Origin of the sequence: Mycobacterium sp. E796, from assembly GCF_001672815.1 — a bacterium.
Lineage (GTDB): Bacteria > Actinomycetota > Actinomycetes > Mycobacteriales > Mycobacteriaceae > Mycobacterium.
On sequence record NZ_LZKK01000041.1, the window covers coordinates 1 to 49,679 of the forward strand.

The 49,679-nt window shown below is 66.4% G+C and carries 51 protein-coding genes and 1 pseudogene; 25 read left to right on the forward strand and 27 right to left on the reverse strand.

The genetic code is table 11. The features are described from left to right. Nucleotides 1-205: TetR/AcrR family transcriptional regulator (locus A5706_RS03630; RefSeq protein WP_156766944.1), on the reverse strand; the 205-nt coding region annotated here is incomplete at its 3' end. A gap of 155 nt (nt 206-360) precedes the next feature. Here A5706_RS03630 and A5706_RS03635 point away from each other — a divergent pair. Continuing rightward, entirely contained in the window at nt 361-1,170 is an 810-nt protein-coding gene (locus A5706_RS03635; RefSeq protein ID WP_082964178.1) for an SDR family NAD(P)-dependent oxidoreductase, read from the forward strand. A gap of 5 nt (nt 1,171-1,175) precedes the next feature. Here the strand turns inward: A5706_RS03635 and A5706_RS03640 are convergent, their stop codons facing one another. The 7 genes from A5706_RS03640 to A5706_RS03670 form a co-directional block, all read right to left on the reverse strand. Then, nucleotides 1,176-2,303, reverse strand: a complete 1,128-nt coding sequence (locus tag A5706_RS03640) for an acyl-CoA dehydrogenase family protein (RefSeq protein ID WP_068127142.1) — start codon at nt 2,301-2,303, stop codon at nt 1,176-1,178. Nucleotide 2,304: 1 nt separating this feature from the next. Further along, nucleotides 2,305-2,946: a nuclear transport factor 2 family protein gene (locus A5706_RS03645; protein WP_068127144.1), complete on the reverse strand. Its 642-nt coding sequence runs from the start codon at nt 2,944-2,946 to the stop codon at nt 2,305-2,307. Next, nucleotides 2,943-4,583, reverse strand: a complete 1,641-nt coding sequence (locus tag A5706_RS03650; protein WP_068127146.1) for a class I adenylate-forming enzyme family protein — start codon at nt 4,581-4,583, stop codon at nt 2,943-2,945. Before A5706_RS03650 ends, A5706_RS03645 begins: the two co-directional genes overlap by 4 nt. Before the next feature lie 26 nt (nt 4,584-4,609). After that, a complete protein-coding gene (locus A5706_RS03655; protein WP_081665400.1) occupies nt 4,610-5,377 on the reverse strand; it encodes an enoyl-CoA hydratase-related protein in 768 nt (255 codons plus the stop codon). A gap of 70 nt (nt 5,378-5,447) precedes the next feature. After that, a complete protein-coding gene (locus tag A5706_RS03660) occupies nt 5,448-6,197 on the reverse strand; it encodes an SDR family NAD(P)-dependent oxidoreductase (protein WP_068127227.1) in 750 nt (249 codons plus the stop codon). Further along, nucleotides 6,187-6,825 (reverse strand): TetR/AcrR family transcriptional regulator, encoded by a 639-nt coding sequence (locus A5706_RS03665; RefSeq protein ID WP_068127148.1) that lies wholly within the window; start codon nt 6,823-6,825, stop codon nt 6,187-6,189. Before A5706_RS03665 ends, A5706_RS03660 begins: the two co-directional genes overlap by 11 nt. Nucleotides 6,826-6,827: 2 nt before the next feature. Continuing rightward, entirely contained in the window at nt 6,828-7,655 is an 828-nt protein-coding gene (locus A5706_RS03670) for a MaoC/PaaZ C-terminal domain-containing protein (protein WP_068127150.1), read from the reverse strand. A 98-nt stretch (nt 7,656-7,753) separates the two neighbouring features. Here A5706_RS03670 and A5706_RS03675 point away from each other — a divergent pair, with 98 nt between their 5' ends. From A5706_RS03675 to A5706_RS03720, 10 genes are all read left to right on the forward strand, one after another. Then, a complete protein-coding gene (locus A5706_RS03675; protein WP_068127152.1) occupies nt 7,754-8,827 on the forward strand; it encodes an LLM class flavin-dependent oxidoreductase in 1,074 nt (357 codons plus the stop codon). Next, the gene (locus A5706_RS03680) at nt 8,824-10,314 is read left to right on the forward strand and encodes a class I adenylate-forming enzyme family protein (protein WP_068127154.1); all 1,491 of its coding nucleotides are present in this window, start codon (nt 8,824-8,826) and stop codon (nt 10,312-10,314) included. The genes A5706_RS03675 and A5706_RS03680 overlap by 4 nt, the downstream gene beginning before the upstream one ends. Then, complete coding sequence (locus A5706_RS03685) at nt 10,311-11,477, forward strand: acetyl-CoA acetyltransferase (RefSeq protein WP_068127156.1); 1,167 nt, start codon at nt 10,311-10,313, stop codon at nt 11,475-11,477. The genes A5706_RS03680 and A5706_RS03685 overlap by 4 nt, the downstream gene beginning before the upstream one ends. Further along, on the forward strand, nt 11,474-11,869 hold the full coding sequence (locus A5706_RS03690; RefSeq protein ID WP_068127158.1) for a Zn-ribbon domain-containing OB-fold protein: 396 nt from the start codon (nt 11,474-11,476) through the stop codon (nt 11,867-11,869). Before A5706_RS03685 ends, A5706_RS03690 begins: the two co-directional genes overlap by 4 nt. After that, nucleotides 11,866-12,264, forward strand: a complete 399-nt coding sequence (locus tag A5706_RS03695; protein WP_068127161.1) for a nuclear transport factor 2 family protein — start codon at nt 11,866-11,868, stop codon at nt 12,262-12,264. Before A5706_RS03690 ends, A5706_RS03695 begins: the two co-directional genes overlap by 4 nt. 88 nt (nt 12,265-12,352) lie before the next feature. Next, on the forward strand, nt 12,353-14,371 hold the full coding sequence (locus A5706_RS03700) for a thiamine pyrophosphate-dependent enzyme (protein WP_068127162.1): 2,019 nt from the start codon (nt 12,353-12,355) through the stop codon (nt 14,369-14,371). Further along, nucleotides 14,368-14,601 carry a lipoyl domain-containing protein gene (locus A5706_RS03705; protein ID WP_082964179.1) on the forward strand — a complete coding sequence of 78 codons (234 nt, stop codon included), beginning with the start codon at nt 14,368-14,370 and terminating at the stop codon, nt 14,599-14,601. Before A5706_RS03700 ends, A5706_RS03705 begins: the two co-directional genes overlap by 4 nt. Continuing rightward, nucleotides 14,598-15,449: an enoyl-CoA hydratase/isomerase family protein gene (locus tag A5706_RS03710; RefSeq protein WP_068127164.1), complete on the forward strand. Its 852-nt coding sequence runs from the start codon at nt 14,598-14,600 to the stop codon at nt 15,447-15,449. Before A5706_RS03705 ends, A5706_RS03710 begins: the two co-directional genes overlap by 4 nt. 6 nt (nt 15,450-15,455) lie before the next feature. After that, nucleotides 15,456-16,256: an enoyl-CoA hydratase/isomerase family protein gene (locus tag A5706_RS03715; RefSeq protein ID WP_082964180.1), complete on the forward strand. Its 801-nt coding sequence runs from the start codon at nt 15,456-15,458 to the stop codon at nt 16,254-16,256. Beyond that, entirely contained in the window at nt 16,253-17,011 is a 759-nt protein-coding gene (locus A5706_RS03720; protein ID WP_068127166.1) for an enoyl-CoA hydratase/isomerase family protein, read from the forward strand. The genes A5706_RS03715 and A5706_RS03720 overlap by 4 nt, the downstream gene beginning before the upstream one ends. A gap of 2 nt (nt 17,012-17,013) precedes the next feature. On the opposite strand, the gene A5706_RS03725 is transcribed toward A5706_RS03720, so the two are convergent. After that, nucleotides 17,014-18,216 carry an acyl-CoA dehydrogenase family protein gene (locus A5706_RS03725; protein WP_068127169.1) on the reverse strand — a complete coding sequence of 401 codons (1,203 nt, stop codon included), beginning with the start codon at nt 18,214-18,216 and terminating at the stop codon, nt 17,014-17,016. A gap of 2 nt (nt 18,217-18,218) precedes the next feature. Continuing rightward, a complete protein-coding gene (locus tag A5706_RS03730) occupies nt 18,219-19,031 on the reverse strand; it encodes an enoyl-CoA hydratase/isomerase family protein (protein ID WP_068127171.1) in 813 nt (270 codons plus the stop codon). A 101-nt stretch (nt 19,032-19,132) separates the two neighbouring features. Here A5706_RS03730 and A5706_RS03735 point away from each other — a divergent pair, with 101 nt between their 5' ends. The 6 genes from A5706_RS03735 to A5706_RS03760 all read left to right on the forward strand — a co-directional run bounded on the left by A5706_RS03735 (nt 19,133) and on the right by A5706_RS03760 (nt 25,038). Continuing rightward, nucleotides 19,133-20,329, forward strand: a complete 1,197-nt coding sequence (locus A5706_RS03735; protein WP_068127173.1) for a cytochrome P450 — start codon at nt 19,133-19,135, stop codon at nt 20,327-20,329. Between the two features lie 32 nt (nt 20,330-20,361). Further along, nucleotides 20,362-21,123 carry an enoyl-CoA hydratase/isomerase family protein gene (locus A5706_RS03740; RefSeq protein ID WP_082964184.1) on the forward strand — a complete coding sequence of 254 codons (762 nt, stop codon included), beginning with the start codon at nt 20,362-20,364 and terminating at the stop codon, nt 21,121-21,123. A 121-nt stretch (nt 21,124-21,244) separates the two neighbouring features. Then, a complete protein-coding gene (locus tag A5706_RS03745; protein ID WP_068127177.1) occupies nt 21,245-22,060 on the forward strand; it encodes an SDR family NAD(P)-dependent oxidoreductase in 816 nt (271 codons plus the stop codon). Between the two features lie 4 nt (nt 22,061-22,064). After that, entirely contained in the window at nt 22,065-22,601 is a 537-nt protein-coding gene (locus tag A5706_RS03750; protein ID WP_068127179.1) for a nuclear transport factor 2 family protein, read from the forward strand. Further along, a complete protein-coding gene (locus A5706_RS03755; RefSeq protein WP_082964181.1) occupies nt 22,598-23,545 on the forward strand; it encodes an SMP-30/gluconolactonase/LRE family protein in 948 nt (315 codons plus the stop codon). Before A5706_RS03750 ends, A5706_RS03755 begins: the two co-directional genes overlap by 4 nt. Then, on the forward strand, nt 23,542-25,038 hold the full coding sequence (locus A5706_RS03760; RefSeq protein WP_082964182.1) for an adenylate/guanylate cyclase domain-containing protein: 1,497 nt from the start codon (nt 23,542-23,544) through the stop codon (nt 25,036-25,038). Before A5706_RS03755 ends, A5706_RS03760 begins: the two co-directional genes overlap by 4 nt. Nucleotides 25,039-25,059: 21 nt before the next feature. On the opposite strand, the gene A5706_RS03765 is transcribed toward A5706_RS03760, so the two are convergent. Then, on the reverse strand, nt 25,060-26,355 hold the full coding sequence (locus A5706_RS03765) for an amidohydrolase family protein (RefSeq protein ID WP_068127181.1): 1,296 nt from the start codon (nt 26,353-26,355) through the stop codon (nt 25,060-25,062). 117 nt (nt 26,356-26,472) lie between these two features. Between A5706_RS03765 and A5706_RS03770 the strand changes: the two genes are divergently transcribed. Beyond that, nucleotides 26,473-26,691 (forward strand): hypothetical protein, encoded by a 219-nt coding sequence (locus A5706_RS03770; protein WP_068127183.1) that lies wholly within the window; start codon nt 26,473-26,475, stop codon nt 26,689-26,691. 10 nt (nt 26,692-26,701) lie between these two features. Here A5706_RS03770 and A5706_RS03775 read toward each other — a convergent pair whose 3' ends face one another. The 6 genes from A5706_RS03775 to A5706_RS03800 are packed head-to-tail and all read right to left on the reverse strand — an operon-like array spanning nt 26,702 to nt 33,013. After that, complete coding sequence (locus A5706_RS03775; protein ID WP_068127185.1) at nt 26,702-27,841, reverse strand: acyl-CoA dehydrogenase family protein; 1,140 nt, start codon at nt 27,839-27,841, stop codon at nt 26,702-26,704. 2 nt (nt 27,842-27,843) lie between these two features. After that, on the reverse strand, nt 27,844-28,887 hold the full coding sequence (locus tag A5706_RS03780) for an acyl-CoA dehydrogenase family protein (protein ID WP_068127187.1): 1,044 nt from the start codon (nt 28,885-28,887) through the stop codon (nt 27,844-27,846). Nucleotides 28,888-28,889: 2 nt separating this feature from the next. After that, the gene (locus A5706_RS03785) at nt 28,890-30,089 is read right to left on the reverse strand and encodes a cytochrome P450 (protein ID WP_068127188.1); all 1,200 of its coding nucleotides are present in this window, start codon (nt 30,087-30,089) and stop codon (nt 28,890-28,892) included. Between the two features lie 46 nt (nt 30,090-30,135). After that, nucleotides 30,136-30,582, reverse strand: a complete 447-nt coding sequence (locus tag A5706_RS03790) for a VOC family protein (RefSeq protein ID WP_068127190.1) — start codon at nt 30,580-30,582, stop codon at nt 30,136-30,138. After that, complete coding sequence (locus tag A5706_RS03795; RefSeq protein WP_369831798.1) at nt 30,579-31,802, reverse strand: CoA transferase; 1,224 nt, start codon at nt 31,800-31,802, stop codon at nt 30,579-30,581. Before A5706_RS03795 ends, A5706_RS03790 begins: the two co-directional genes overlap by 4 nt. Next, nucleotides 31,778-33,013, reverse strand: a complete 1,236-nt coding sequence (locus A5706_RS03800) for a CaiB/BaiF CoA-transferase family protein (protein WP_082964186.1) — start codon at nt 33,011-33,013, stop codon at nt 31,778-31,780. Before A5706_RS03800 ends, A5706_RS03795 begins: the two co-directional genes overlap by 25 nt. A gap of 107 nt (nt 33,014-33,120) precedes the next feature. Between A5706_RS03800 and A5706_RS03805 the strand changes: the two genes are divergently transcribed. Genes A5706_RS03805 through A5706_RS03820 form a run of 4 tightly spaced genes read left to right on the forward strand, consistent with a single transcriptional unit; the run spans nt 33,121 to nt 37,872 of the window. Further along, entirely contained in the window at nt 33,121-34,326 is a 1,206-nt protein-coding gene (locus tag A5706_RS03805; protein ID WP_068127194.1) for a cytochrome P450, read from the forward strand. Nucleotides 34,327-34,386: 60 nt separating this feature from the next. Further along, entirely contained in the window at nt 34,387-35,607 is a 1,221-nt protein-coding gene (locus A5706_RS03810; RefSeq protein ID WP_068127196.1) for a CaiB/BaiF CoA-transferase family protein, read from the forward strand. A 53-nt stretch (nt 35,608-35,660) separates the two neighbouring features. Further along, the gene (locus A5706_RS03815; protein ID WP_068127198.1) at nt 35,661-36,518 is read left to right on the forward strand and encodes a mycofactocin-coupled SDR family oxidoreductase; all 858 of its coding nucleotides are present in this window, start codon (nt 35,661-35,663) and stop codon (nt 36,516-36,518) included. A gap of 13 nt (nt 36,519-36,531) precedes the next feature. Further along, nucleotides 36,532-37,872, forward strand: coding sequence for a phosphotransferase (locus tag A5706_RS03820; protein WP_068127200.1), 1,341 nt, complete (start codon nt 36,532-36,534; stop codon nt 37,870-37,872). Between the two features lie 114 nt (nt 37,873-37,986). Here A5706_RS03820 and A5706_RS32860 read toward each other — a convergent pair. The 8 genes and pseudogenes from A5706_RS32860 to A5706_RS03855 form a co-directional block, all read right to left on the reverse strand. After that, nucleotides 37,987-38,109 (reverse strand): annotated as a pseudogene (locus A5706_RS32860) (cytochrome P450); the annotation flags it as partial. Between the two features lie 64 nt (nt 38,110-38,173). Then, nucleotides 38,174-39,292, reverse strand: coding sequence for a thiolase family protein (locus A5706_RS03825; RefSeq protein WP_068127201.1), 1,119 nt, complete (start codon nt 39,290-39,292; stop codon nt 38,174-38,176). Further along, nucleotides 39,289-39,519, reverse strand: a complete 231-nt coding sequence (locus A5706_RS03830) for a hypothetical protein (protein WP_068127203.1) — start codon at nt 39,517-39,519, stop codon at nt 39,289-39,291. Before A5706_RS03830 ends, A5706_RS03825 begins: the two co-directional genes overlap by 4 nt. Then, nucleotides 39,509-41,608 carry a CoA transferase gene (locus tag A5706_RS03835; protein WP_068127205.1) on the reverse strand — a complete coding sequence of 700 codons (2,100 nt, stop codon included), beginning with the start codon at nt 41,606-41,608 and terminating at the stop codon, nt 39,509-39,511. Before A5706_RS03835 ends, A5706_RS03830 begins: the two co-directional genes overlap by 11 nt. Nucleotides 41,609-41,640: 32 nt before the next feature. Then, nucleotides 41,641-42,726: an acyl-CoA dehydrogenase family protein gene (locus tag A5706_RS03840; RefSeq protein WP_068127207.1), complete on the reverse strand. Its 1,086-nt coding sequence runs from the start codon at nt 42,724-42,726 to the stop codon at nt 41,641-41,643. Then, nucleotides 42,716-43,912, reverse strand: a complete 1,197-nt coding sequence (locus A5706_RS03845; protein ID WP_068127209.1) for an acyl-CoA dehydrogenase family protein — start codon at nt 43,910-43,912, stop codon at nt 42,716-42,718. Before A5706_RS03845 ends, A5706_RS03840 begins: the two co-directional genes overlap by 11 nt. Further along, nucleotides 43,909-45,219 (reverse strand): amidohydrolase family protein, encoded by a 1,311-nt coding sequence (locus A5706_RS03850; protein WP_231985010.1) that lies wholly within the window; start codon nt 45,217-45,219, stop codon nt 43,909-43,911. The genes A5706_RS03845 and A5706_RS03850 overlap by 4 nt, the downstream gene beginning before the upstream one ends. Before the next feature lie 42 nt (nt 45,220-45,261). Further along, nucleotides 45,262-45,693: an SRPBCC family protein gene (locus tag A5706_RS03855; protein WP_068127213.1), complete on the reverse strand. Its 432-nt coding sequence runs from the start codon at nt 45,691-45,693 to the stop codon at nt 45,262-45,264. A gap of 76 nt (nt 45,694-45,769) precedes the next feature. On the opposite strand from A5706_RS03855, the gene A5706_RS03860 reads away from it, so the two are divergent. The 3 genes from A5706_RS03860 to A5706_RS03870 all read left to right on the forward strand — a co-directional run bounded on the left by A5706_RS03860 (nt 45,770) and on the right by A5706_RS03870 (nt 49,046). Beyond that, complete coding sequence (locus tag A5706_RS03860) at nt 45,770-46,666, forward strand: enoyl-CoA hydratase/isomerase family protein (protein ID WP_068127216.1); 897 nt, start codon at nt 45,770-45,772, stop codon at nt 46,664-46,666. Between the two features lie 75 nt (nt 46,667-46,741). After that, nucleotides 46,742-47,647, forward strand: a complete 906-nt coding sequence (locus tag A5706_RS03865; RefSeq protein ID WP_068127218.1) for an SDR family NAD(P)-dependent oxidoreductase — start codon at nt 46,742-46,744, stop codon at nt 47,645-47,647. 19 nt (nt 47,648-47,666) lie between these two features. Further along, the gene (locus A5706_RS03870) at nt 47,667-49,046 is read left to right on the forward strand and encodes a Rieske 2Fe-2S domain-containing protein (protein ID WP_068127240.1); all 1,380 of its coding nucleotides are present in this window, start codon (nt 47,667-47,669) and stop codon (nt 49,044-49,046) included. A gap of 74 nt (nt 49,047-49,120) precedes the next feature. Here A5706_RS03870 and A5706_RS03875 read toward each other — a convergent pair whose 3' ends face one another. Both A5706_RS03875 and A5706_RS03880 read right to left on the reverse strand, forming a co-directional pair. After that, complete coding sequence (locus A5706_RS03875) at nt 49,121-49,573, reverse strand: DUF732 domain-containing protein (protein ID WP_082964183.1); 453 nt, start codon at nt 49,571-49,573, stop codon at nt 49,121-49,123. Continuing rightward, nucleotides 49,485-49,679 (reverse strand): Rieske 2Fe-2S domain-containing protein (locus A5706_RS03880; RefSeq protein WP_231985017.1); only part of this gene is annotated, 195 nt, incomplete at its 5' end. The genes A5706_RS03880 and A5706_RS03875, both read right to left, overlap by 89 nt.

Genomic DNA, 49,679 nt, shown 5'->3' on the forward strand with positions numbered 1-49,679 from the left:
TCGCGGCGTCGATGAGCACGTTGCGGTCTTCGAAGTACCGGTAGATGGTGCCCCGCGAAACGTTGGCCTTTCGCGCGACGTCCTGCACACTGGTGCGCTGAATGCCGAGTTGGGTGAAACATTCGTTCGCCGCCTCGAGGATCTGGTCCCGGCGATCGAACTCCCCGTCCGACTCGAGTTCGGTGGGGGCTGGTTTCGTCGACATGCCGCCCTATGCTACGCGACAAATGTGTCAATTGTGTTCCGTCCGGGGGCCGTAAAGCCCCTGGACGGTGGCCCGAACGTAGTCATTGCAACACTTGGCGTACTGCTGTTTAGTATGGCTGTCGTCGGCGGTGACGCCAGAAACGAGGGCAGCGCGTGGAGCTTGGTGTGGCGGGACACAACTTCGTTCTCGTTGGCGGGACTACCGGCATCGGGTTCGCCGCCGCCGAGCAGCTCGCCGCCAACGGCGCCAACGTGGCGCTGCTTGCTCGTGACGGAGACCGCGCCCATACGCGTGCGGAGCGATTGACCGCAGACTACGGCGTGGGTGCCGTCGGCATCGCGGTCGACGCGGCAGCCGCCGGTGATGGCGTGGACCGTGCCGTCGACCGCGCGGTAGCAAGCCTGGGACCGCTGCGCGGCCTGGCCGTCACCGCCGGACCGATGAATCAACAGGGGCCGTTCCTCGAACACGGCGACGAGTCGTGGGACTGGTACTACCAATTGATTCTGATGGGGACCGTGCGCTCCTGCCGCGCTGTCATCCCACACCTGCAACGCAATGGGGGCGGAACCATCGTGACGACGGCCGCGTATTCCGTTAGGGCGCCGAAGGTCCTCATTCCGCCGTATAACGCGCTGAAGGCCGCGGTGTTGACGTTGTCCAAGATTCTCGCCAAAACGCATGGCCCGGACGGTATTCGGGTGAACACCGTGTGCCCTGGGCTGTTCGACACCGAGGTGAACGACTTCATCCGCGCCGAGCGGGCAGCGCAATATGGCGTGGCGCTGGAAGACGCGATCTATACGCACCTGGCGAGCAACCCGGACTGGAACATGCGCGTCGCCCTCGGCCGCGGCGGACGTCCCGAGGAGGCGGGCGAGCTGATCGCCTTCCTGCTCAGCGACAGGGCGGCGTTCATGACCGGCGCGGCCGTCAACATCGATGGAGGCACGGACTTCTGACCCGCTCAGATCCCGATTTCGTCGGCGAGCAGTCGCCGGTGATAGGAGGCGTCGCCGAGCAGGTGCCCCGACGATTGAGCACGCTTGAAGTACAAATGGGCGGGATGTTCCCAGGTGAATCCGATGCCGCCGTGGATCTGGATGTTGGCGGCGGCGGCCCGAGCAAACGCCTCGGAACTGCACGCCTTGGCCAAGGACGCCACAGCCGGCAATTCCGCCGAGCGTTGGGCCGCGGCCCGCACCGCGTAATAGGCGGCCCCGCGGGCACATTCGATGTCCAAGAAGACATCGGCGCACTTGTGGCGGATGGCCTGGAATGAGCCGATGGGCCTACCGAACTGCCTGCGTGCCTTCGCGTACGCGACGGCCATCTCGAGGCAGCGCTGCGCGCCACCGACCTGTTCGGCGGCGAGCGCGGCACAGCCGAGCGCGAGGGTCCGCCGCAGCACCGGCACGGCGCCGCCTTCACGACCGACGAGCGACGCCGACGTTGCGGTGAATTCGATACGGGCCTGTTTTCGGGTCTGGTCCAGGGTGGACAGCCCGCGCCGGGCGACGTTGTCGAAGCGGTCGACGGCGAACAGCGACAATCCGGAGTCACTCTGGGCGGCTACCAATAGCACATCGGCGCTACAGCCGTCGAGGACATAGGTTTTCGCCCCGTCCAGCACCCACGCGTGGGCCGTTTCTCGCGCCCGCGTGCGGATCGCCCCGGCCTCCCAGCGGCCCGACTTCTCGGTCACCGCCAGGCTGGCGATCGTCGCTCCGGACGCGATGCCCGGCAGGAATCGTCGCTGGGCCTCGTAGTCGCCCGACTCAAGCAGCGCGCTGGACGCCAGCACCGCCGACGCGAAGTACGGGGAGGGAGCAAGCGCCCGTCCCAGCTCCTCGGCGACGATGCCGAGTTCGACGAAGGTGTACCCCTGACCACCGAATTCCTCGGGAATTGCGAGCCCCACCAAGGCCAGTTCGTCGGACATCTGCGCCCACAACGACGGGTCGTACCCCAGCGGTGATTCCATGTGGCGGCGCACCTGCGCCTCGTCGGCCTTGCTTTCGAGGAAGGAGCGCACGACGCGACGCAGCTCGTCCTGCTCGTTGGTGAATGCAAAACTCGTTGCTTGGGAGGACATTTCAAGCCCCCGCGGTTCCGCGTCCAGTCTGGCTCACCCGCGGGGCCTCGGCCCCCCGGCGCAAACTGCGCAGCCAGTCACCGACGGCGGCGGGGGCGGGGACCGGCGCGTCGAAGCGTCCCGGGTCGGCGGCCCAGAAAGCGTCCCACGACGGGAAGGCGTCGTGGAAAGAGCCGTCCTGGCTCGGGCCGCCGGGCCAGCGCACCTTCCGCGGACCGATCGGCGGGTCGGTGATGTCGCTGCGGTACCAGAACAGCGGGGTGCGACGCGCGAAATACCAACGGCCGTCGCGCCGTTCGTAGCGGTCGAGGTAGGCCAGCATCTCGATGAACCACGCGGTCTCGGTTTCCAAGTCGTTGCGCGAGTAGACAAGTCCGCTCGCGGTGTCGGCGTCGTGGACGTCGATGACATGACCGAGGACGCCGTGCGCGCTGCCCAGCAGCGTCGGACGCACCTCTGCGTCGTACCATTGGCGCATCGCGTCGCGCCCACGGCGCTTGCCCGGCACACCGACGTCGTCAACGAAAAGATTTGCCAAGGAATCGAAGTCGCGCACGTCCAACGCCACCGCGTAACGCGCCGCCAGCTGACGAATTTCCTCAATGGCCTCCAGTCGGGCGACCCGCGCCTCCAACCCGGTCATGCCAGCTCCCCCGACCTCAGTAACTGCACCAGCCGGGGCTTGTCGATCTTGTTCGTGGTGGTGTAGGGCAGCCGATCGGCGTCGGGGAGGATCACCCACCGCTTGGGAACCTTGTACGCGGCCAGTTCCTTCCGGCACGCCGCCGCGAGCTCATCCTGCGATGTGCACCGCCCCTGATTGAGCACGACCACGGCGCAGACGAGCGCGCCCTTGTCCGTGTCCGGAACGCCGACGACATAGGCGATCCGGACGCCGTCGACGTTGCCGATCACCGCCTCGACCTCCACCGGCGCGACGTTCGCGCCCGACGTCTTGATCATGTCGTCGGTGCGTCCGGTGAAGAACAGGAAGCCGTCGTCGTCCAGGTATCCGGCGTCCTTCGTGTGATACCAGCCGTCGTCGTCGAACAGGTCGCTGCGCTGCCGTCCGACCATGCCGCGCATCATGGCCGTGCCCCGCACGCAGATTTCGCCTACCGTCCCGTTGGGCAGCTCCACGCCGGTTTCATCGACGATCTTGTGCTGATAGCCGGGTGCCGCAACCCCGAGCGAACCGCGTTTGCTTTCGGGCACCGGTTCGTGTGGTGGCCACCAGGTGTGCGAACTGCACGTTTCGGTCATCCCCAGTTGTGTAACCAGTAGCGACGGATCGGCCGCGCGCAGTTCGGGCGGCAGCAGGACCTGGTGGTATCCCGCGCGCAGAGTCGACAGATCGGTGGACGCGTAGTCGGGATGATTCGCCAGCGCCCAGCCGACGTGGGGGAATCCCGTTGCGTAGGTGGCCCGTTCGGATTCAAGCAGGCGCAGCACGTCGCCGGCGTCGAACTTGTGCTCGGTGATGATGGTGGCGCCGGTCTGCATCGGTCCGAGCAGACCGAAGACCAACCCGGCGACCCAGAAGAACACCATCGGGATGTACACCCGGTCGTCGGGTTTCCATTCGTGCTGCGTGGCCACGAAGCGAGAGTGTGCGATCGCGGTGCCGTGCGTGTGGATGACGCCCTTAGGGTCCGAAGTGCTTCCCGATGTGTAGATGACGACCAGGTCGTCAGACGGGCGGACGGTGGATTCGCACGCTCGCAGAAACGCTTCGGGCACAGGTTCCGGCCACACACTCGGCCAGGGCCGCTCGGTGTCGCCGAGCCCGAAAACGTTGCGCAACTGTGGCAGTCGCTCGAGTTTCAGGGGCGCACCCGGGGCTGAAAACTCACCCGCAGCATCGGCGACCCGCGCCAGCATGTCCTTGCCGAGCAGCGAGTCGACCGATAGCAGGGTGTGGATGTCGGCGTCGCGAAGCAGCCACCTCAACTCCGGCGGCTGAAAGAAGGTGTTGATGGGCACCGCAACCGCGCCGATCCGCGTGGCAGCCAGGAAGGCGATCACAAAGTCGGGTCCGTTGGGCGCCAGGATTCCGACCCGAACGCCTTTGGTGACCCCGGCTCCGAGCAGCCGCCGCGCCATCTCGGCAGACCGAGTATCCGCCTGGCCGTAGCTGATCCGCTCGATGGTCCCCCCGCCGGCCGAGCTGACGACGAAGTCGTTCTCTCCGTAGGCGGCGACCAGGTCGGCCAGCATCGACGGGACGACGGGCGCGTACGGCAGCGGGTCGTAGCTGAACGTTCGTGCGGATTCACCCATTGCGTGTCATTCCAGAACTCATCGACTCATTCCACGACCCACCGCGGTTCGCGCTTTTCCGCGAACGCGAGCATCCCTTCCCGGTAGTCGGGATGGGTCAGCTGGTGTTGCAGCACATAGCGATACGCGACGTCGTTGGCCGCGCGCAGCCCGACATCGAGGCTGCTCCACATCGCCTTGATCGATGCCTGGACCGTCGCCGGCGAGAGCTTCGCAATGTCCAAGGCGATTTCGCGCGCCCGCTGTTGCAAACGATCCGCGGGCACGACCTCGTTGATCAGGCCAATCTCGTAGCCGCGCTGCGCGCTGATCCGGCCCTGCTTGGTCATCAGCCCGAGCTGCATCACCATCGACAGCGGCATTCTGCGCAGCAGCACCGCGGGCTCGAGCGCGAACACGTTGCCCACGGCCAGATGCGTGTCGATCAGCTCCGCGTGCTCGGCCGCGATGATGAGGTCGGCGTCGGCGACCTGATGCAGGCCGCCGCCGACGACCATTCCGTTGAGGGCGCAGATGACCGGCTTCCACACGTTGTGGTGCAGCCGCGATCCGGGAACCTTGTTGCGGATGCCGCCCTCGGCCGTTGCCCGGATGTCCTGGCCCGCCGAGAATGCGCGGTCGCCGGCTCCGGTGATGATGGCGACCCGGATGTTCGGGTCCTCCCGCACCCGTGCCCACGCGATGCCGAGCTCGGTACGGGTCAGGTCGTCAGTGGCGTTGAGCCGTTCCGGTCGATTGATCGTGATGGTGGCGACCTGCTCGCTGACGTCGAACAGGATTCTCTTTAGTTCCACGACATCCCCTGGCATCGTTTCGTAGCAGTAAACACTACATCAGCATGTGTCTTGTCGTTCCGCATCGACGTCATGGCATCCACTGTCCGCCCGACACCGAAATGAGCTGGCCGGTGACGTGTTTGGCGGCGGGCGAACACAGAAAGGCCACCACCCCGGCTACGTCCTCCGGCTCACCGATGTTTCCGGTCACCGTCGTCTGGCGCATCTGTGCCAGCTCGTCCTCCGTCTTGCGCGACAACAGCCACGGCGTCGCGGTGGTGCCGACCACGACGGTGTTGACCCGGATCCCATGCACACCGAGCTGAACGGCCATCAGCCGGCTCAGCCCTTCAACACCGGCCTTGGCGGCCGCGTAGGCCGGCGGCCCGGTGCGCACCCCGTGGGCGGACACCGAGCTGACGTTCACGATGGCCCCGCCGCCGTGGGCGACCATCTGCCGGGCGGTGACCTGCGCCATGACGAAGGTGCCCTTGAGGTTGACGTCGACGATGCGGTCCCAGTCCTCGTCCGTCTGCTCGAGAAACGTGCCGGGCAGCGTCATACCCGCGTTGTTGACCAACGCCCGAACGGGCCCGTACCGGTCGGCCAACCCGCTCAGCGCGTCCTCGACCGCGCCACGGTCCGTGATCGACAGGTTCATCGGGACGAGCAATCCCGATCTCGCCTCATCCGAATCCTCGGCGCGCGCAATGGCCTTCGCGTTCACATCGATCGCGGCCACCCGGTGGCCGCTGCACATGAGCGCGGCCACAATCGATTCACCGATGCCTCGCGCTCCCCCGGTGACGACCGCGAGCGGACGGGAATCACCCGACACGCTTGCCACCTCCCCGCCCCGGTCCGGACGTTGCGACGGTGCGCTCGATCGCGGCGATCGAGGGCCGCACCAACTCCACGGATTCGGCCATCAATCGCGACAACTCACCCCGACCACCGGCGGCAACCCACGAATCGATCGCCGCGCGGTTGGCGGCGTTGATCAGCGTGGCAGCCAGCCGAGGCCGCAAGTCCGGTCCGGTATCGCTGCCCAGCCAGCGCGCGACCTCGGCGGTGAGCTGATCGATCCAGTCCTCGTTGATCCGCAGCATCGTCGCGCGCAGGGCCGGCAGGCTGTGATACATCCGCGCGCGGACCAAAAACATGTCGGGCTGATCGACTATCGCTTGCGCTACCGCCATCGACGTCTCGGCGAGGGCGTCGCACAGCGAGTCCGATCGCGCGGCGCGGAAGCGGCGGATAGCCTCCTGCAGCCGCTCGGCGTAGCCGTCGAACAGGATGTCTTCCTTGCTGGCGAAGTGATGGAAGAACGTGCGCGGCGCGACCCCGGCCGCCGCCGAGATCTGGTCGACGGTGGTCCCCTCGTAGCCGTGAGTGGTGAACAGCTCGATCGCGGCATGGATGAGCGCCTGCCTGTTGCGCACTCCGCGAGCCCGTCGTTGGTCCATGCTCACACCCCTGCCAGCGTGGCAGTTCCGGAGCTCAGGGCGACGGCGTCACCCTGCAACGTCCGGAAACGCACCGAACCTTCGGCTCGCCAGATCTCCGTCCGCAGCGGGGCATCGAGCTTCACCTGCTTGGAGAACCGGCAGCCCACCGATGTCAGCGACCGGGGGTCCCCGTCACCGATCCGGTCGATCACCGCCCGCGCGGCGAACCCGAGCGTGCACAGCCCGTGCAGGAAGACGTCGTCGAAGCCGTACTTGCGGGCCGCCTCCGGGTCGATGTGTAGCTGGTTGCGGTCACCCGAGAGGCGGTAGAGGGCGGCCTGCTCGGGCCGGACGACGTCGTCGAATATCGCGTCCGGCGGCCCGTCGGGGTCCGGTTCGGCGGCGGGTCCACGGTCGCCGCCAAATCCCCCCGCGCCGAGGACCATGGTCTGGGACCTGGCGACGAACACGGTCCCGTCCGGATCGGCGCCCCGGCTGGTCAACTCGACGGCCGCGTGCTTGCCCTTGTCCCACACCGCCGACACCTCGGCCTGCACCGACATTTCCCCGTCGGCGCCGATCGGCCGACGCAGCTCCAGCGATTGCGCGGAGTGCACGATCGGATACGTGCCCAGATCGAGCACACTGCGCAGGTCCTTGACCGCCCACCAGTTCGCCACCAGGGCGAACGTCGGCAGCACATCGGGACCGCAAGCCTCGTTGAGCAGCCTCAGCTCGGACGGCGGACGGGCGCCCACCCCCAAGGCGTACAGGATCACGTCGGTCTCGCACCAGCGGAAGGTGCTCGGCGGCAACGCGGTTCCGACCGCGGAGTCGAACAGAGCCACGGCACTCCCTACTAAACGGATTGACGATATGTGTTCAATCGTGCATTATTGTGGCAGTCAGTGCAACTACTTTTCCGAAGCGAGCGGGAGGGACCGACATGAAGTTCGGCGTGTTCATCCTCGGCGACAAGCCCAACCACCTCAGCGAGCGGGAGGTGCTGGCCAACGTGCTCGAGGAGGCGCGCTGGGCGGAGGAGCTCGGCTACGACGAGATCTGGCTGGCCGAACACCACTTCTCCCCCTACGGCATGCTCCCGGACCTGCCCCAAGTGGCGACCGCCATCGCCGCGCAGACCGAGCGCATCCGCATCGGTACCGCGTGCATGGTGGCACCCTTCCACGAGCCGATTCAGTTGGCCGAACGGATCGCCTTGGTCGACGTCCTGTCCGGCGGGCGCTTCGACGCCGGCTTCGGGCGCGGCTATCAGGCGCACGAGTTCAAGGGTTTCGGCATCTCGATGGAGGAGGCCACCGGCCGATACCAGGAGTGCGTCGAGATCGTCAGCCGCCTCCTGACCGAAGAGAACGTCAGCTTCCACGGCAAGTACTTCCATATCGAGGACGTCACGATCTATCCGCGGCCGGCGCAGCAGCCGATCCCCGTGTGGGGCACCGTGATGAAGACGCCGTCCAGCTTCGAATGGCTCGCCGAGAAGGGGTTCGGCGCGATCATCGGAAACCCCTATCAGGTCGACCCCGATCTGCAGGGGGCCCTGGACATCTACCTGAAGGTGCAGTCGGAAAAGGGACTCGACGCCGCCACCGGCCACGTGTGGGCGCTGCTCAACGCCTTCTGCCACCAGGACGACGCGTTCGCCCGCAGCTACCCGCGGGAAAGCGTCGAGCTCTCCATTCAGACCCATCGAAAGTATTCGAGCCCGTTCGAGCGCGGCGGCGAGATACCGGGCGACTACAAGGCCTACTCGGACTGGTTCGAAAAACACGACAAGCAAAGCTACGAACAGGTGCTGAATTCGCACCTCACGCTGATGGGTGACCCGGACCGCATCGTCGAGAAGATGCGCACCGTCATCGACATGGGCTGGCGCAACATCATTTTGCGCATGTCGCGCGGCGGCGCCATGGACCGCACGAAGGTATACGACTCGATGAAGTTGTTCGCCCAAGAGGTGATCCCCGCGGCGACCGAGCTCGCGGCAGCCGTGGCTTGAGCCAGCAACTCGCCGACCGCATCCGCGCGGTCCTCGCCCTCGACCCGCGAGCGCCCGCGATCGAGTACGAGGGCCGGTGGGTGGATTGGCAGCATTTGTCGGACATCGCCGCGGGCGTTCAAACGTCTTTAAGGCGAGCGGGTTTGGGGGAGGGATCCCCCGTCGGGCTGGTGCTGCGAAATCATCCCGCGATGGTCGGGGCTCTGCTCGGCGTGCTGCTGACCGGCGGTTGCGTGGTCACGATCAACCCGTCACAGGGCGACGCCGGGCTCTGCGCGGACATCCGCGGGCTGCGGTCGCCCGCGGTGGTGGCTTTGCAGACTGACTGGGAGCGCACCGGAGTCGTCGGCGCTGCCACCGGATCGCTGGGCGTTCGCGTATCGAGTGACGTGGCCGTTGTGGACGGGCTGGAACATCTCGGACCGGGCCCGTTCCGCCCGTCCCGCGACGGCATCGCCGTCGAGATGCTCACCAGCGGTACCACGGGCCCGCCAAAGCGAATACCGCTGTCCTACAGCTCTTTCGAGCACACCGTCGCAGCGGCGGGCGCCCATTACAGTGTTGGCGCCGGGCAGGACGCCGAACTGAGACTGCGTTCGGGTGTCGCCATCGTCTCCTCTCCCCTGGTGCACATGTCCGGGCTGTTCCGCACCCTGCTCAACATCTGCGAGGGAAGAAAGATCGCGCTCCTGGAGCGATTCCGGGTGCCCGACTTCGTGGATTTGCTACTTCGACACCGACCGAAGGCCGTGAGCCTGGTGCCGTCGGCGATGGCGATGGTACTCGACGCGGGCGTGGATCCGGATGCCTTCTCGAGCGTCGAGGTGGTGACCTCGGGCACCGCGCATCTCCCGGTTGACGTGCAGACCAGGTTCGAGTGTCGCTACGGCGTCGCGGTGCTACCGTCCTACGGGGCAACGGAATTCGCCGGCGGCGTGGCCGGGTGGAACCTCGCCTTGCACCGGCAGTGGGCCACCCTTAAACGCGGCAGCGTGGGACGCCCGCAGCGCGGCAGGGAGATCCGCGTCATGTCCCTCGAGGACGACACCGAAGTGCTGCCCGGCGAGCAGGGCCGCATCGAGGTTCGCACCACCGGCGGGGACTGGGTGCGCACCACCGACCTCGGGCGGGTCGACGCCGACGGGTTTGTGTTCATCGACGGGCGCACCGACGACGTCATCATTCGCGGGGGTTTCAAGGTCAATCCGGCCGAAATCGTCGGGGTGCTCCGTGGCCACCCGGCGGTCCGCGATGCAGGCGTGACCGGCCTGCCCGATGAACGGCTCGGCCGCGTGCCTGTCGCGGCGGTCGAGTTGACCCACGGCGCGCGCGCCACGCCCGAAGACTTGCTCGCCTACGCGCGCGAACGATTGAGCCGTTACTACGTTCCGGCCCGGCTGGTCATCGTCGAGGACTTGCCCCGCACACCCTCGCTCAAGGTCAGCCAACCCGCGCTGCGTGAACTCTTCGAAGGGACAGGAAGTTGACGACCCGAGGTGTGGCCGCCATTGTCGGTGTCGCCGATGACGTTTCGGCGTCCGGGGTAATCGATGTGCCGCTGCGCGAGCTCGAGGCGCGCGTGATCACCGCCGCCCTGGCCGATGCGGGCTTGTCGCTGCGCGACGTCGACGGGCTGTGCACCTGCACCGGTGGCACGCTCATGCATTCGGTGGAGCTGGCCGAGTACCTGGGGATAGCGCCGCGCTTCACCGACGCCACGCAAACCGGTGGCGCCAGCTACGGGCTGTACGTCGAGCACGCCGCCGCGGCGATCGCAGCCGGCGAGGCGGAGACGGTGGTGATTGTCTATGCCTCGACGCCGCGCGCCGCCCGCAAGCGTGGCGAAAAAGGCCTTGGGGTCTTCGCGACTCCCGAGCGCCTGGAATGGGAGACGCCGTTCGGGGTGATGCTGCCGATCAGCGCCTACGCCCTGGCGGCCAACCGGCACATGGCGACGTACGGGACGACCCCCGAACAGCTGGCGCAGATCGCCGTCGACACTCGACGGTGGGCCACGCTGAACGATCGAGCTCACCTGCGCGAGGCGATCACCGTCCAGGACGTCATGGGCTCGGGATTCCTCGCCGAACCGCTGCACAAGCTCGAGTGCTGCCTGGTCACCGACGGCGCCGCGGCGCTGGTGGTCACGAGCGCCGAGCGCGCCCGCGACCTGGCCAAGCCGCCGGCCTTCGTTCTGGGTGCGGCGTCGGCGGCCTCGCACGCGATGATCTCCCAGATGCCCGACCTCACCGTCACACCGGGGGCGCTCTCGGGGCCGGCCGCCTTCCGTGCCGCGGGCCTCACACCGGCCGACATCGACGTGGTCGAACTCTACGACTCGTTCACCATCACGGTGTTGCTGGCGCTCGAAGACCTGGGCTTCTGCGCCAAGGGCGAAGGCGGTCCGTTCGTCGCGGACGGGAGATTGGCACCCGGCGGTGCGCTGCCGGGTCAGACGTCCGGCGGCGGCCTCGCCTACACCCACCCCGGGGCCTTCGGGGCCTTCCTGCTCGTCGAAGCCACGCGGCAATTGCGTGGCGAGTGCGGTGAACGCCAGGTCCCACACGCGAAAACGGCCGTCGCACATGGCACCGGCGGGGTCCTCTCGGCCACGTCGACCGTGATTCTGGGAACGGAGGCCACGCTGTGACCGATACGCTGCCGGTCCCCGAGCCCAGCCCGGCGTCCGCACCCTTCTGGGACGCGACCCGGCGCCATGAGCTGACCGTCCAACGATGCGAGTCGTGCGCGCGGCTCGTCTGGTACCCGCGGTTCGTCTGCCCGCACTGCGGCGGGTCGTCGCTGGTGTGGGAGAAGTTGAGCGGTGACGGGGTCGTCTACGCGGTCAGCGTGCACCACCGCGCCGCGCTCCCCGCACTCGCCGACAAGGTGCCGTATTCGGTGGTGCTTGTCGATCTCGACGAAGGTGTCCGCATGATGTCGAACGTGTTCGGTCCCCCTCCCGCGGTCGGTGATCGCGTCGCCGTGGCATGGGTGTCGCTCGAGGACGGCCGTAACCTCGCTGTCTTCGAGCCGAAGTGAGTCCTGACGCAGCGCTGCGGCGCGCCCGAGAAGAGCTCGTGCTCCGGCACGTCGCGGCCGAGAATGCGCGAGACCTGGAGGCGGCGATGGCTACTTTCACCCATCCCCGCTACGAGATCATCCCTACGGGAATGGTTTTCGACGGTGACGAGGCGGTCCGCGCAATGTTGTTGCAGCAGTGGACGGATCTCCCCATGCTGCGCTATGCCGCGGAGGCGACCTACCACGGGGACAACGGCTTGGTCGTGGAGACGCGAACGACCGCGCCCGGCACACCGCTCGACATGTTGAGCGTCAATCTCTTCGGGTTTCGCGGGCCGGATCTGATCCTGGAACGTTGTTTTTTCGATCGGATGCTGCTGGCGGAACAATTGGGTTCGATCGGGAAGCCGTAGTTGAGCACCCGGTCAGCATCGAACGATTGAACAGATTTCGTCATATTGTAGACTACTTGGCGTACCGCACATCCGTGAAGGAGCCGTGATGGCCACGCCCTTAGACGCCGGGATACGGCCGCTGACCGACGATCATGCGCTGGAGTTGTACCGCCTGATGAGCAAGGTGCACCACAGCGACCAGCGCGTCCGAAAGGGCCTGTCCTCCGGTGAAATCGCGATGAGCTACTGGCCGGTGGACGGCCAGGAGGCGATGTCGGCCGGGGCCGCGCTCGCCCTGTCAAGCAGCGACCAACTGGTCACCACCTATCGCGGACTGGGCGACGTGGTGGCCAAGGGCATCGACCTGCCCGGGTATTTCGCCGAGATCTTGGGCCGCGGCACCGGTCTTTCGAAGGGCAAGGCCGGCGCCATGGGCATCTACGACCCCGACCACGGGATCGCGTGGACCACCGGCATCGTCGGCGCGGGCCCGCTGATCGCGAACGGGATCGCTTTGGCGGAGGCCATCAAGGGCAGTGACCGCGTGGTTCTGGTGAGCTTCGGCGACGGGGCGACCAGCATCGGCTACGTCCACGAGGCAATGAACATGGCGGCGCTGTGGGCGCTTCCGGTGGTGTTCTTCTGCCAGAACAACGCGTGGGCCGAATGCACGCCAGTGGCGGGTTATACCCGCTCGACGCGGCTGTCCGACCGGGCCGCGGGCTACGCGATGCCCGGCGTCACGGTCGACGGCACGGACCCGCACGCGGTGCACCAGGCCGTGGCCGAGGCGGCCGGGCGGGCTCGCTCGGGCGCCGGTCCGTCGTTCGTCGAAGCCGTCGCCTATCGTCTGCAGGGGCACTACTTCGGCGACCAGATGCCCTACGCCGATCCGGACGAAATGGCCGCCAAGCGCGCCGACCCGCCCTTCGCGCGATACAGGCGGCGGCTGATCGACGAGGGCCTGGCCGATGAGGCCGACCTGGACCGCATCGACGCGGATCTCATTGCCGAGATCGACGCGGCCTTCGCCGCCGCGCGCGACGCCGAGCCCCCCGACGTCGACGAACTGACCCGTGACGTGTTCGCCGCGCACGGCGTCGAGATCGCGGCACCGGTGACGGAGCGGGCCGCGATTCCCGAGGGCGAGACGGAGACCCTCGGTCTCGTGCAGGCGATTCACCGCACGCTGGACCGCGCGATGGCGACCGACGAGTCGATCGTGCTCCTCGGGGAGGACATTGCCGACCCGTCGGGCGGCATGTTCAAGATCACCGCGGGGCTGTCCACCAAGTACGGCGACCACCGCGTGCGCGACACGCCGATCGCGGAGTCCTCGATCATCGGCGCCGCGGTGGGTGCGGCCCTGGGCGGGCTGCGTCCGGTGGCGGAGCTGATGTTCATGGACTTCCTCGGCGTTGCCATGGACCAGATCGCCAACCACGCGGCCAAGATCCGCTACATGTCGGGCGGTCGGCAGGGCGCCCCGGTCGTCATCCGCGCCATGGTCGGCACGGCGGCCGGCCCGCAGCACTCCCAGGCCTTCGAGGCCTGGGCGATGCACACACCCGGCATCAAGGTCGTGTGGCCCAGCACCGCCGCCGACGCGGTCGGGCTGCTCAATGCCTGCCTGGCGGAAGACGATCCCTGCCTGTTCATCGAGTCGATGAAGCTGTACTACGGCGGCGGCAAGGGGCCCGTGCCGACAGCCGACTACGTGATCCCGCTCGGCCAAGCCGACGTCAAACGCGCCGGCACCGACGTCACGATCTGCACCTATGGCAGCCTGGTGCACGCCGCGCTCGCAGCCGCCGAACAGCTTGCCGCCGAAGGCGTTTCGGTGGAGGTGGTCGACCTGCGCACCCTGGTGCCATTGGATCTGGCCACCGTCGTCGAATCTGCCCGCAAAACACGTCGCCTGGTCGTCGCCCACGAGTCCGTCGGATTTTGCGGCCCCGGTGCCGAAATCGCCGCAGCCGTCGGAACGGAGCTCTTCGGTGTGCTGGCGAGCCCGATTCAGCGCGTGGCGGGAACGTACACGCCCGTTCCCCGGGCGGCGACATTGGAAGCCGCCTGTCGCCCGGACGCCGCGCGGCTTGTCGAAGCGGTCAGGAGGATCGCGTGACGGAGGTGCGGATGCCGAAACCGGGCGACGCGATCACCGAAGCGGAGGTCACCGGAATCTACGTGGCGGACGGCGCCCATGTCTCCGAAGGGGATGCGCTGTACCAGATCGCAACCGACAAGGTCGAGATGGACGTCGAGGCACCGGCCAGTGGCATCGTCACATGGAAGGTCAGCGCCGGGTCAAGTTACGACGTCGGTGAACTGCTCGCCGTGATCGAGGAACAGTGAGCGCGCTACCGGCTTCCGTCGATGTCGACCTCTGTGCCCCCGAGCTCGAAGGCAGGATCGACGGCGACACCCTGACCGTCACCATCAACCGACCGGAGAAGAAGAACGCCGTCACCGCGGACGGCTACCACGGGATCAAACGGGCCGCGATGATCGTGGCCGACGAACCGGACCTGAACTTCCTGGTGATCACCGGGACGGGCGACGTGTTCTGCGCGGGCGGCGACATGAACGCCGTACAGAATCCAGACCGCAGGTGGGACGCGTTCACCGAGTCCTATGACGGCACACCGTTCGAAACGCTTGGCAAGATACCGAAACTCGTTGTTTGCGCCGTCAACGGCGTCGCCATGGGTGGCGGCCTGGTGATGACCTTATTCGCCGATCTGGTGGTCGCGTCCGACCGCGCCCGGTTCCGGGTCCCCGACCTAACCCGCGGCGTGTACGAGGCGTTCGTTGCCGCCCGACTACCGCAACGCCTGGGCACGCTGAGGGCCAATCACCTTATCTACGGCAATGATTGGGTCGACGCGCAGGAGGCTGAGCGTCTCGGACTGGTCGGAAAAGTCGTCGCGCACGACTCCCTTCGGTCGGAGGTCGATGCGTTGCTTGAGCGTGTCCGCAAGACCGGCCCCACCGCCCGCGCGGCCGTCAAACGCGAAATGGCGCGCGCGCTGCCGTCCGTCGACGTGACGGGCTACTGGTCTTCAATAGGAACCGCCGAACAGATCGAGGCCTTCACGGCGTTCCTGCAGAAGCGATCTCCAGATTGGGCAGTCAGCCGTGATCGGGACGCGTTCGTCCAAACCAGACGATCGGCGTGGCTGGCGCCGCACGAGGACGGCTGACTGCCCATGACCGAATTACCGCAGGGCACGTCCGAAATGACCGGCTGCGAGGAGATCCTCGTGGCCGCCGACGGTCCCGTCCGGATCGTGACGTTGAACAACCCCGACGACGCCAACGCGGTCAACAACACGATGCACACGGCATTTACGAGACTGTGGGCGACCCTGGCCGAGGATCCCGACGCGCGTGCGGTGCTGATCACCGGCACGGGCGATTACTTCTCCGCCGGCGGAAACCTGGTGGAGTGGCTGGAAACCCACGTCAACAACCCGGTCACTCGCCGTGCCGGGATGCGCGACGCCCGACGCATCGTGCGCGACATGATCGACTTTCCGCTGCCCGTCGTCGCCGCTGTCAACGGGCCCGCGGTCGGCTTCGGGTGCAGCATCGCGGTCTTGTGCGACATCGTCCTGATGTCCGACAGGGCATTCTTTGCCGACACACATGTCGCGAGCGGGCTGGTGGCCGGCGATGGCGGTTCGGTGCTGTGGCCGTTGCTGATGAGCCTGTTAAAGGCCAAGGAGTACCTGATGCTCGGCGAACGCATCAAGGCCGACAAGGCGGTCGAGTTGGGCTTGGCCAACCGGGTCGTGCCGCACGCGGAGATCAAGCAGGAGGGGCTGTCGATTGCACACCGTCTGGCCGCGTTACCACCACGGGCAGTGCAGGACACGAAGCGGACGTTGAACCTGCACGCCCAGCGCGCGATCACCGGCATCCTCGAATACGGGATCTCCGCAGAGACTGAGTGTTTCACCACGCCCGAACACCGTGCCGCCATCGACAAGTTCCTCGGCCGCCAGTGACAGCAAACGATCGGTTGATCCGCCGCGAGGACCGCGACGGCATAGCCCTCCTGCTGCTCAACCGGCCGCGACAGCGCAACGCCCTGCGCTACGAGTCGTGGAGCGAACTGTCGGAGGTGCTTGACGGCGTCGTCGCGGATGACGTTCGCGGCGTCGTGCTGGCGGGCGCGGACGGCTTCTTCTGTGCGGGTGGCGATTTGAAGACCGGGCCGGCATACGGCAGCGGTCCGCTGGGCCCCGCCGGCCGGGTCGAACACGCCCAGCGGGTGATGGAACAACTCAAAGCGGTGCCGGTGCCGACCCTTGCCGCGGTCGAGGGCGCGGCCATCGGCCTCGGATGGAGCCTGGCCCTGTCGTGTGACCTCGTGGTGTGCGCGTCCGACGCCTACTTCGCCGCGCCGTTCGTGGCCCGCGCCGTGGTTCCCGACGGCGGGCTGGCGTGGCGCCTGACCCAGCAGCTCGGGAGGCACCGCGCGGCGTCGTTGCTGCTGCGTGGAACCCGCCTCTCGGCGGGAGACGCCGAGCGGCTGGGGCTGGTCACCGATGTGGTGGAGCCGGGTTCGGCGATCGCGCGGGCGGTCGTCATCGCCGATGAGCTCGGCCAAGCCGACGCTGGGGCGGTCGAAATGACCAAGCGGCTGATCAATTCGGCCGAGGCCGCTCAGCTCGCCGCCTTTCACCCGCTCGAACTGGCGATGGCGACCGTGGCGCAACAACGTTCGGCGGCCGCCGACGGACGGGCCGCCTACTCCTGACATCAGCGCGGCATACCCAAACCGACCGTGGAAATCAGGTCGCGTTGAATCTCGCTGGTGCCGCCGCCGATCGTGTGAAGCAGGGACAGCAAGAGGCCTTCCGAAAAGTGTCCGTCGAGCACGGCGCCGGGGTCATCCGGCATGAGTCCGCCTGCCGGACCGAGGATTTGGGCCCCGAGTCCGCGCAGTTCGGCGGTCAGTTCGGAGTGATATAGCTTCGACAACGACGGCAGCGCTGGATCCAGCGCGCCGGAAGCCTGTTGGTGCGCGACGCGATAGGACAAGGCGCGGCCCACCTCGACGCGTTCGACTGCGCGGGAAAGCGCTATGCGGTTGGCCGGATCGGACAGGGGGTCGTGCGTTGAGCCCTTCTGCGCGTGGCACCAGTCGACGAGCTCATCGAGATAACGCTGGGCTTGGGCCGCCCTGGTGACGTTTGACCGTTCGGCGTCGAGCAGCGCCTTCCCGACCGTCCACCCCTCCCCCTCGGTCCCGACGAGGTTGGCGGCGGGCACGCGCACACCGTCGAAGAACTCCTCGGCGAAAGTCGGGTAACCAGTCATGGACCGGATGGGCCGACGGGTGATTCCGTGACTTTCCATGTCGACGAGGAAGAACGAGATGCCGGCCTGGCGCTTGTCCGCCACGGGCGAGGTGCGGGCCAGCACGAAGATCCAGTCGGCCAGCACGCCGTTGCTCGTCCAGGTCTTCTGGCCGTCCAGGACGTAGTCGTCGCCGTCTCGCCGGGCCGTCATGCGCAGCGACGCCAGGTCCGAGCCGGCCTCCGGCTCCGAATAACCCTGTGCCCACATCCGTTCCGAGCGTGCGATGGCCGGCAGGTGTTCCGCTTTTTGTTCGGGCGTCCCGTATCTGAACAAGACCGGCGCCAGCATGTTGACTCCATTGGTGTTCACCAGCGGTGCGCCCGCATAGGCTAGCTCCTCGCGAATGATCACCTGTTCGACGATCCCGCGTCCGCCGCCCTCGTACTCGGCGGGCCAATGCGGCACAAACCAGCCCCGCTCGTGCAACTTCTTGCAGAATGCGACCGCACGCTCGTGGGCGTCGCGCGGTAGGTAGTCGGGATTGGCCGCGGTGCGCCGGAATTCGTCCGGGAGGTTGGCTGCCAGCCACTCGCGGATGGAGGCCCGCAGTGACTCGGTGCTCTTATCACCGCCGAAGCGAATGATCGGTTTCAAAGGCATGGCTAGATACGCTCGGTGGGTTTGGAGCCCTTCTTCATCAGCTCCGCCATGAACTCCTGAAACTCTTTGCTGCCGGTCACCATCGCTTGCAGGTCGTTGGTCGTCTGTTGGTGGGTGCGGAACCCCATGGTCTCCCACGCACGGATGATCCCGGACTTGACGGCCTGCAGGGTGATCAGGGGCGCCTTCGCGATCTGTGCGGCCAATTCCTCGACGGTGTCCTCGAGCTGGTCGGCAGGCACCACGCGGTTGACCAGGCCGAACTCGAGCGCTTCCGCCGCGCTCAGCCGTTGAGCGGTGTACAGGTATTCGGCGGCCCGCTTGTAGTTCATGAACACCCAGGGCTCGAACATGGTCTCGGCGCCCGGCAGTCCGAAACCCGGGACCAGGGGCATTTGGAACCACGCGTCCTCGGAACACACGGTGATCTCGGGGATCAGCGCCCAGGTCGTACCCCCGCCGATCGCATACCCATGCACCTGGGCGATCACAGGCTTGGGAAACTCCCACAACTTCAGCACCGGCCACAGGAACAACTGCGCAGCGGAACGCCACACCTTCCCGGACGCTTGCAGTTCGGCCATGAACTCCGGGTACGCGCCGGTCGGAATATGGCCGGAGCAGAACCCCTTACCGTTGGCCTTGATGATGACGACCTTGATGTCATAGTCGTACTGTGCGTCGTCGAGCGCCTCGTTGACGCTGTGGACCATTTCCGAGCTCTGGGCATTGGCGGCGTCCGGGTTGTTGAGGATGATCCGCGCGATCGGGCCGTCCTTCTCATAGATCACGTGCTCGAGCTCTCGCGTTTGCATCGTTCGTCCTCCTCAACACCGGGCAGACGATCACCGCGTCGTCAGCATGGTGCAACTATACAGATAATGTAATAGTGTTCTTTGGCGGAGGGACGATGCCGATGACGACGATCGAGTTACGTTGGGATCCATTCGACCGCGCGTTGCACCAGAACCCGTACGGGGTCTGGAAACGGCTGCGCGACGAAGCGCCAACTTACTACAACGACCAGTACGGCTTCTATGCTTTGAGCCGGTTCACTGACGTGATGGAAGCGTCGCTGGATACCGAGACGTTTTCCTCGTCGCACGGGATCACCCTCGACGCGATCACCGACGAGCCGTGGCCGCCGCCCAGGGCGATGATCATGATGGATCCACCCGACCACACCGCAATGCGAAAGATGGTCAATCGCACGTTCTTTCGCACCCAGATCGCCCGGCTCGAGGACCGGGTCCGTTCGCTGTGCTGCGCCTACCTGGATGGGTTCGTCGGCGCCGAGGGCTTTGACTATGTGCGCGACTTCTCGATGAAGTTACCGGTGATGGTGATCAGCTCGCTGCTGGGCTTCCCCGAGGAAGACCACGACAACCTGCGCGAGTGGTCGGATGCCCAGCTTCACCGCGACGAGGGCACGACTCAGCTGAACGAGGAGGGCCAGCAGGCCAACGCGAAGCTGCTGGGCTACTACGCCGATCAGATTCAGCGACGGCGGGCCGCGCCGGCCGACGACATCGTCGGCAACCTGATGACTTCCGACCTGGTTCAGGCGGGCCGCGAAACCCGTCGCCTGGACGACGGCGAAGTGTTGATGTTCATCGCGATGATCAACGTCGCCGGCAACGAGACGGTTGCGCGCCTGCTGGGATGGGCCGCGCTGACCCTGGCGCGGTACCCCGACCAGCGAGCCAAGCTAGTTGACCGCCCGGACCTGATCGGAAACGCCGTCGAGGAACTGTTGCGTTACGACGCGCCGTCGCCCGTACAGGGCCGCTACACGAAACGCGACGTCACCTACAACGGCACGCTCATCCCGGCTGGCTCACGCGTTGCCCTGCTGACCGGGTCGGCGGGCCGCGACGAACGCCAATACGAGAACCCGGACGTCCTCGACGTCGAACGCGCGGGAATCCGCCACATCAGCTTCGGCCACGGTTCGCACTTCTGCCTGGGCGCGGCGCTGGCCCGCCTGGAGGCCCGCGTCGCCCTCGAAGAGACGTTGAAGCGCTTCCCGACCTGGGACGTTGACCCTGGTGCGGTGACGTACGTGCACACCAACTCCGTGCGCGGCCCCGCCAGCGTGCCGATTCGGCTGTGACTCCCGGCCTTTCAGTCCGCACGGAAGGCGCGGTGCTCTGGTTGGTCTTGGACCGCCCCGAAGCCGGCAATTCGGTGACGCGGGCGGTGCAGCAGGCCCTCATCGAAAACCTGCGGTCAGCCTCCGACGAGCCAGGTGTCAGGGCGGTGGTGCTTACCGGCCGCGGTGACAAGCATTTCTGTACGGGACCTAATCTGCGAGACCCGGGAATGCAGCCGAAGAAGGACCGCGTAGCCGGTGACGCCGCCCGCATCCTGCGTACCGGGTCCCAGGCGGTGGTGTCCGCGTTGCTCGACTGCGAGAAGCCCGTTGTATGCGCGCTAAACGGGATCGCCGCCGGCGTGGGCGCCAGCATGGTGCTGGCGTGTGACCTCATCGTGGCCTCCGAAAACGCACGCATCATCGAGCTTTTCGCGAGGCGTGGGCTCGCACCCGACGGGGGTGCCGCCTATCTGCTGGCGCGCAAGGTCCCCTTCAACGTCGCAAAGCAGCTCCTGTTCTTCGGTGAGGAACTGTCCGCGGCCGAGGCCGAACGCCTCGGCCTGGTCAACAAGGTCGTCGCCGCCGACGACCTTGAAGCCGAGACCGCCACCTGGGCCCAGCGGCTTGCTAATGGGCCCACCCGTGCGCTGGCGGCGGCCAAGGCGATGCTGAATCAAGCGTTCGACGTCGACCGCGAAGCCGCGTTTCGCACCGAGGCGCTGTTGGTGGAGCAGGTCGCCGCGACCGATGACGTTGCCGAGGGCATGGCGGCCTTCGCCGAGCGCCGCGATCCGAACTTCCGTGGACGCTGAGCCCTCGCGGTTGCCGCGATGACGCGATCGGATGACAGAACACTCAGTGTTAATCTGTCTCTCGCCGCGAGCCGGTGGAGGCCCGCTCCCCGATGCCGTCCCAGGGCGTGAGGAGAAGCGAATGACGCTGCACCGTAACGCCGCGTCGCTGGACGGCCGGGTCGCCGTCGTCACGGGCGGGGGCGGTGGGATCGGAAGCGCGATCGCCGCGGCCCTCACCGAATTCGGCGCACGGGTGGCCATCTGGGAAAAGGACCAGCCGAGTGCCACGGAGGTGGCCGCGCGGGTCGGCGGCCTCGCGTGCGTCACCGACGTACGCGAGGCCGAACAGGTCGACGCGGCGCTGGCCACGACCGTCGACGCGCTGGGGGTTCCTACGATCCTGGTGAACAATGCCGGCGGGGTGTTCTGGTCGGGCCTGCTGGACACCTCGCCCAACGGCTGGGATGCCCTGATCCGGATCAACTTGACGCAGGTGCTGCTCTGTACGCAGCGCATCGCCCGGGCCCTGGTCGAGGCCGGGCAAGGCGGCAGCGTCATCAACATCAGCACCATCGAGGCGGTACGGGCCGCGCCCGGGTTTGCCGCCTACGCCGCGGCCAAAGCGGGCGTGGTCAACTTCACCAAGACGGCCGCGCTGGAACTGGCGCCGCACAACATCCGGGTCAACGGGCTCGCGCCCGACTTCACGCTCACCGAAAGCCTGGCAAAGATGGCGCCCAACGGCGTCGAGAACGCCAAACTCATGGTGCCGATGGGCCGCGCCGGTCACGTCGACGAAATGGCCGGGGCCGCAATCTTCCTCGCCAGCGACCTCAGCGCCTACGTGACCGGGCAGACGCTGCACGTCGACGGCGGGACATCGGCGGCCGGCGGGTGGTATCACCATCCGCAATCGGGGCGCTACATACTCGGCCCGCCGACCCCGGTGCCCTAGCCCGATGCAGGATGCTGAAGTTCGGGATCTGTTGGCGAAGGAGGAGATTCGTCAACTGCCCTACCGTTACGCCGCCGCGATCGAAGCACGGGATGTCGACGCGATGGCCGAACTGTTCGTCCCACACGCCCGCTTCGGCGACCACGGAGAGGGTAGCGAGGCGCTGCGTCGGCTGATGTCGGCCAGCGGCGACGCGAGCGTGTTCGCCGTCATCCTTGTCGCCAACCACCTCGTCGAGCTGGAGACCGAGGACCGCGCCCACGGGCAGGTCTGGGCCCAGTGCTTCGCCCAGACCCACGCCGACGGGTTCGTCGAACAGCTCATCAAGTACGAGGACCGCTACGAATGCCACGGCGGGCGTTGGCTTTTCCTGCACCGAAGGCATCGCCTGTATTACGGCGTGAGCCGCCGCACGTCGCCCCTGACACAACCAGCCGCCTCCTGGCCCCAAAATCAGACTGGTGTCGGTGACCTGCCGTTGACCGACCCGGTCTTCACGGCGTGGTGGCAGAGCAAAGGCGAAGGGGAAACGCGGCCGTGAGCGCCGCCCATTGCCTGGCCGAAGGGCTTTCCTTCCCCGAGAGCCCGGTCGTATTCGACGATGGCTCCGTCGTGGTATCGGAGATGGCTGCCGGCAGGATCACCCGCGTCCGCCCGGACGGCGTCACCGAGACGTTCGCCGAGACCGGCGGTGGCCCCAACGGGGTGGCCCGGCTTCCCGACGGTCGGCTGGTGGTCTGCCAGAACGGCGGTTCCACCTTCGGGCTCGGGCCGTGGCCGTACGAGTTTGTCGGCTGTGCAACGCTTTTCCGGCCGATGGGGCCGCCCGACCACCCGGTCGTTCCCGCGCTGCAGCTGGTCGAAGCCGGCGGTCAGGTCAGCACCCTGTTCACCGAATTCGCCACGCGCTCCGGCGGCACGCTGGCGCTGATGCGACCCAGCGACATCTGCGTTGACGGCCATGGCGGCTTTTATGTCACCGATGGCGGAGCCACGCGCAACCGCAGCCGCGGCATGACGGGACTGCTCTACGGCACCGTCGACGGTGGGCTTCGCGAGATCGTCTACCCGCTCGAGATGCCCAACGGGGTGGCCCTGTCCCCGGAAGGGGCACTGCTCTACGTGGCCGAAACCCGCACGCGCCGGGTCTGGGAATTCACGCTCGACAGACCGGGCGTGGTCGGCCGGGCGCGCGGTCTGGCGACGGTGCCCAGCGGCGGCCCGCTGAATGTCGGAGGGGCCGACGGGCTGTGTGTGGACGGGGCCGGGCGGATACTCGTCGCGACCCTGGGGACGGGCGGTGTCACCGTCTTCTCGCCGACCGGCGAACAGTTGGGCGCGATTCCGGCTGACGACCCGATGACGACCAACGTCGCGCTGAGCGCCGATGGCGACACGTTGTTCATGACGCTCGCCTCATCGGGGCGACTGGTCATGGTGAAGAACTGGCGGGAACGCCTCGGCGCTGCCCGGGCGTCGCCGTGAAGCTGGTCCGGCGGCGGCTGCGCTCGCCGTTCGCTCCCGCCGGAAGACCACTGCTGATATCCGGCGCGGTCATCCCAACCCTCGTCGGCGCAGCGGTGATCGCCGCACTGGCCCTGTGGGGTCTCCCGACCAGCACGGCGCTAGCCCAACCACACGTGCTGAAGTTCAATATCGTAGCGGCGCTGTGCTATTGCGCCATCAGCCTGCCCTCCGCGGTGATCTTCGGCTACCAGTGGATGAGCCTGCCGGCTGGCGCGAGCGATGCCACCGCACGGCGCGTCGTCTTGGCCATACCAAGGAGAATGGCAGTCGTCCACGGGACCGTGTGGTCCACGGCCAGCGCGGTTTTCGTGCTCATAAACCTCGGCACACCGTGGCTGGCGGCAACGCTGGGCGTGTCGATGATCCTGGGCGCCATCGTGACAACCGCACTGTCTTACTGGATGTGCAAGATCGCGCTGCGGCCGACGGCGGCCAGGTTGCTCACCGAAGACCCGCCGACACAACCTCAGGGACCAGGCCTTCGGCTGCGTGCCGTGAGCGCCTGGGTGATCGGAACGGGTGCACCGCTCCTGATGGTCATACTGGTTGCCGCCAGCGCCTTGGCCGTCGACTATCCGGCGCACCGCCTCGCGCTCACCGTCCTGGTACTCGGCGGCTGCGCCATGGCCTGCGGCCTAGTGGTCGCAGCATTCACCGGGTCGGCCATAGCCGACCCCATCGATGACGTGACGCGCGGCATGCAACGCGTGCAACGCGGCGAATTCGACGTGTCCGTCGCCGTTTTCGACGCCTCCGAGCTGGGACTGCTGCAGGCCGGCTTCAACACGATGGCGACCGGGTTGCGTGACCGCGAGCGAGTCCGCGACCTGTTCGGCCGCCACGTCGGCCGTGAGGTGGCCCGTCGAGCGGAGCAATTCGCCGGCGCGGGTGACCGGATCGAGTTCGACGGGGTCAACCGCGACGTCGCGGTGTTGTTCGTGGATCTGGTGGGCTCGACACGGCTGGCCATCACAGTGGAGCCCCACGAGTTGCTCGCTACGCTCAACGAGTTTTTCGCGGTAGTGGTGAACGTCGTCGAACAAAACGGGGGTCTTGTCAACAAGTTCGAAGGGGACGCCGCGCTGGCAATTTTCGGCGCTCCCGTCGACGACGTCGATTGCGCCTCGCACGCGCTGGCGACCGCGCGTGAACTCAACAGGTTGCTGAATCCGTCCGGCGCGCCAATCAGGGCCGGCATCGGCGTGTCGGCCGGCATGGCGGTGGCCGGCAACGTCGGTCACCCTGGCCGCTACGAGTACACGGTGATCGGTGACCCGGTGAACGAGGCGGCGCGGCTGACCGAGGTCGCCAAGCTGTCGGGTGGGGTCGCGGCGTCGGCCGCGGCACTGGCCAGGGCCGGTCAGGAGGAGTCGGGGCGGTGGCGGGTCGTCGACTCCAAAGTGCTTCGTGGGCGCGCCAACCCGACCGATATCGCCGTCCCGGTCGATTGACGTGCAGGTGCGTGAGCCAGATCAAACCTTGTGCGACTTCTGCTCTTCCATCTTGTTCAGGAAGCCCTCCAGTCCGATGCCGCCGTGGTCGGCCATGACCTCGTCGTAGTCGTACTCCGGCGGGTTGCCGCCGTTGGGGCGCCACCCGGCATCCGCGGTACAGGATTTGAAGCCGTCCTCGGGGAAGGCATACCAACGCCGTGTGTTGAGTTCGACGATCTTGGCGGCCTCCTCGTCGGGCACGTCGGCGAGCATCTCCTCGGCGCGCGCGCGGCTCTTGGGCCAGAACGAGTCGGAGTGCGGGTAGTCGCATTCCCAGGTGATGTTGTCGATGCCAATCTGGTGGCGCATCGACATGCCGACTTCGTCTTCGATGAAGCATCCGGCGATGTTGCGCCGGAACAATTCCGACGGCGCCACCGTGGGATGGATGTTCTGGTAGAACTTGTGCTTGCGCCAGACGTAGTCCGCGCGCTCGACGAGGTACGGCATCCAGCCGACGCCGCCTTCGGAGAACGCGACTTTGAGGTTCGGGTGCTTGTGGAACACCGGCGAGAAGATGAGCTCGGTCGCCGCGGCCATGGACGTGGTACCCATCAACGTGATCATCACCGCGAAGGGTGCCTCGGGCGCGGTCTGGGGTGGGAATCCGCCACTGCCGAAATGCATCACCGCGGTGAGGTTGGTCTCTTCGAGCGCCGACCATACCGGCTCCCAGTGCGCCGTGTGGTAGCTGGGCAGCTTCAGGTTGGTCGGGTTGTCTGGCAGCCCGATCGCTCGCGCCCCCTTGGCCGCCACCCGCTCGATCTCGGCGACGATCAGGGCCGGGTCCCACAGCGGCGTGATCGCCATCGGGATGAAACGGGCGGGGTCGGTGGCGCACCACTCGTCGAGCGAGAAGTCGTTCCACGCCTGGACGGACAGGTGCGCCAGTTCCTTGTCCTCGCCTTCCAGGAAAACGGTGCCACAGAAGCGCGGAAAGGACGGAAAGCACAGCATGGCGTGCACGCCGTCGATGTCCATGTCCGCCAGCCGGGCCTTCGGATCGTAGCAACCCGGGATCATGTCGGCGTAGCGAATCGGATCGACGCCGAACTCCTCCGGCGACTTGCCGGCGACCGCGTTCAGCCCGATGTTGGGATAGGCCCTGCCCTCGTATACCCACTGCTGAATCGGCGGAGCCCCGTCGCGCGGAAAATCGACGATGCGGGGACCGTCGTCAAGGAACTTCTTCGGCAGCCTGTCCGCCCAGACCTGCGGTGGCTCGATCAGGTGGTCGTCGACGGACAGGAGCTTCATCGAAGGTTGCAGCGGCATTGTGGGAGTCGATTCTCGAAGTCGTGCGATACGGTACAAGTGAACAGATTGTGATTAGTTGACTATAGCGCCGATCGTAGCCGGAGCTCAAACGAACAGGGCGCATCGAGGAGAACCATGACACAACCCGGTACCCCGCAGTCGCGCATCCCGCACGACGATTGGGCCGACCAGGACCTGCTCACCAAAGGTGAGGCGGCCGAACGCCTCGCCGCCGAAATAGCCGAGGTTACCGCCAAACTCGGCGCGTCGGATGACAACGACGAGACCCTGATGCGACGACTCAAAGGGCTCAAGGAGGCCTACAAGCACCTCACCGGGGACCCGCCAGGCTGACCCGGCCCGGTCAGGCCCGCGGCAAGCCCAGCACCCGTTGCGCGACGATGTTGCGCTGGATCTGAGCGGTCCCGCCGTAGATGCTGGCGGCGCGCGACCACACGTAGATGTCCCACTCCAGGCTCTCGGTGAGGAGTGGGCCACTGGCCGAAAGATCCATCATGACGTGGGCGAAGAACTGGTCGGCGCGCGTCATCAGCAACTTGTCCACCGACCCCTCGGGCCCGGGAAGCCTACCGTTTTGGCGCTCCGTGAGAGATCTCAGAACCTTCACCTGGAGCGCCCTCAACTCAACGTACGCCTGCCCGAGTCGGGCCCGCGCCGACGGCGAATCTTCGAGCCAGCCAACGCGAATGTCCTCCTCGAGGCGCCGTAGCTGGGTTTTGAGCCGGCCGATCCAGTTGATGTCGCTGGGACCACGCTCATAGGCAAGCAGCTGGTTGGCGATGGACCAGCCTTCCCCCCGCTTACCGAGCAGGTTGCTCGCGGGTACATCGACGTTGTCGAAGGCGATCTCCGTGAATTCGCGGTTCCGGGCGGCGTTGACGATGGGCCGCACCTCGATGCCGGCGGTCGACATCGGCACCAGCAACACGGAGATGCCGCGGTGCTTCGGCGCGTCCGGCTCGGTGCGGCACAGCAGAAAGCACCAGTCGGCGACCGCACCGAAGCTGGTCCAGATCTTCCTGCCGTTGACGCGGAACGTCTGGCGACCGTCCGAGTCCATCAATTCGGCGCGGGTCCTCAGTCCGGCAAGATCGGACCCCGCCTCCGGTTCGGAGAACCCTTGACACCAGCGCACGCGGCCGGATAACAGCCCAGGCAGCAGCGTGTCGCGTTGCTCCTCGGTACCAAACAGGCGCAACGCGTTGCTGAGGTGACCCACGCCCTCGATTGGCGCGGCGCCGGCACGCCCGAGCTCATCGTTGAGGATCGCCTCGTAGACCGGCGCCTTACCGTGGCCCCCATACTCCACGGGGAAGGACAACCCTATGTATCCGGCCTCGTAAAGGGTCTGATGCCAGGCGTTTTGCGCGTCCGCACGGGCGGCCGGGTCGTCGGGGATCGCGGCGTCAGGCGCGTGACTGGACAGCCACTGCCTGAGCTCGGCGCGGAACTCCGCTTCTGGCACGCTGTCGTCGAAATCCATGGCTAAGCAAGATCCGGGTTCGCCAGCCGCAGCGCGGCGATGGCCTCATAGTGAACCGCCTCGTCGCCGAACAACCGCCGGTCCAACAGTGTCCGCCGGAGGCGCAGATGCGAAACGTGCTCCCAGGTGATCGCGATACCGCCGAAGACCTGAACGGTCGTCTCCACCACCTCCCGGCCCGCGGCCGAGGCGTATGCCTTCGCCGTCATCGCCGCCAGGCGCGCCTCTTCTACTGACAGGTGGTCGATCGCCCACGCCGCATGCCAGAGGCAACTCCGGGCGCCTTCCACCTGCACGAGTGCATCGGCGAGGAGATGGGCCACGGCTTGGAATGACCCGATCTTCGCCCCGAATTGAGCACGCTCACCCGCATAGCGCACCGCGTCGTCCAAGGCGCCCTGCATGACACCAACCAGGTCGGCCGCGAACGCGGTCATCGCCAGCGACTCCACCCGCTGCCACCGTTCGTCGCTGATCGGATTTCCCGTCGGTTCAGCATTATCTCCCAGATTGGTTGTGGTACAACGGATGACGCGAGTGAGGTCCAGCGCATCGGTCTTTGTGCCGTCCAGCGGGGCGCATACGAGTCGGCGGTGGCCGTCGGCGCGTAGTGCACACAGTCCGTGGGTCGCGCCGGCGGCGTCGAAGGCCACGCCCGGCCAGTTCGCAGCGCAGAATCCCGCCAGGTCTGCGCGCAACACCGGCGCCACCCGCAGGTCGCCTTCAGCGATGCGCTCGAGTTCCTTGTCGGCACCGGCGGCGTCGAGCAGCTCGCCGGCAAGCACCGCCTGGCCCACCACCGGAACGGCGCTAAGGGTCCTTGCGAGTTGTTCGATGACGATTGCGGTTTCGACGCCGCTGGCGGCAAGTCCACACAGGCCGGGCGAACGCAACGTCGGCACGCCGAGGTCCACGAGCCGCTGCCATTGGGCGTCGAGCGCCTCACCTGTCGCGATGTCGTCCGGGTTGGTGACGCCGATGCTCTCCCCCAGCTGAGCCGCGGTCTCCTGCAGCAACTGCTGCTCGTCGGTGAAGGCGATTTCCATGGTCAGCGCAGCGTCATCTCCACGCTGGTATACCCGCGTACGGTCGCGGTGAGTACCCGCTCGCGCGCCCCGATGGCATACTCCGGGAACTTGTCGGCGATGTATTCGAACACCAGCTGAGCCTCTCGGCGCGCCAACCACTGCCCGAGACAAATATGAATTCCCCATCCGAAGTACACGTCGGTGCCGCGCGGCCTTCCGATGATGAAGCGGTCGGGATCGTCGTAGCGCCGTTCGTCCCGGTTGGCGCTGCCAAGCAGCAGCAGCACCCAGTCACCGGCCTGCATCGTGACGCCGTGACGCTCGATGGGCCGGGTCAAGGTGCGCGCCACCCAGTGGCTCGGGGTGTCGTAGCGAAGCGCCTCGTTGACCGCGGCGGGAATGACACTGCGGTCCTTGACGATTCGATGCCACTGTTCAGGATGTTCCGCGAGCGCGACCAGGCCGTTGGAGATCAGCTTCTGGGTGGTTTCTGAGCCGGCGGCCGATAGGAGATTGCAGAACATCAGCACCTCGTGTGCGGTCAGCGATCGGTCACCGCCGGCTTCGGGATCGTCGAACCTGGCTTGCAGCACGATGCTGATCAAGTCGTCACCCGGGTCGGTGCGGCGCCGCTCGATCAGGTCACCGATGTACTGGCTGATCAGCCGGTTGGCCTCGATGGCTTTGGCCGGCATGGTCACCTCGCCTTCCTCACGAGTGAGGAACGCCTCCCACCAGACCCGGAGCTGCGCCCGGTCACCGGCTGGCACACCGAGGAGATCACCGATTACGTCCGTGGGAACGGTGAACGCGAAGGCCTCCATCGCGTCGACGGTGGTACCCGGTCGCAGCCGGCCCAGGTGGGTGCTGACCACCTCCCGCAGGGCAGACTCCATGGCGGCGACCGCTTTTGGCGTGAAGAACCCTTTGAGGACGCCGCGAATGCGATCGTGGCGGGGTGGGTCCATCGAGATCACCGAGTATTTGCGGCCATCGTTGTCCGGGTTCTCCGGCGCCGGCCCGCGCTTGGACGAAAACGTCTCCCAGTCCCGCAAAGCCTGCGAAACGTCGTCGAACCTGGACAGGACCCACCAGCGGTTCTCGGGATCCCGGTAGACCGGCGCCTCGTCCCGCAATCTCCGGTAGACCGGGTACGGGTCGTCGAATATCGCCTTCGAGAACGGCGAATACATCAACTCGCTGGTCGCTGGCACAGCCATGACTCTATCATCGTAATGAACAATCGGACGTTGAGTGACTAGTTGCTCAGTTCGGCGGTGTGCGTTCGATCAGCTCGATCCAGTTGCCGTCGGGGTCGGTCGCCATCATTCCCCGGTTGCCGCCCTCGAATGTGACCGTCCGCTCCGGTCGGGCCTGGCCACCGAAGCGCGCGATTCTGGCGATGGATGCGGCCGGGTCGTCGACAAGGAACGACAGATGCGTGAAGCCAACCGCGTTCATCCGGCGGGGCCCGCCACTTCCGTGAACGCCCGGTGCCGGATAGCCGAGCAACTCGAGCCGAAATCCATCGCGCTGCAAGTACACAAGGTCCAGCACCAGCCCCGGCACACCGAGCAGCTGTGCCGTGTCCGGCCCATCGACTCGCAGCCGTCCGCATTCGTCGAAGCCAAGTGCTAGGCAATAGAATTCGACGGACTTTTCGAGGTCACTGACGCAGAGGCCGATATGGGTGAGGCGGAGGCCGGCGCTCATAGCGTGTTGTCGCCGAGCTCGTCGAGCAGATCGTTGTGCTCGCCGAGAAGGGGCGGCCGTGACGGTCCGTTGGTTGGGCTGGCGCTGAAGACGTACGGCGTCCCTGGATATCGGAAGCTTCCCCCGAGTTCTGGGTGGGATACCGGCACCTGAAATCCGCGGGCGGCGATGTGTTCGTCCTCGAAGGCCTCGTCGGGGGACAGCACCGCTCCCGCGGGGAATCCGCGTCGCTGGCTTTCCAGGAAGTACTCGTTGGCCGGCATGCGGGAAGCGATCAAGGTGATCGCATCGCGGGCCGCCGTCAGTATCGCGGTCGTCTCGTCGTCGGCGCCGATCATCGCGATGTCGACCGGCTCGTCGCGAGACGCGGCCATCTCCAAGAACACCGCCTCCGGGAGCTCGTCGATGAGGCCGAGGTCGGCGAGCCAGGTCAACAGGTTCGCGAATTCGGGCGGTTTGCGCGGCAGGACGCCGGTGGTGGCGTAGGCGCCGTCCGAGCATCGGACCTGCGTCGGTTGGCTAGGCGTGAAGTATGCGTGGCGGCCGGTCTGGCGGACACATGTCTCGTTGTTGACCAGCCAGTGGTAGGTGGTCTGCTCGCAACTGACGTTGCAGGCCGCGTTGACGCTGACGTCGACGAGCTGACCCTGGCCGGTCCGGTCGCGGTGCGCAAGGGCGACCAGCGCGCCGATCGCGCAATACAGGCCGGCGATGTTGGCCGACTGGTCGCCGGCGCCGCGTATCGGCGGCAGGGAGTGGTCGTCGTAGCCGCAGTTCCAGACCGGGCCGCCGCCGGCGAGCATGGTGAGGTCGGTGACCGGTTGGTCGGCCCGCATGCTGTCGAGCCCGAAGGGGGTGACCGCCACCCAGATCAGGGACGGGTGCCGTACGTCGCCGATGGGGCCGGCGTCGGAGATCACGATGTCGGCGCCGGTGATCAGCCGCCCCAGGGCGCTGACGCCCTGCGCGGTGTCCAGATCGACCGTCACGGAGCGCTTGCCCACGTTGCCGCTCCACCAGCGCAGGCTGGTGTCCGGCCCAATGTTGCCGTGCGCGAACGGCGGTCGCGACCGATGCGAGGATCCGGCGGGGGGTTCGACGACGACGACCTCGGCGCCGAGTTCGGCGAGCAGCCTTCCCCCGACGGGGGTGAACTGGCCACTGATCTCGACGACGCGGAGCCCGCTCAGCGCGTTCAGATCACACCCTGCTTCGTCAATTCGTCCAACTCCTGATCGCTGTGCCCGAGCAGCCCGCCCAGCACGTCCCGGTTGTGTTCGCCCAGACACGGGGCGGCCCGGGAAATGTTCCAGGGCGAGGCCGACATGCGCAGCGGAAGGCCTTCCACGCGCACCGTCCCGATCTCGGGGTGCGCCACGGTTGGGAAGAGTCCCCACTCGACGAGGTCGGGGTCTCCGTCGATCCGTTCCCGGGGGGATTTGACGACGCTCGCCGGAACTCCGGACGCGCTGAGTTCGCTTGACAGCGTGGACGCTTCGCGGTTCCGGGTGCACGCGCTGACGAGTTCGTCGAGTGCGTCGGCGCCGAGCAACCGCTGCTCCAGTGTGGCGAACCGGTCGTCCGTCAGTCGGGGTTCGTCGAGGACTTTGGACAGCAGCGCGACGTCCCGTTCGTCGCGGCAGGCGATGGCTATCCACCGGTCCTCGCCCAGGCACGGGTAGATGCCGTGCGGAGCCATCTCGCCGAAGTCGGCGTGGTTACCGTCCGGGAGCCCCGGCCGGCGGGCGGGCCGCCCGTTGACGGTCCAATCCAGCACTTCGGTGGGCAGCATCGCGATCCCGGCCGGCACCGTGGCCAAATCGATGTGCTGGCCCTCGCCGGTGCGTTCGCGCTGATGTAGGGCCGCCAGTATCGCCACGGTCATGTAGTAGGCGGCGATGTGGTCCATGTAGGAGTAACCCCATCCCGCCGGCTCGTGGTCAGGCAGCCCGGCGGTGAAGGTCAACCCGCTCAGCGCCTGAACGATCGGACCCCAGGTCTTGAAGTCTCGGTACGGCCCGGTGTGGCCGAAGCCGCAGTTGGAGACATAGATGATGTCCGATTTGATCCGGCGCAGCTCGTCGTAGCCAAAACCCATCCTGCCCAGCACGCCGGCCGCGAAATTCTCGCAGACGATGTCGGAGACGGCGATCAGTTCCCGCAACAGCTCCTTGCCGGCCGCGAGACGCAGATTGATGGTCACCCCGAGCTTGCCAACGTTGTGGTTGTTGAAGCCGGCGCCCAGATTCACGCCCCGACGCTCGTCGACGAACGGACCCACGCCACGCAGCGCGTCCCACATCCCGCGCGTTGCGGGGTCCTCGACGCGAATGACCTCGGCGCCGAACGCCGCGAGGATTTTCGTCGCCCCGGCGCCGGCCAGTTGACCGCCCAGGTCGCACACGCGAAGGTGGGACAAACCAGCGGTCACCATGCAACAATAGAACATAATTTGTTCTGCTGCCAACGCGATCGGATGGTCTTGTATGGAACGGGCCTGCTCGCAGATTAACAATTAATGTTCTATTGTTCAGTCTTATGGTGACGATCACAGCCGCCCGGTTCGACGAACCGGCGTTCTACCTCGGCGACCCGAACGCCACGTTCGCGCAGCTGCGCAATCACGACCCCGTGCATTGGTACGACGAGGGAAAATTCTGGGTCATTACCAAATACGAAGATATCAAGGGTATCTCGGCTCGACCCGAGAAGTTCAAGTCGGAGCGCATCGGGATCATGATGGATCTGATCGCGCACCGGGAGGGCCGCGACCCTCAGGGGTACGGGAACCGCGGCATCATGTTCATGGATCCGCCGGTGCACCGGGTGCACCGCAAGGCTGTCGGCGTGCGGTTCACACCGGCCGCGGTCGCCAAGATGGAGGCCCGGGTGCGCCAGGTGGTCAACGACGTGCTTGACGACCTCCCGAACGGTGAATTCGACTGGATCCAACGGGTCGCCGAGCCCATCCCCGTGTATGTGTTCGCGTACCTGCTGGGAGTGCCCGAAGAAGACTGGCCCAAGGTGGCGGGATGGGCGACCACGATCGCCAACGTCGGTGGCGGGGCCGCGAGCGATGAAGACTACGCGTTCATCTTCGAACACATCGGGCCCTACCTGATGGGCCTCGTCGCCGAACGCAAGGAGCGTCCTCAAGACGATCTGCTCACGATGCTCTCCCAGGTGACCGTTGACGGAGAACCCTTCAACGACATGCAGGTGATGATCTACGCGCTCACCTTGCTCGCCGCCGGCAGTGAGACGACGCAGAGTCTGATCGCTGGAATCGCCGACTGTCTCGACACTCACCCCGACCAATCGGCGGCGTTGTTCGCCGATCCAGGCCTCAGCGGCAACGCCGTCGAGGAGGTGCTGCGTTACTGGACGCCGGTGATGAGCATGGCCCGGCAGGCGGCCCGCGACGTTCGTTTGCGCGGTGCCGACGTCAAGGAAGGCGACGGGGTGCTGCTGGCCTATGCGTCCGCGAACCGCGACCAGGAGCACTGGGGCCCGACCGCCGAACAGTTCGACATCCACCGCCAGGACGCCGCCAATCACCTCGGCTTCGGAGTCGGCGAGCACTTCTGCATGGGTGCCGCCCTGGCTCGACGCGAAGCTCGTCTGCTGCTGGAGGAAGTAGCGCGGCGCGCCAAGGGGATTCACGTGATCGGCGACCGAGTGCCCCGCGTGTCGACATTGGTGCACACGCACGACCACCTGCCTGTCACGCTGGACTATCGCTGACATGGCAGCGAGGCCAGCTTGCCGCGCGCGTCAACCATCGTCTTGCCGGTAAGGATGCGCATGAACAATCCGATGGCGGGCGTACGCGTCCTCGAGGTTGCCCAGTGGACCTTCGTGCCGGCCGCCGGCGCGGTGCTGGCGGACTGGGGCGCTGACGTACTGAAGATCGAACATCCGCGCACCGGCGACGCCCAGCGGGGCCTACGTCAGCTCGGCAACGTACAGATCTCCGGCGATCGCAACCCCGTCATGGAGCATGCAAACCGCGGCAAACGATCTGTCGCCCTGGATATTTCGACACCGACCGGCCATGAATTGCTGATGGACATTGCCCGCACGAGCGACGTGTTCCTGACGAACTTCTTGCCCGACGCCCGCGCCAAACTGCGGATCGACGTCGATGACTTGCGGACGGCGAATCCCGACATCGTCTATGTGCGGGGCAGCGCATACGGAACGCTTGGCGACGAGGCAGGCATCGGTGGCTACGACATGACGGGCTTCTGGAGCCGAGGCGGTAGCGCGGCAAGCGTCACTCCGCCCGATATGGCTGGCGTAGTCGCACAACCCGGCCCGGCGTACGGAGATTCTCTGGGCGGCATGACAATTGCCGGCGGAATCGCCGCGGCGCTGTTCGCTCGTGAACGAACCGGTGAGGCCAAGGTGGTGGATGTGTCGCTCCTCGGAGTGGGGGTGTGGGCGATGGGGGTGGCCGTCAATGCCGCGCTGATCTCCGGGCAGCCGTGGCAGGCAAACCCCGCCGGCGCCAACGTCGCCCCGCACAATCCGCTGGTGGGCTTCTACCGCACCTGCGACGGGCGCTATATGGGATTGTCGATGATGCAAGGTTTCCGCTATTGGGCAGACTTCTGTGCGCGGGTCGGACTCCCCGAGCTTGCCACCGACGAACGCTTTGCCAGCCATGAGCTGCTAACCCGCAACGCGGCGCAGGCGACTGTGATCCTGCGCGAGGCGCTCGGAAGCAAAACCCTCGAGCACTGGCGCAAAGCGCTGGCCGGTTTCGAAGGGCAGTGGGCGCCCGTACAAAACACGATGGATGTCGTGGCTGACGAGCAGGTGAGGGCAAACGGCGTCATCGCGCCCATCCAAGGCAGCGGCGGTGCCCTCGAGTTAGTCTCGAGCCCCGTGCTTTTCGATCAGACACCGTTTGCCCTCGGCCCGACACCGGAGTTCGCCGAACATACCGAGGCGCTGTTACTCGAACTGGGCAAGGGCTGGGACGACATCGTCGCCCTCAAGGACAACGGAACCATCGCGTGACCATAACGACCTTCATGACCTGACGGCGAAAGAGCCAACAACGGAGGAAGCACATGAACCGAGTCAGCGGCAAAGTCGCGGTCGTCACGGGCGCAGCGCGCGGACAAGGACGCAGTCACGCAGTCCATCTAGCCGACGAGGGTGCCGACATCATCGCCGTTGACATCTGCGACGACATCGCGACCAACGACTACCCGATGGCACGCAAGAGCGACCTCGACGAGACGGCGAAGCTGGTGGAGAAGGCAGGCCGGCGGGTGGTCACCGCGGTGGCCGATGTGCGGGATCGAGCGGCCCTGAAGAAAGCGATCGACGACGGCGTTGCCCAACTGGGCGGGCTGCACGTCGTCGTCGCCAACGCCGGCATCTGTCCGCACGGAGAGCACAAAGGGTATCCGGCGTTCCGCGACGTGCTCGACGTGAACTTTCTCGGCGTTGTCAACACCGTCAACGCCGCGTTCGACCATCTGGACACCGGTGCGTCGATCATCGCCACCGGCTCGATCGCCGGACTGGTCTCCCAACACGATATGTTCAACGGTGGCGGCAACTCGGGCCCCGGTGGGCTCGGCTACGGTCTCGCCAAGAAGTTCGTCCGCGATTGGGTCAAATCGATGGCGATGACGCTGGCGGCGCGCGAGATACGCGTCAACGCCGTGCACCCGACGAACGTCAACACCGCGATGATGAACAACCCGATGATGTACAAGACGTTTCGGCCCGACCTGGAGGCTCCGACACACGACGATGCCTTTGTGGTCTACCCGATGCTCCAGGCGATGCCGGTGCCCTGGGTGCAGCCCGAGGACATCTCGCACGCAGTGGTCTACCTCGCCTCCGACGAATCGCGTTACGTTACTGGACTGCAGATGTTCATCGACGGCGGTGCCGCGCTGAAAATGGGTTTCTGACCCTCCCGACGACATGACACCCGATGAGGCGGTACGAAGCTGGCTCGAGAGTCACCTCGGGCCCGTACGAACCTTCGAGCGCCAACCACGTTGGCGCCCAGCCTGGTTCGCCGACGTCGAACGCGAAAGCACAATTGTGCCGCTGTATGTGCGCGGCGACCGCGAGGGCATGGAGTTCTCGTTGTCCACCTACCGCGAAGCGGACGTCCTTGAAGCCCTGAAAAACCAAGGAATCCCGGTTCCACACATCTACGGTCGGATTGACGCACCACCGGCCATCGTGATGGATCGCCTGCCCGGCGCCACCAATCTGTCAACCTCGCCGAGCGCAACAGAGCGCAACTCGGTCATCGACGAATATATGGAAATCCTTGCGCGGATCCATCGGCTGGATCCAGGTGAATTCTCCGCCGTCGGACTTAAGTTGCCCAAAGACCCTCAGCAGCAGGCGTTGTCGAGCTTCGAAGAGTCCGTCAAGCGGTACCGGTCCACCAAAAAGCGACCCGAGCCGTTCCTGGAGTTCGGCATCGGCTGGATCCGCCGCCACGTTCCCGCGCATCGGTTCGACCCTCGCTTCGTACTGGGCGATCCCGGACAGTTCATGTTCGCCGATGGTCGCGTGACCGGACTGCTCGACGTCGAACTGGCCTACCTCGGCGACACCGCCCACGACCTGGCAGGACTGCGCCTGCGCGACATCTCCGAGCCCTTCGGCGACCTAGAACGCGCGTTTCGGCGCTATGAGGAGGTCTCCGGCGCAGAACTTGACCTGCCGGTGGTCGAGTTCCACACCGCGCAGTTCTCGCTCACCACGCCTCTCTCGTTAGTCATGATCCTGCACAACCCCTTTCCGATGAGCGACTTGCTGCAGTATGTGGAGTGGTTCCAGCAATGCTCGCTCAACGCAGTCGAAGCAATGGCCGCGGTCGAGGGCGTCGCCCTCGACGATTACCTGCTCCCACGGACTGCAGATGTCCGCCAGGGCGGCCTCGTCGACGCGTTGGCGCCCATCATCGAGGAGCTACCCGCAGAGACCGAGATTGAGCGCTTCCGCCGGCATCAAACCGCGCAAACCGCGCGCTACGTTGCCGACCTCTGCCGACACGGTCCCGCCATCGAGGCCGAAAACCTTGATGATATCGAGCGTCTGCTCGGTTACCGATGCGCCGACTGGCGGGCGGGCGATGAGGCTCTGGAGGCATTCGTGCTGGGCGCGCCCGAAGACATGGACGCCGAACTGATTCGACTGTTTCACCGCCGCATCATGCGGCAAATGCGTTTGCTGGAACCAGTTCTCAATCGCGGTGGGGGCGTGCAGCCGCTGATACCCCTGGCGCAGTTGCTCGGCCGCTGACACCGCACAACCCGCTCATCGGCTTCCACCGCACCAACCACACAGGCTCCTGGACGGTCCAAATGCGTTCGCCGCACGCCGTGACGCTCATCGTGGAACTCGGTCGCGACTAGCGTAGAACGCCGAGCTTCCGATGCGATGCACCGGCGCCTCCGCGCGCATCCGGTCATACAGCGGATAAAGATCCTGAAGCGCGTCGACGCCGAAGAACCGGACGGGATTGTCGAGGGCCATCATTGATCCACCTCGCTACAAGATTGAGACCCGACCCACTGCGCCCGCGCCGCAGCCATGCCGACAATCACCGGCCCAGCACGGCCACGACGCAGGACCCGCCACCGCCCATCGCCTGCGCCAGTCCGACGCGAGGATCGGCAACCTGGCGCGAATCCGCTTCTCCGCGAAGCTGACTCACTACCTCGGCGACCTGGGCAAGTCCGGTCGCACCGAAAGCGTGGCCGCGAGCAAGGCAGCCGCCGTCGGTGTTGGTCGGCAGCCTACCTTTGGATCCCAGGCCGCCTGTCTGGGCAAGCTCGGCCACCTCCTGCGCCTCGACGAGGCCGAGCGCGGTCAGTGCGGTGACCTCCTCGCTGGCGCACATGTCATGCAGGGAGATGACTCCGACTTCATGAGGCGTCACCTGTGCCGCCTCGAACGCGCGCCGAGCGGTCAGCGTGATCTGTGACGGCGGGCCGACACACGGACCAGCCAGCGGCCAGCCCGGGTCTGCGGGCCAGCTGGTCTGCTCGATGGCGTTGATCGCCACGGACCGAGGGCGCTGCGCGGAGGTCACAACGATCGCCGCGCCGCCGTCAACGGACGCGTGGCACATCATCTTGGTGAGCGGCTCGGCGACCATGCGGGTCGCCATGACATGCGCAACCGTCACGTCGTCGTCGTTGCGCCGCGCCGCCAGCGGATTGCACCGCGCCTGGTTGTACGATTTGGCCGCTACCGCTCCGAAAACGTCCGGTCCACAACCGGTCTCATACAGCCACCGATTGGCCTCGATCGCGTAGTGGATCTGCGGGGGAAAGCGGTCCCAGAAGTCGACCGCCGCCGGCACGACGCCGCCGGGTTCCAGCGCCGTGGTCTTCTCGTAGCCGATCGCTAGCGCGGTGTTGCAGCGACCGGAGGCCACCGCCCACACGGCGTGCCGCAGGGCGACCATGCCGCCCGCCGAGGCGCTCTCGATGGCGGTCACCGGAATCCCGGTGCGGCCCAGGCGAAGTGCCACCTTGAGACCGGTCTGGGGCGGTGCCATCGAGGAAGACGTAAACACCTCGCCCACAGCGTCATAGCCGATGCCCGCGTCGGCGAGTGCCGCCTCGGCGGCCTGGAAGCCGAGCGTCGCCAGCGCGGTGTCGGCGTGTTTACCGAACGGTGTGACGCCGATGCCGGCGACGTGCGTCCCTGTCATTCGGATTGCGCCTTGAACAGAACGATGATGTTGTCCTCCCACGTCTTTTCGACGATTCGGCCGACGGTGCCGGGCGCCGGGCGACGCCCGGATACCAACACTTGCAACCGCCCGTCGGAGGTGTCGACCCAGGCGACGCTGTAGCCGTCCTGACCGTACCCGGGGATCGGCGACTTCCCGGGAACGAAGGTCGATGCCCACACGGTCGCGGGACGATCAGCGGACATTGGTCATGCCTCCTTCGTGTGCGTTGGCGCTGCCCAGGGCCGGCGGCGGCATGAGCGGGACCGGTCCCTGACCGGCGAATCGCCATGGCAACCCCACTAGTCGGGCCGTACCGATGTCCGGGTCTGGGTGCGCGATTTCGGGGAAGAATCCGCGAATCACCAGATGCGGATCCGAAACCAGGTCCTCGGCCCGTTGCACCGCCGCGGCGCGCAAACCCGACACGCTCAGGCGCGCGGAAACATCGTCGGCCGACGCGGCGGCGACCAGGCCCGCCAGCTTCTCGACCAACGTTGGACGCCGCGAATCATCAGGTACTGCAAGTATTTCTGCCAGGCGTTTCCACTCATCGGGCTCCGCTATTTCAATGGCGACCCAGCGGCCGTCGGCGGCGCGATGGATGCGGCGATGCCCGGAGTCGCGGATTACCGCACTGCCGGGAACGGAGGCCGCCGCGACGAACTCGGCCACGGTCGACGCGACGACCTCGGCCATGGAGAGATCGATGACGGCGCCGGTGTCACGAGCGGGCCCGACCGCCCACGCGGCGATTACCACGGCGGCCACCACCGAGGACAGCGGGTCGGCTATCACGGTGCCGAGCCGCGCCGGTGATCCATCCGGTCCAACGGTCAGTCCGGCCAGTCCGCCATAAGACTGAACATTGTTGGCGTATACGCGATATCCGGCCATGGGCCCTTCCGATCCGAAGCCGGAGACCCGGACGGCGAGCTTTCCCGAGTCGGCAACCTCGGCCGGATCCACCTGCAGTCTGGCGAGTCGCGCGCTGCCTACGTTCTCGATGAGGACGTCGGCGTCGGACAGCGCCGCGGCGACGTCGTCCACGGCGCGGGCCGGGTCGATCAACTGGCTCTGCTTGGAATGGTTGGCCACGGCGAAATATGCGCCGCGTTCGACACCGGGCCTACCCTCAGCGAACGGTCCCGTACGCCGATAGATGTCGAGGCGCTCAGGGTCTTCGAGTCGCAACACCCGCGCGCCGATCGCGCCGAGCAGCGCCCCGATGATCGGCCCGGCCAGGACGTGGGTCAGTTCGGCGACCCGCAGGTCGCTCAGGCGGCCCGTGCGACGGCGATCCGACCCTCGCCCGACGTGGGTGATCCACGGCGAGTCGAGTACGGACAATTCCACACCGCCGAGCTGCGTCGTCGACACAGCGCCACGGAAGGCAAACTGCGGTGACCTCAGAATCTCTTGCGCCGTATTCACCGGTGTCGACGGCACGCCGTTGGCTTGTAGCGTTGCCGCGCACTCTTCCTTGTCGTGCGTTGCCGCCCATGCTGTTACGTGTCGGTTGATCAGATCGGCGTGGTCGATGCGGGCCTGGCGTTCGTCGAGACCGGCGGCCCAGCCCGGATATCCCAGCGCCGCAAGCAGACCCCGCCACTGGTGATTTTCAACCGCGGTGATGCGGACCAGCCCGTCGCGGCATCCGAACAGTCCCGACGGCGCGAGATAGCGCCCGCTGCCGGCCCTTCCGGGGCACCCGTACAGGACGTGTGCGCATTCCGGGAGTGCCGCGGTGAACGCGACCGCCTCCTGCACCGACACGTCGACGAGCACCGAGCCGTGGCTCTCGTTGCGCCGATCGAGGCCATGCAATGCCGCCAGGGCCGTGACCGCGCCCGCCGCCTTCAGCGCGACGTAGCCCGGCGCCGGTATGGGTGCTCCGTCGGATCCCTCGATGGTGGCGAGCAAACCACCGGCCGCCTGGGCGACAAGCTCGCCACCGGGCTCCGACGACCGCGGCCCGTCGAGGCCGAACGGGCTGACCATGACGACGACCGCATTCCCCGTGGCCGGTGGCGTGACGGCACGGCCGTGATCGACGATCACGATGTCGTGTTCATCGAACATTGCCGAGATGTCGGTCGGTTGATCAACGATCCGCTTGCCGCGATCGAGAGTGAGGTCCACGGCCGCAACAGGTCCGGCCGTGGTCCCGATCACGGGTCCCGCACGATGTGGTGCGCCGGCACCAATCACTTTCGTCGCCTCGGCACCGAGGCTCGACAGCAGCGCCGCGGCGGCCGAACCCGCGATCCCGTCGCCAAGTTGGAGCACCCGCACACCCGATAGGAAACCCGTGTCGCCCCTTCGGTTCACGTCACATCTCCCGCGGTTTCGGTCGCCGGATAGCGCGCGGTCAGCCACCGCGTGGCCACGTCTCGGTGATAGGCGCGGGCCCCCAGGTTCGCCGCCGCGCTCGCAGCGCGCCGCAGGTAGATGTGCGCGTCGTGTTCCCAGGTGTAGGCGATGCCACCGAATACCTGGGTGGCGCCCTCCGGCACGGCCCGTAGCGCGTCGATGCCCCAGTAGACGGCGAGTGAGACCAACGCCGCGGCATCGGGATGCTCGTGCTGGCACGCGTCGGCGGCCCGGTTCACGAGCGCACGCCCGACCTCGATCGCGCACCGCTGGTCGACCAGGCGGTGTTTGATCGCCTGAAAGGCGCCGATCGGGCGGCCGAAGGCGACGCGCAGCTTCGCGTACTCGGTTGCGGCGTCATTGGCGGCCGATGCGATGCCGACCAGTTCGGCCACCTGAGCAAGCGAACTCCGCAGACCCGCCTGACGGTGCCGACGTCCGGCGCACTCGCCCGACTCGAAGGCGTCAATATGAGTTTCGTGCAACGTAATTCGCGCCGCAGGATTATGGTCGAGGGGGGTCACCGGTTCGCAGAGCACGCCCGGCGCGGTGGGTTCGACCGCACCCAGAATCGTGGCCTCACCCGTGCCCGCGCAGACCAGCAGCCTCGTCGCGACCGCGCCGTACGGCACGAGCGGCCATACCCCCGAGACGCCCGCCCCGGTGTGCTCACCGCGCTCGAGCAACAACAGACTGACGCCGTCGGCGCAGCGGTCCTCGCACCACCCTGCCGCCGCCGCCCCGGCGAGCGGGACGGGTGCCGACGCGGCGCCGGCGGCCTCGGCCAGCACGCAGAGTTCGCGAAGGCCACCCCCGCCCCCGCCGCCGGCCTCGCTGACCAGGACGTCGGCCCATCCCGCATCGGTGATGGTCTGCCACAGCTTCGGGTCGAACACCGCACCCGGGCCGTCGAGCAGAGCGCGAAACGCCTGCGACGACCATGCCCTTCGGAGGATGTCGTCAGCCGACGCGCGCAGCCGGGCGAGTTCCTTTGCGCTTGCTGCGATGTCGCTCAACGATGACAGGCCGTCATGGGTCACGGGGCAACCCCAGCAGCTTCTCGGCGATGACGTTGCGCTGAACCTCCGACGTTCCCGCGCCGAATGTCGCGGCCCGCATCAGCAGGTAGCTCTGTGCGACGTTGCCGTTCTTGGCCGCCCCCACCGAGCCGCGTTCCAGGGTTCCGCCCGGTCCGGCGAGGTCGAGCCCGAAGTTGGCCATCGCCTGGTCGACCTCCGAGGTCAAGAGCTTGGCCACCGACGCTTCGGGTCCGGGACTTTCACCACGGACGCCGGCGGCCGTTGCCTGTGCCGCAATTTGACGCAATGCCTCAACTCGTGCGGCGAAACCGACGATCCGATCGGACACGTAGGCGTCGTCGCCGCGGCCGTGGTGCCCCAGCGCCCCGTGCTCCTGCGCCATTCTGACCAGGATCGCCAACCGCCGTTCGATGCGGTGGGTGCGGCTCTGTCCGACGCGCTCGTAGCCGAGCGTGGATTTGGCCACCTGCCAACCGCCGTGCAGTGGGCCAAGCACGTTGGCGAGCGGAACCCGCGCCGAATCGAAGAACACCTCGCTGAACTCGGCCTGTCCGGTGATCTGGCGGATCGGGCGGACTTCGATCCCGCTCGTGGCTAAAGGCACAAGGATGTAACTGATCCCGCGGTGCTTGTCCGCTGTCGGATCGGTACGAGCCAGGATGTAGATCCAGTCGGCGTACTGCGCCTTGGAGGTCCAGATTTTCTGGCCGTTGATGATCAACTCGTCGTCGCACAGTTCGGCCCTGGTCCTCAGGGCGGCGAGATCGCTTCCGGCGTCGGGCTCGCTGAAGCCCTGACACCAGACTTCTTCGCCCGACAGGATTTTGGGCAGATAGCGGTGGCGTTGCTCGTCGGTACCCCATTGAATGATGGTGGGGCCGAGCTGATTGACCGCGCTGCGGTTGATGGGCTCGGGGGCGTGTGCGGCGGCCATCTCGGCGTTGAAGATGAGTTGCTGCACCGGGGTGGCGCCCCGACCGCCGAACTGCACGGGCCAGGAGATCGCCGCCAGGCCGGCGTCGTGAAGCCGACGCTGCCACAGCCGCATTCGGTGCAGCCGGTCGGCCTCGGAGGGTCCGGAGCCACGGACGTCGGCCGTCAGTGCCGACGCCAGGAAGGCGCGAACCTCGTCGCGGAAGTGCCGATCGGCATCGGTGAGGACGACCCCGTAATCCGGTTCGGTCACGCCCCACCACGAAGGATCGACGCCATCCGTAGCTTCATGTCGCCGTAAGTGATTGCGGTGGCGCCAGCTTTCGGTGCACGGCCGGCATCCACCTTCGGCGCCGACAGATCGAGGCCGGCGATTCTTCCCCGCAGGGCCGCCACGGTGCAGTTTTCCCTGCCCCGTCGCTCGACGCCGGTGTAGCCGAAGGCGCGAGCCGCATTACGCCAGGTGATGGCCTCGACCTCGTCGGGTGTGCAGCCCTCCAACTGGGCGGCGAGCTGCTCGGGCGCGTCCGGCCAGCTGCTGTCCGAATGCGGGTAGTCCATCTCCCAGCAGATGGTCTCCACTCCGATACGATCGCGCATCTCGATGCCGACCCGGTCGCGGATGAAGCACGACATGAAGTTGCGGCGATAGACGTCGCTGGGGCTCAGCCCATCACCCAGATCGTCCCCCGTCCAGGCCCGCTGGCGCGAGTAGATGTCCTCGAATCGCTCCAGTAGGAAGGGAATCCACCCGATGCCGCCCTCCGACAGCGAGAATTTGATGGACGGGAATTTCTTTACGATCGGTGAGAACAACAGGTCGGCCACGAAGCGCTGGGTGTCGATCGGCAGCATCGAGTTGTAGGCCAGATAGGTGGTCAGGTCGGACGGCACGGGTAACCCGCCGCCCGTGCCGATGTGGATGTTCACCACCGTGTTCTCTTCGCAGATCGCCTGCCACAGCGGATCCCAGTGCGGATCCTGCCACGGGGGCTGCCCGTAGCTGCCGATGTGCTGCGGAGCCGTCACCGCGCGACAGCCCCGCCCCGCCAGGCGCCGCACCTCGGCCGCGGCCAAGGCCGGGTCCCACAACGGCAGGATCCCCATCGGGATGAACCGGTCGGGATGCCGGCCGCACCAGTCCTCGATGTGCCAGTCGTTGTAGGCGTGCACCATCGCCTCGGACACGTCGCGGTCTCCGCGGTAGGTGAACAGCGCGCCAGAGATGGTGGGGAACGACGGAAAGCACAGGGAGGCAAGCACACCGGAGGCGTCCATGTCGTTCACCCGTGCGCCGACGTCGTAGCACCCCGCCCGCATGTCGGTGAATCGCGACGGCTCGAATCCCCATTCGTCGTTGGGCCGGCCCGCAACCGCGTTGAGCCCGATGTTCGGCAGCTGCAGGCCGTCGTACACCCAGAAACAGACGCCGTCGGCGTCCTCGACGATGCGCGGCGCGTCGTCGGCGAAGCGGCTGGGCACCCGGCCGACGAACATGTCGGGCGGTTCCACGGTGTGGTCGTCGACGCTGATCAGTACCAGATCGAGAGGATCAATCACTCGAATAATCCTAAACTAATAGACACTTTCTGTCTAAGTGTTCTATGTGGATTCTCGCGCTCGGGCGAAGTCCTGGACCCAGCCCGCCATCAAGCCGTAGACGGCATCCATGGCATCGCGTGCGGCGGCATCGTCACCGATGGGCTCGTAGTCGATATCCCAGATCAGGATTGATTCCCGAGCGGGATCCTCGCCCGCGGTTACGGTGTTCACCGCCACGAAGCGACTGACCGGCATCGGATTGTTGGCGATCTCGTACGACAGCGCGCGCTCGTCGGGCTTGATCCAGATGAGGGTCTCGATAACCGGCTTCTCGGTGCTCGCGGCGATGAACCGCCGCATGCCGGGCCCTTCACCCTCGACCCTGACATCGCTGGGTCCGGGGATCCAGTCGACGTTGCCGAAGTCCGCGAGGACGGCCCACACCGCGTCCGGTGGCGCTTCGAGCCGCTTGGTGACCGTGAATGTTGGCATTCGCTGACCGTATCACCAGATGTGACAGTTGATCGACTAGTGTACTTATGTACTGCCACCGCGCGAAGGAGGACGTATGGCCACCGACTCCGCCGCTCAGGGCGAATTCGAGGTCGAGGATGACTGGGTCCGCTATGAGGTGGTCGAACCGCACATCGCACAGATCACCATCAACCGGCCCGAGCGGCGCAACGCGATCCTGTCGCCCGGAATGCATCAACTCTTCAAGGAGCGGCTGGACCGCGCCGAAGACGACGACCAAGTCAAGGTCGTCATATTGCTCGCCGAGGGCAAGGACTTCTGTAGCGGCGACGACGTGCGCCGGCTGCCGGTGGAAGAAGCGGGACTGCGCAAGGGCGAGCGATTGCCGCAGACCGCGCGCCTGGGCAACGCCCGACGCCTGCACCGGCACCTGACCAATTGGCTGGAGTTTCCGAAGACGGTGATCGCCGGCTGCCAGGGTGCCACGCTGGGCGCCGGGATGAATCTGGCGCTGGCCGCAGACATTCTGCTCGTCTCCGACGACATGTACCTTGCCCGCCCTCAGGCGCGCATCGGGTTCGCCGGGTTCTCCACGGCCATGCCGCTCGCGCTGCTCAAGATGGGACCCAACCGCGGCTACGAGGCGATGATCACCGGCCGCAAGGTGACCGCGAGCGAACTACGCGAGTGGGGGGTGGCCGCGTCGGTGGTGCCCACCGGGCGACTCCGCGACGAAGCGTTGCGCTACGCCCGCGCAGTCGCTCACCACTCGGCCGACGGCCTGATGGTGGGAAAGCACGCCTTGATCGCGTTCTGGCACGCCGTCGGTATGGCGCAGTTCGGCGATTGGGTTCCTATGGGCCACACGGTGTTCAGCAACCTGGTGTGGCGCGAGGACGAGTTCAACTTCATGAAGGAACGCGGCGCCCGCGGCGGCCGGGAGGCGATGGCCGAGTTGGAGCGCCGTTATGCGGAGTGGGGATTCGAGTAGCCTGAACTAAACAGCTATACAAATATTGTGTGGGTGTTCTGTATGCTAGCCAGACGGGATGGGAGCTGAGTGACGATGGGTGTACTTGACGGACGTACCGCGCTGGTCACCGGCGCCGGGCGAGGTATCGGCGCGGCGGTCGCCGAGGGCTTGGCCGCCGAGGGTGCGACGGTCCTGGTGTCAGACGCCGGTGTCAGTGTCGACGGGACCGGACACGACTCCACCCCCGCGGAAAGCGTCGCGGCGGCAATAACGAGCCGTGGCGGCAAGGCGTTCGCCGATACCACCGACATCACCGACTTCAACGCGTGCGCGGACCTCATCGGCCGCGCCGCCGAGACGCTCGGCGGCTTGGACGTCGTCGTGAACGCCGCGGGGATCCTTCGGGACGGCATGGTCTTCAAGATGAGCGAGCAGGACTGGGACGCGGTGGTGTCCGTGCACCTCAAAGGAACTTTCAATGTCACGCGCCACGCCGCGGCCTGGTGGCGGGAGAACCGGGGCGGGCAGTACCGGCTGATCACCTTCACATCGATGTCGGGGTTGCAGGGCGCGCCGAGCCAGCCGAACTACGCCGCGGCCAAGATGGGCATCGTCGGCCTGACCTTCTCGTGCGCCAACGCGTTGCGCAACTACGGGGTGCGCTGCAACGCCATTGCGCCGATCGCGGGCACCCGGATGACGCAGGGCATCAAGGGCGGCGGCAGCATGGATTACTCGGACGCCAACGTTCGTCTGTCGCCGAAGAATTGTGTGCCGCCGGTCGTGTACCTGGCCAGCGAGCAGTCCGACTGGCTCAATCGGCGCGTCATCTTCGCCGGCAATGGCCGGATCAGCCTGATGTCCAATCCCGTCGTGGAACGGGAGATCGTGTCGGCATCTGGGACGTGGGACATCCCGACCGCATTCGCCGAGATCGAGACGTCGTTCAAGGAAGCGGTGCTGTATCCCAACATCTTCGACAAGCCACCGTCCAGCTGAGCCGACGAAGAGTGTGACAATGACAGAGCTTGCCACAGAGCGGGTGCCCCAGAAGTTCGCCTGCCGCGAGACTTTCGTGCCTAAGAGCCGGTACATCGACCCGGAATTCTTGAACCTCGAGCTCGAGCGATTGTTCACCCGGGTCTGGCAGCCCGCGTGTCGCGAAGAAGAAGTCCCGGACGCCGGCTGCTTCTACGAGTACACGATCGGCCGGCAGTCCATCGCCGTTGTGCGCCAGAAGGACGGCAGCGTCAAGGCATTCCACAACACCTGCGCCCACCGCGGGATGAAAGTTATTCGAGGCAGCGGCTACTCGGGCGATAGTGACTTACGCTGTGAGTTTCACGGATGGCGCTACGGGTTAGACGGCCGGTCGTCCTTCGTCCCGTGTCGCGACGAATTCGCTCCCCGCCCACGCGAGCAGTGGGGCTTACGTCCGGTCGCTGTCGGCGTATGGGGTGGATGGGTGTTCGTAAGCATGGCGGAGAATCCACCCGATCTGCTCGAGTGGCTTGACCCGCTGCCGACCGCGCTGGCGCCGTTTCGGTTGCAGGACATGCGCTACCGCTGGCGTAAGCGCACCTTCTTGCCGGCGAACTACAAGACCGTTATCGACGCGTTCATCGAGGGCTACCACACTCCCGGCACCCATCCGCAGACCATGCGATCGGCGGAGGGCCCGCGGCCGTCGGCCGAGCCCGCATCGCCGCAGGAGTATGTCTACGCCCCCTACACCCCAACCATCACGTATAAGAACCACTCCCGGTTCGTCTATACGCAACGCCCCGAGCATGCCGGTCGCGACAGGGGCCGCCAAGAACAGGCAGCCCGACCCGAGGTGTTCGCCAATTCGATGAAGTACCAATACCTGGAGGTGGGATCGCTGGTCACCGAACGTGACTATCGCGCCGCGCAGAAGCTGGCCGCGATGGAACCCAGCGACGTCCCGCCCTTTGTTCTGTACCACCAGATGTGCGAGGAACTCGCACGCGCCGAAGGCGTTGATTTTCCACAGATGTCGATGGAGCAGTACTTCGCCGGGAACGGCGACTGGCACGTGTTTCCCACCATGGTCATCCTGGTCGAGAAGTCCTGCCTGCTCGGATACCGCATGCTGCCCGACGCGGAGGATCCGAATCGGTGCACGTTCGAAATGTTCTCTCTTGAGCATTTTGCGCCCGGCGAGGTGCCCGAGACCCAGTGGCAGGTCTTCGACCGCTGGCAGGACCACGACGGCTGGGGTGAGCTGCCGTCACAGGACCTGAGAAACATTGGCGCCATCCACGCCGGCATGCACTCGGCAGGGTTTGACGGACTTTGGCTCAACACCGCGCAAGAGATGTCAATTCGCAATGAGCATGCGATCGCTGACAGGTTCCTTTTCGGCTCGAGTGACTAGGACGGAGTCTGGTAGAGCCAAATATGGACTGCTGCAACAGATCGGATGTGGTTCCGCGCAAGTGATAGCGAACGCTACTGCTGACCCGGGAGCGGCGGCAGGCCATCCCGGATGTCCTGCAAATTGCCATTGATGCCCTGCAGATCACGTTCGATGGCTTGCAGCCCGGACAGGGCGTTTTGGAACCCGGTTTGCAGGTGCTCCTGGCCCGAAGGTTGGTACTGAGGGCAATACGCGACGACGGCGCCGGCCGCGACGCTGGCGCTTTGATTGGCATCCCATACTGACGATTGCTGCAGGACACGAACGGCCTCGGCGAAGTCGGGCTGGTTCGCTAGGAACTCGCAGACCGCGTGCCCGTGGCTCGTCACGTACTCGTTACTCGGAACCGGCACGCCATCCTGTTTGAGCGCGCCGATGAACGCCCGGTCGACGATCTCAAGTGACGGAGCATGCGCTACCGGCGCCGCAGGGGTGGGCGCAGGTGTTGTGGAATGCCTTGACGCTGCCGTCCTTCTGGCGCACAACGGCGATGGACTGCCGGCCGATCGTGTACTCGTAGAAGCAGCCGGCGTCCGGGACTTCTTCTTCGCGACACGCGGGCTGCCAGACCCGGGTGAACAACCGCCCAGA

Bases quoted from the DNA above. Each gene is read 5' to 3' on its own strand.
- A5706_RS03825 (WP_068127201.1), bottom strand. From the start codon at position 39,292: ATGACAGGGACGCACGTCGCCGGCATCGGCGTCACACCGTTCGGTAAA.
- A5706_RS03790 (WP_068127190.1), bottom strand. From the start codon at position 30,582: ATGAGCGCCGGCCTCCGCCTCACCCATATCGGCCTCTGCGTCAGTGAC.
- A5706_RS03775 (WP_068127185.1), bottom strand. From the start codon at position 27,841: ATGGATTTCGACGACAGCGTGCCAGAAGCGGAGTTCCGCGCCGAGCTC.
- A5706_RS03650 (WP_068127146.1), bottom strand. From the start codon at position 4,583: ATGGGTGAATCCGCACGAACGTTCAGCTACGACCCGCTGCCGTACGCG.
- A5706_RS03780 (WP_068127187.1), bottom strand. From the start codon at position 28,887: ATGGAAATCGCCTTCACCGACGAGCAGCAGTTGCTGCAGGAGACCGCG.
- A5706_RS03665 (WP_068127148.1), bottom strand. From the start codon at position 6,825: ATGGACCAACGACGGGCTCGCGGAGTGCGCAACAGGCAGGCGCTCATC.
- A5706_RS03715 (WP_082964180.1), top strand. From the start codon at position 15,456: ATGACCGAATTACCGCAGGGCACGTCCGAAATGACCGGCTGCGAGGAG.
- A5706_RS03765 (WP_068127181.1), bottom strand. From the start codon at position 26,355: ATGCCGCTGCAACCTTCGATGAAGCTCCTGTCCGTCGACGACCACCTG.
- A5706_RS03810 (WP_068127196.1), top strand. From the start codon at position 34,387: ATGAACAATCCGATGGCGGGCGTACGCGTCCTCGAGGTTGCCCAGTGG.
- A5706_RS03645 (WP_068127144.1), bottom strand. From the start codon at position 2,946: ATGACCGGGTTGGAGGCGCGGGTCGCCCGACTGGAGGCCATTGAGGAA.
- A5706_RS03770 (WP_068127183.1), top strand. From the start codon at position 26,473: ATGACACAACCCGGTACCCCGCAGTCGCGCATCCCGCACGACGATTGG.
- A5706_RS03675 (WP_068127152.1), top strand. From the start codon at position 7,754: ATGAAGTTCGGCGTGTTCATCCTCGGCGACAAGCCCAACCACCTCAGC.
- A5706_RS03745 (WP_068127177.1), top strand. From the start codon at position 21,245: ATGACGCTGCACCGTAACGCCGCGTCGCTGGACGGCCGGGTCGCCGTC.
- A5706_RS03865 (WP_068127218.1), top strand. From the start codon at position 46,742: ATGGGTGTACTTGACGGACGTACCGCGCTGGTCACCGGCGCCGGGCGA.
- A5706_RS03820 (WP_068127200.1), top strand. From the start codon at position 36,532: ATGACACCCGATGAGGCGGTACGAAGCTGGCTCGAGAGTCACCTCGGG.
- A5706_RS03860 (WP_068127216.1), top strand. From the start codon at position 45,770: ATGGCCACCGACTCCGCCGCTCAGGGCGAATTCGAGGTCGAGGATGAC.
- A5706_RS03830 (WP_068127203.1), bottom strand. From the start codon at position 39,519: ATGTCCGCTGATCGTCCCGCGACCGTGTGGGCATCGACCTTCGTTCCC.
- A5706_RS03750 (WP_068127179.1), top strand. From the start codon at position 22,065: ATGCAGGATGCTGAAGTTCGGGATCTGTTGGCGAAGGAGGAGATTCGT.
- A5706_RS03815 (WP_068127198.1), top strand. From the start codon at position 35,661: ATGAACCGAGTCAGCGGCAAAGTCGCGGTCGTCACGGGCGCAGCGCGC.
- A5706_RS03735 (WP_068127173.1), top strand. From the start codon at position 19,133: ATGACGACGATCGAGTTACGTTGGGATCCATTCGACCGCGCGTTGCAC.
- A5706_RS03805 (WP_068127194.1), top strand. From the start codon at position 33,121: ATGGTGACGATCACAGCCGCCCGGTTCGACGAACCGGCGTTCTACCTC.
- A5706_RS03855 (WP_068127213.1), bottom strand. From the start codon at position 45,693: ATGCCAACATTCACGGTCACCAAGCGGCTCGAAGCGCCACCGGACGCG.
- A5706_RS03725 (WP_068127169.1), bottom strand. From the start codon at position 18,216: ATGCCTTTGAAACCGATCATTCGCTTCGGCGGTGATAAGAGCACCGAG.
- A5706_RS03700 (WP_068127162.1), top strand. From the start codon at position 12,353: ATGGCCACGCCCTTAGACGCCGGGATACGGCCGCTGACCGACGATCAT.
- A5706_RS03730 (WP_068127171.1), bottom strand. From the start codon at position 19,031: ATGCAAACGCGAGAGCTCGAGCACGTGATCTATGAGAAGGACGGCCCG.
- A5706_RS03870 (WP_068127240.1), top strand. From the start codon at position 47,667: ATGACAGAGCTTGCCACAGAGCGGGTGCCCCAGAAGTTCGCCTGCCGC.
- A5706_RS03640 (WP_068127142.1), bottom strand. From the start codon at position 2,303: ATGTCCTCCCAAGCAACGAGTTTTGCATTCACCAACGAGCAGGACGAG.
- A5706_RS03785 (WP_068127188.1), bottom strand. From the start codon at position 30,089: ATGGCTGTGCCAGCGACCAGCGAGTTGATGTATTCGCCGTTCTCGAAG.